The following is a 50,215-nucleotide window of genomic DNA, read 5'->3' as shown; positions in this document are numbered from 1 at the left end:
GTTAAAGCAAACTGATTTGATTACAGTAATCCTTTCGCTTTTGCTTCAGCATCCCACTTAGGCAGAATCTCTTTCTTGAATTTCTCCTTATCAGCTTTCAGTTTCTCCATATCCAGTCCGATATAAGCCTGCGCCTTCTCTTTGGTAGTGATATCAGGCATTGGAATTTCTTTGGTTATGCCATAACGTGCCAGAATCCGTGCCAGTTCAGTACGTGCTTTACCTGACTGATCAAGAGATGATCCCAGAACCCGCAGCACTTCTTCTGGAGCGTGGAAAGACGCGCCATGGGAAGCAACCGCATAATCCCAGCGCCACTGGGCATGGCGGATAAGCATCAGCACTTTTTCCATCTCTTTGTCGCTGGCTCCTGCATCCCAGGCTGCTTTCGCTTCAACATGGGCACGTACCAGCATGTCTTCGGTCTTGATTCTCAACTGTTTGACCTGATCCTGGCGAGCGTAGGTTACTTCAAGCAGGTACTTCTCGCTCTGGCTGTGGCAGGTTTTACAGGAAGCCTGGATATCTCTTAATGGACTGACCACCCTGTGGTCGGTAAAGGTAACTCCTTTGTCCCGCCGTTGGGGCATATGACAGGCAGCACAGGAGACATTATTGCGCCCGTGCACACCTTCCTTCCACATCTCGTAACCTGGGTGCTGGGCTTTCAGCATGGGAGCTTTGGACAGTTTATGAGTCCAGTCTTTGAAATTTCTGTTGTCGTAATAAACTTCAACCTCTTCAGCCAGAGTGCCGTTATCCCAGGGCAGGGTGACGATTTTATCTTTTCCAGCAAAGTAGTATTCAACATGGCATTGGGCACAAACCATGGTTCGCCAGTCATGCTGTGTCAGTTTACTCGGATCTTGCCCTGAAGCCTTCAGAGCTTCATACAGATGAGGGCGACCGGCCCGCAGCGTCATATCCTTACCGGGATCGTGGCAGTCAATACAACCGATTGGGTTAACAATCTCGCTGCCTTTACTGAACCACTTTCCTTTGAAAAAATTGTTTCCCTCTTTTGCCAGAAGACGGGTGTCGTCGGTGCTTTTACAAGTCCAGCAGGCATTGGGCATCGGGCCATCTGTTGGTTTCATCGGGGCACCGGTGCGCAGGGTGTTACGCACGTCGGTAACCGCATGCATATGCCCGCGGGGGGCGTTGTAATCCTTGGAGAATCCATAACCTGCCCAAAGCACGACTAAGCGTGGATCGGACTCAAGGGCATCTTCCATAACATTGCCAAGGTGTTTGCTTTTGAAATCCATCTCGGCCGTCTGCTTCCAGGTTTCGTACTGGCGCGGGAACTCATCTTCGAACATTCGGTTTCGGGCTTCCAGAGGACCTATCTCGGCACTGACCGTAGATGAGGTCAGAAGCGTGGCCATAACTCCTGGTATTAGCGCTCGACAGTGGTTCATACACGTTCTCCTGACCTGTTATGACCTGGGCTGAACAGATGCTGAATATTGGAGAGCAGCATCTTTATTGTGCCCACGATACGTTGAGAAAAGTGGAAGCAGGCAATAACCATAAAAAATGCCCCCAGCCAAAGCAGGCTGATGTAGGGGATGACTTTCAGACGAACTGCCCAGGAACCATCACCAAACGGTTCACCTAGGGCAATGTAGAAATCCTGTTGAAGCATGGAATGCTGGTCAGTTTCAGCCAGCACCTGCCCGAAATAGGGAAAGAAGCGTTTCTCTGGATGAATAGAGGCGATGGACTGGTTGTTTCTGGTCACATTGAAAAAACCAAGGTCGGCGACATAGTTCGGACCCATGACCGGGGTCGTTCCAGAAAACTCAAAGATGAAACTGCCAAGCTCGGTCTGATCATCAGCCCAGAGTCTTGTTTCAGAAATCAGGCTGCCTCTTTCTGTCAGGGTGCCTCCTGCTATGGCAAGAGCCAGACCAAGGTGAGCCAGTTGACTGTTTCGATACCCGGTTTTGAACATTTCCCTGAGGCCGGAAGCAAAAACCAGGAACGCTACTGACAGTGAACTGATAGCAAGATAATCAATACTGCCAATAACTGAGATAGAAACCAGAGTGGCGACAGTCGCTGCTGCCAGAACCCAGAAAGGTAACTCTTTCATGCCTCGGATGAAGTTGTTGAATATCAGAAGACAGCCGAGGGCAAGAACCATTGGAACAATAAAGGTATTGAAATAAGCCGGGCCAACAGAAATTTTTCCAATATCCAGTGCGCTAAGAATAAGTGGGTACATGGTGCCCAGCAAAACCGTAAGGCAGGCCAGAACAAGAACCAGAATTACGGAGATAATGATAAAGTCGGGCCGTTGATAGCTGGCCGTTGCATTATGTTCGACTGGCGGTCTGACGACTAAAGACAGGTATCCACCTGCGGCGACAGCCAGAACAAAAGTAATAATTGAAATTCCAAGAGACGGAGCACTGGTAAAAGAGTGCACGGAAGACAGAATACCGGAACGAACAATAAACATTCCGATAATCATCATCATCTGTGACAGCACAATCAGGCTGACTATAGCTTTTCCCGCCTGCAGGTTTCGTTTGCTGAGAATCAGTGCGTGGAGCAGGGCCGTCAGAGCCAGCCATGGCATCAGTGATGCATTCTCAACCGGATCCCAGAACCACCATCCTCCCCAGCCAAGTTCCCTGTAAGCCCACCAGCTTCCCAGAGCAATCCCGAGAGTTAACCAGCCCCAGGCAGTCAGGGTTTTGTTCCTGGTTTCTCTGTACCAGTTTTTCAAAGGAAGCTTGAGCCAGAGAGCAGCCATAATCAGTGAGAAGACAATGCTTATTCCGCCATAGCCGCAATATAGAGCTGGTGGATGAATGGCCAGCCCCACATCCTGCAGTAATGGGTTCAACCCGCGGCCATCTTCAGAAATTACCTCAGTTGTGGCAAAAGGAGGTTTGAGCGCCAGAAGAAATAGAAAGGCCAGACTGATCAATGCTGAAATTGCCAGGGTTGTGACTCTGAGCCGAAGATCAAGCCTTTTACTGGTGAACCAGAAATACAGGCTCCAGCCGGAGAAGATGGTGATCCACAGTAAAAGTGATCCTTCATGTCCTCCCCAGGTGCCCGTGACTCTGTAAAGCATGGGAAGACGAGCACTGTTGTGTTCTTCCACGTACAAGAGAGAGAGATCCAGCGTCACCATGCTGTAGAGAAGCACGGCAAGGGCAGCAACCAGGCCCAGAAAATGAATCAGGGCCAATGACGCTGTAAAGGAGCTGCTGTTCTGCCAGTGCATCCGATGGATAACAACCGGCTGCAGCACCAGTACAAGACTGGCGATAGCAGCCAGCACAAGCAGTGAATTTCCTATGATTGCAGCCATGATGATAACCAGGCAGTAAATATCTCAGCCAACTAGTCCAGATAAGGAGGGATCTTTTTCTTCATCAGCTTGGTATTGGGCAATTTGTGGGCAATACCCTTGTGACAATCAATACAGGTTCCGCCTTCGGCCAGCATTTTCCTGTGATTGATCTGAGCCCATTCATACTGATGCTCAATAGCCTGCTCGAAGTTGCTGTGGCAGTGGCGGCACGGGGCCGAGTCGTTGGCTTTCATCTTCTTCCACTCACGCTCAGCCATTTCCAGGCGGTGAGCTTCATATTTTTCCGGGGTGTTGATTTTTCCGATGATTGTTCCATAGACTTCTCGTGACGCCTCTATCTTGCGCATGATTTTGCCAAAGGTGTCATGGGGAATATGGCAGTCTGCACACTCGGCAGTCACACCGGAACTGTTCTGATAATGGGTTGTTTCCTTGAATTCAGCCCAGGCATGATCCTCCATCTCATGACAACTGACACAGAATTTCTCGGTGCTGGTGGCACTCATGGAAAATGAGAAGGCACCCCACAGGATAATCATGCCTGCAGCGCCAAACAAAAGGAGCGCGCCAGCGGAATAGCGCACGGAGGGTTGAGACAGAAAGCTCAAAAATTTGCGAACCACAGCCATTGGTTGTTCTCTCAGTACTCTCAGGTATCAGCGGCCTGATGTCACAAAAACAACACCTGTCTGATTTATGAATGCAATTCATAATCAGAATCGGCTGTCATATATTCCAGCTGTTTTAGGCTGTTGTATAAAGTTGTTATTTGGTGAATATCAGGCAAATGACTAGTGAAACATTCTATGACCAGATTGCGACTTGTCTTATAACAAATTTTCCTGACCAATAAGTTGCTTATGTGATCGCGCAAAAATCTCGCAGTATTCGAGAATGCTGGCCTATATTGTGACCGGGCTTTCACTGCAAACGAGATAACGCTTTGACCATAGTCCAAAGACAACGTTTCTATGTTCTGATGTTCATTCTCTGCGGAGTCAGTATCAGTCTGACGATGGCGCTGGTTGCCCTGCAGAGTAACATCAATCTTTTTTTTACCCCGAGCCAGATGATTGCTGGTGAGGCACCTATTGGAAAAACAATCCGGGGAGGCGGGCTTGTGGTGCCTGGTTCTGTTGAGCGAAGCAGCCAGAACCTGAAGGTTCGTTTTGGCATCACGGATGGTGGTGAGCAGATCAGTGTTCGCTATGAAGGGATTCTCCCTGATCTGTTTCAGGAAGGGCAGGGGATTGTTGCTCTGGGGCAGCTTGAACAGTCGGGAGAGTTCTGCGCCAGTGAAGTGCTGGCCAAGCATGATCCAAACTATATGCCACCGGAAGTGAAAGATGCGATAGATAAGGTTCATGCAGAGAAAGGAATTAACAGGCCATAAAAAAACCCGGGAATTTTCCCGGGTTTTTGAACGGTAGCTGACCGAATATTACTTCAGCAGACCATTTTCGCGGGCAGTTGCATCCCACTTGGGCAGAGTGTTCTTCTTGAACTCTTCCTTGGCACCATTGAGCTTGTCCATATCAAGACCGATAAAGGCTTGAGCCTTGGCCTTGGAAGACAGGTCAGGCATTGGGATCTCTTTGTTGACACCATGCTTGGCCAGAATGCGGGTCAGCTCAACACGGGCTTCGCCAGCTTTCTCCAGGGCAGTACCCAGGATACGCAGAACTTCTTCAGGTGCGTGGAAAGATGCACCGTGAGAAGCAATGGAGTAATCCCAGCGCCATTGGGCGTGACGGATAGCCATCAGAGGCTTCTTCATCTCGGCTTCAGTTGCACCGGCCTTCCAGGCTTCACCAGCTTCGATGTGGGCACGGACGATAGCGTCTTCAGCCTTGATCTTCAGTTCTTCAACCTGCTCCTGACGGGCATAGGTTACGTCCAGCAGATACTGTTCGTCCTGGCTGTGACAGGTCTTACAGGTAGCCTTCATATCACGCAGTGGGCTAACCACACGGTGATCGGTGAAGGTCACACCTTTTTCCTTACGCTTAGGCATATGGCAGTCGGCGCAGGATACATTGTTACGACCGTGTACGCCCTCTTTCCAGACTTCAATGCCTGGGTGCTGAGCTTTCAGCATGGGTGCCTTGGAGATCTTGTGAGTCCAGTCTTTAAACTCCAGCTCATCATAGTAGGCTTCCATATCTTCAACCTTGGTACCCTTGGCTGTCGGGAAGGTTACAACCTTATCCTTGCCAGCAAAGTAGTACTCACTATGACACTGGCCACAGACAGCAGACTTCATGTCCTGGTTAGAGATCTTGGCAACATCAACGCCGTTAGGCTGCATGGTAGCCTGGTGGGCAGAGCGGCCTGGGCGCAGCTTCATGTCATCCTTGGTGTCATGACAGTCATAGCAGCCAACTGAATTAACAACCTGATCACCTTTGGAAGCCCACTTACCTTTGAAGTAGTCTTCACCCTGCTCAGCCATCAGTCGGGTGACGTCCGGTCCCTTACAGGTCCAACAGGCATTAGGCATCGGACCATCAGTTGGTTTCTTGGGGGCACCGGTACGCAGGGTGTTGCGAAGATCGGTGATGGCATACATATGGCCGCGGGGGGCATTGTAATCCTTGGAAAAGCCGTAGCCAGCCCAGAGAACAACTAAACGAGGATCCTTCTCGAGCATATCTTCCATCTTGTTGCCAAGATGCTTGCTCTTGAAGTCCATCTCTTCAGTGCTCTTCCAGCTTTCAAACTGGTGAGGGTAGCCCTTCTCAAATTTGTCATTCCGGGATTCTGGAATTTCAGTAGGAGCCGCATTTGCTAAACCTGTAGTCAGCAGCGTGGCGAGTACCCCGGTTAATAACGTTCGACAGTGAATCATGCCTGTTCTCCTGACTTGTTATTGTGTGCGCAAAAGGTGTTGGGTTGATACGAAAGGAGCATTTTGGAAATACTCATGGGACGTTTAACAAAACGACAGCAGCTGAAGGTCATGATGAGAGATCCGAGCCACAGCAGACTGATAAAGGGAATGACGCGCAGACGAACAGCCCAGGAACCGTCGTTAAAAGGCTCGCCCAGTGCGACATAGAGGTCATTGTTCAGTTCCGGCAGATTACCGGCCTCGGTCATGACCTGTTGACCGAATTGCGGATACAACCGCTTCTCCGGGTTGATGACTCCGACAACCTCATCATCTTTGGTGACATCAAAGAAGCCAAAATCTGAGAAATAGTTGGGCCCTATCACCGGAGTGGTTCCGGAAAACTCGAATGAGTAACCGCCGAGATCAGCGGAATCACCGGGCCACATCCGTAATTCCATAATATCGGTGCCACGCTCAGACAGAGTGCCGCCAAGCAGCGTCAGAGCCAGACCGATATGGGCAACCGTACCGCCACGAATCCCGAAGAAGCGAAGTTCTCTGATTGCAGCCACCAGAATCACCAGGGCAATAGTCACCGAAGTGATCGCCAGCCAGTCAAGTTCACCAATAACGGTATAAACTGAGGAACCTGCCAGCAGTCCAGCGCCCAAGAATGCGGTGAGAGCCTGCTTGAGGTCGCCGCGCAGGCTTGAGTAAGCCAGTACTGCACCGGTGATCAGTGTGAGTGGTACAAAGAAGGTGTTGAAGTAGGCTGGTCCAACAGAGATCTTGCCGAGATCAAGAACTTCCAGTACGAAGGGGTACATGGTTCCCAGCAGAACTGTGGCACAGGCCAGAACCAGGAAGATAATGGCAGCCACTATCATCATATCGGCCCTGGAGTAGCGGGACGTAGCCTGATTCTCCACGGGAGGCCGCAAAACCTGTGTCATATAACCGCAGGCAGTTGTCAGTACAATAAATGTAATGATGGTCATGCCCAGGGTTGGGTCACTGGTAAAGGAGTGAACCGAAGACATAATGCCGGAACGAACAATAAACATGCCGATCAGCATCAGTGCCTGGGTTGCTGTTGCCAGACCTGCAATGGTGTGGGCGGCTTTTCGGTTACGTTTGGCCAGAATGCCAGCATGCAGAAGTGCACTCAGTGACAGCCATGGCATCAGGGAAGCGTTTTCAGCAGGATCCCAGAACCACCATCCGCCCCAGCCGAGTTCCAGATAGGCCCACCAGCTTCCGAGAGCGATACCGAGTGTCAGCCAGCCCCAGGCGGTAACAGCTGTTCGCTGCATTTCGCGCACCCATTCCCGCACTGGAAGCCTGAGAATCAGTGCCGCCATAACCATGGCAAAGACAATACTGATTCCTGCATAACCGATATAAAGCGTCGGTGGATGTATACCCAGCCCGGCATCCTGCAGCATCGGGTTGAGACCCTGACCATCTTCCGGGATATAGAACTTCATGGCGCGGAAGGGAGGTGACAGTACCAGCAACGCCTGAAAACCGAGACTGACGGCTGCGGTAATCGACAAAGTGATCCGGCGCAGCTGCTGGTTCATATGACTGCTGCCCAGCCAGAACAGGAAGCTCCAGCCTGCCAACGTCGAAGTCCACAGTAGAAGTGAACCTTCATGACCGCCCCAGGTACCGGTAATGCGGTACAGCATGGGCAGATTTATGCTGGTATTTTTCACCACATATTCCAGTGAAAAATCCAGGGTCGCCATGGAATAAATAAGAAGGGACAGAGCACCAGCCAGGCCCAGAAACTGACCTATAGCCAGTACACCGGTCAAGCGGCGGGTGGTTGCCTCACTCATCCAGCGGCTGCCGGCAGGCAGCAGGGTCAGCAAAATACTGACCCCGAACGCGGAGGTGAGAAGCAGATAGCCTGCGGTAGAAGCCATCAATAAAGCCCCTTACTGAGCCTTGTAATCGATAGATTCGGGGATCTGCTTATGCATCTGCTTGGTGTTGGGCAGCTTGTGGGCAATACCCTGGTGGCAATCGATACAGGTCTTGCCTTCAGCGATCATTTTCTTGTGATTAATCTGGGCCCACTCGTACTGGTTTTCGATATTACGTTCGAAATCGCTGTGACAGGCACGGCAGTTAGCTGAATCGTTGGCGCGCATCTTGCCCCATTCACGCTCAGCCATTTCCAGACGGTGTGCTTCATACTTTTCAGGAGTATCGATCTTGCCGATGATGTTTCCGTACACTTCACGGGAGGCTTCGATCTTGCGGAAGATCTTGCCGACAGTGTCATGGGGAATGTGACAGTCAGCGCATTCGGCTGTTACGCCAGAGCTGTTGGAATAGTGGATGGTCTCTTTGTATTCGGCGTAAGCGTTGGCTTCCATTTCATGGCAGCTGATACAGAATTCTTCTGTACTGGTTGCATTCATGGTGAAATTAAATCCACCCCATAAAATAAGGGCGCCGGCTGCTCCAGCCAAAATAAGTGCGCCGGCTGAATACCGGACAGAGGGTTTCGATAAAAAACCGAGTAGATTTCTCACAACAGTCATTGATTTCTCTCTCCGCTACCTGGCCCTGAGGGATTTTTTTAACAAGGAAGAAACATTCATTTATTTTGCATCAGGAGAAATTCTGATGAGTGTTGAATAAATCTTTATTGATAAGAATCAAGCGTGAATTAATTAGTTTTTTTTAAGTGTTAATCACGTAGATTCCGATTAAAAAATGAGCTAAGCAAATACAGTTTCTGACTTTATTTTTGAGAATGATTTTCGTTTCATTTTCTCAAGAAATAAGGGATTATGCGGCATACCACTTAAGGGGTATATGGTTTTGTCTTATAGTGTTAGCTCAAAATACCACCAAAAATACAGAAAGAGTGAGTGATGATCTTTTTGCAGTCTGAAGCAAAAATTATTCAGGCAACGTCAACCGTTATTTTACCACTTGTTAAGTAAGGCGATATTGACTCTGGTAGGTGTTATTGCCTAAAAGTGGTAGAAAGTTAATTGCTGGAAGTTTTGTTTTCTTGGGTTTATTAAACCGAAGCAGGCCATCAATTAATTATTTTATAAATAAAGATGAGCAGGCCAGGATAATAATTGTTGCAGTTTATTCGTTAAAGGAAGCTGCAAAATCTTTCCGAACTGTAATATAGTAGCCGGGTTTTCAACCGGTGCTGGATGGACGGTTTGCTGCAATTAAGTGTTTCCGACCTGACTTGTGAACGGGATGGTCGGTGTCTGTTCGAAAATCTTGCGTTCACACTCTGTTCTGGTGATGTGCTGCAGGTATCCGGCCCCAATGGTGTGGGCAAGACTACCCTGCTCAGAATTGTTGCCGGCCTTTCGCTCGATTTTCATGGTCAGGTTGACTGGTGTGGTTCGCCGGTTGATGAAGACAAGCCAGGTTTCCACAGTCACCTCCTTTATATGGGGCATCAGCCCGGTGTAAAAGCCACCATGTCCCCGGAAGAGAATCTGCGCTGGGCCATGGGGCTGCACTATTCTATTACCGTTCAGGAAATCTACCAGGCTCTGGAGAAAGTAGGTCTGCGGGGTTACGAAGATGTTCCCTGCTATCGGCTATCTGCGGGACAGAACCGCCGAGTTGCCCTGGCGCGCCTGCATTTAAAAAACAAACAGAAACTCTGGATTCTGGATGAGCCATTTACCGCCATTGATCTTCAGGGAACAGCCGAGCTGGAACAGCTGATGGTTGATCATGCTAAAGATGGCGGGCTTGTGATGATGACCACGCACCACGAGATGAATCTGGATTATTCCGGTTTCCGTAAATTAGCCCTGGAACCAAGTGTATGAGCCAGAGTGTGAGTTTGTTGCAGGGCGCAAAAACCATTTTTACACGGGATATCCGGCTGGCGGTGCGAAATCGCGGCGATATGGTCAACCCGCTGATCTTTTTTGTACTGGTTGCCAGCCTGTTTCCCTTAGGTGTTGGGCCTGATCCAAAACTACTGACCATTATGGGTGGCGGGGTAATCTGGGTATCGGCACTGCTTGCTAATCTGCTGGCAATGGACAGTCTGTTCCGCTCTGATTATGAAGATGGTTCACTGGAACTGCTGCTGCTCAGTCCTCAGCCGCTCTGGGTGATGGTTATGGCCAAGGTGGTTGTGCACTGGTTGATTACCGGCCTGCCGCTCACTCTGCTTTCACCGGTGCTGGCAGTGATGTTTGATGTGCCGGGTGAAGCTATACCGGCTGTGTTCCTGACTCTGCTTATGGGTACACCATTACTAAGCCTTATTGGAGCAATTGGTGCCGGTTTGACCGTTGGCCTAAGAAAAGGAGGAATATTGCTTTCCCTTCTTATCCTGCCTCTCTATATTCCTGTTTTGATTCTCGGGACCGGGTGTATCGGGGCGGCCATCAGTGAGTTGCCGTGGGTTCCTTTCTTAATGTGGCAGGGGGCTCTACTGATGCTGGGTATAACCTTTGCCCCTCTGGCAATCGCCGCATCATTGCGGGTCAGTATTAGTGGTTGAGTGAATAATGATCGGTATCAATAGGAAATAATCTAGCTAGAGTTCCGGTAGACGCGGGGTTCTAAAACCATAGAATAGGTTCGAAAGTTCAAGGGGTAGCTTTTCCTTATCATGAAGTGGACGTTTTTTCATCGAATGGCATCACCCAAGTGGTTCTATGAATTCAGCGGGAAATGCCTGCCCTGGGTCGGTGGCCTTGCCTTGATCGGCGTGTTGACAGGAATTATCTGGGGGCTGTTGTTTACTCCTCCTGATTATCTGCAGGGCAACAGCTACCGGATAATATTCCTGCATGTACCTTCGGCCTCACTGGCCTTGACAGTTTATGTCAGTCTGGCGATTTCGGCCGGGATTGGCTTTATCTGGAAAATCAAACTGGCCGATCTGGCCGCGAAGTGCCTGGCACCAATCGGTGCATCCTTCTGTGCTCTTGCCCTTGTGACCGGAGCTATCTGGGGTAAGCCAACCTGGGGAACCTGGTGGGTGTGGGATGCTCGTCTGACCTCAATGCTGATTCTTCTGTTCCTGTACCTTGGCTTGATTGCTCTGCGTGAAGCTATCACCAGTCAGGATACTGCTGCCCGAGCCTGTGCCGTACTGTCCATGGTCGGACTGGTGAATATTCCCATTATCAAATTTTCCGTGGACTGGTGGAACACTCTGCACCAGGGCGCGACTATCAAGGTGACCAAGGGGGCATCCATGGCACCGGAGATGCTGATACCGTTGCTGATATCCATTTTTGCTTTTTATCTGTTCTGCCTGTTTGTCTTTTTGATTCGGCTCCGAACTGAAATTGTCAGTCGTGAGCAGCGCACTTCCTGGGTGCGTGGAATGCTGGGTGTGAGGTCCTGATGTATTTTGAAGATCTGAACAGTCTGATCTCCATGGGGGGACACGGACCTTACGTATGGGGTGCCTACCTGCTGGGCTTTATCGTACTGGGCTGGAACCTGGTATCTCCCATTCTTCACCGAAAAAAAACTATTGCTGAACTTCGTCGTCAATTGCGCAGGGAGGGGCGTCTGTGAAAGCTGTCCGTAAACAACGTTTGATGTTGCTGGTCTTTATTGCTTTGGGTGTAGCTTCTGCTGTTGGCCTGGCAATGGTAGCGCTGCAGGAAAATATTAATCTCTATTTCTCTCCTGCACAGATGCAGGCCGGTGAGGCACCGGTCGAGAAAACAATTCGTGGTGGTGGTCTGGTTGTTCCCGGCAGTGTGGAGCGTGCTTCAGACAGCCTGAAAGTGAAATTCCAGATTACCGATGGTGCCGGAACGATTACTGTGCACTATGAAGGTATTCTTCCTGATCTGTTCCAGGAAGGTCAGGGAGTTGTCGGGACCGGCAAGCTGGACAAGAATAATGAGTTCCATGCTTCTGAAATTCTGGCCAAGCATGACTCCAACTACATGCCACCTGAAGTTCAGGACGCTATCGATAAAGCACATCCGACCAATAACGGAGAGGGCTGATGATTCCTGAACTTGGTCAGCTTTCGCTGATACTGTCACTCTGTCTGGCGCTGCTCCTTGGAATAGTGCCGATGATCGGCAGTTATACCGGGCATCGCAACTGGCAGGCGCTGGCAAAACCGCTGGCTGCTGGCCAGTTTGTGTTTATGTCCATGGCTTTTCTTGTGATGGCGCAGGCCTTTGCTACTGACGACTTTTCTGTTGCCTACGTGGCCAACCACTCCAACAGTCAGTTACCACTGGCCTTCAAACTCAGTGCTATCTGGGGGGGGCATGAAGGTTCCCTGCTGCTGTGGGCCTATATGCTGGTTGGCTGGACACTGGCTGTAGCAGTGTTCTCCGGTAATCTGCCGCGTATTATGCTGGCCAGAGTTCTTTCCATCATGGGGTTGGTCAGCACAGGCTTCCAGCTGTTTATGCTACTGACATCCAATCCATTCACACGACTTTTGCCGTATCCTCCGGCGGACGGCGGAGACCTGAACCCGCTGCTGCAGGATATTGGTCTGATTATTCATCCGCCGACGCTTTATATGGGTTATGTCGGGTTCTCCGTGGCTTTTGCCTTTGCTATTGCCGCATTGCTGGGTGGGCGTCTGGATGCTGCCTGGGCGCGCTGGAGCCGACCCTGGACCATTGTCGCCTGGATCTTCCTGACTATGGGGATCGTGATTGGCAGTTGGTGGGCTTACTATGAGCTGGGCTGGGGCGGCTGGTGGTTCTGGGATCCAGTTGAAAATGCTTCGTTTATGCCGTGGTTAATGGGCACGGCATTGATCCACTCCTTAGCTGTCTCTGAGAAACGCGGCATCTTCAAGAGCTGGACTGTCCTGCTGGCAATCAGTGCTTTCTCCCTGAGCTTGCTCGGCACATTCCTGGTACGTTCCGGCGTGCTGACTTCGGTTCATGCCTTTGCTTCTGACCCGGCCCGTGGTGCCTTTATCCTGGCGTTCCTGATTGTGGTCGTGGGCAGTTCTCTGCTGATTTTTGCCATGCGGGCTCCGGCAGTACGAAGTGGAAGTGGTTTCTCACTGTTCTCGCTGGAAACCTTCCTGCTGGTTAATAATGTTCTGCTGGTGACTACCTGCGCCATGGTGTTGCTGGGTACGCTCTATCCGTTGCTGATCGATGCGCTGGGTATGGGTAAGATCTCCGTCGGACCTCCTTTCTTTAATACGTCCTTTGTGCCTTTGGCGCTCCTTATGGCGTTAACATTGGGTGCAGGTGTAACGGCGCGCTGGAAAACCGGGGCAGGTCAGTATCTCCTGCAACAGTTAAAGTGGGTGGCTATTGCTTCAGTGGCGCTTGGACTGCTTACCACGTTTATTGCCCATGAAGGCTTCCAGATTCGTGTTGCGATCTCCATGACTCTGGTGTTCTGGGTTGTTCTGGCATCCGGGAAATCTATCCTGAACCGCTGCCGGCATAAGTCATCACTCTGGGTTGGTCTGAAGGCGGTTCCTTCTGCGGTCTGGGGAATGCATACCGCCCATATCGGCCTGGCTGTCGCTATTGTCGGTGTACTGATGACCTCCATGTATGGGGTTGAACGCGACCTGAGAATGGAGCCGGGTGACTCTGTTGAACTGGCTGGCTACACCTTCCGCTTTGATGGTGTTCGTCCGCAGCAGGGGCCCAACTACCTGTCTGATTACGGCACCTTGCTGGTCACAGAAGAGGGTCGCCAGGTTGCCACCCTGCATCCGGAAAAGCGTATGTATAACGTGCAGGGATCGGTAATGACTGAAGCGGGCATTGATGCCGGTCTGACCCGGGACTTGTATGTGGCCTTGGGTGAAAATGTTGGTGGCGATGCCTGGGCTGTGCGTATCCAGGTGAAATCCTTTGTACGCTGGATCTGGCTGGGAGGCATCCTGATGTCGCTCGGCGGTTGTATGGCTGTGCTGGATCGCCGTTATAGAATGCGTGTACACGCGAGAAAAACAGAGATGACTGATGCGGTTGGTGCCGCTGCTCGGGTATAGGGAAAGGTAAGGATGAGACGAGTATTACTGCTGTTACCCCTGATCTTGCTTCTGGCCATGGGGGTGTTGTTCTACCGTGGGTTGTCATTGGATGATGAAGTGCCTTCGGCCCTGGTTTCCCGGCCTTTCCCGGCGTTTGAGCTGCCGTCACTGACCGATCCTGACCGCAAACTGACCCAGGATATGCTCAAGGGGGAGATCTCACTGGTGAATGTCTGGGGAACCTGGTGTCCTACCTGCTATACCGAACATGGTTACCTGATGGAGCTGCAGAATCGTGGCGTGGTTATCTTCGGTATGAATTACAAAGATGATACTGATAAGGCTCGCCAGTGGATCGCGGAACTGGATAATCCTTACAAAGAGATCTTTGTTGATGATGGCCCTATGGGTATCGAGCTGGGTGTGCGCGGTGCGCCGGAAACTTTTCTGGTCGATGCCCAAGGCGTGATTCGCTACAAGCATGAAGGCGATATGAATGAACGGATCTGGCAAGAGAAGTTTGTTCCTCTTATTGAGAAGATTGAGATTGAGCAGATTCGCAGTGGGGGCCAGTAATGTTGAGAGTACTGTCTGCATTCCTGCTTCTGGTTGCCCTGGCTCCGGCCAGCTGGGCAACCATTGATACCTGGGATTTTGAAACCCCGGAACAACAGAAGCGTTATATTACCTTGACCGAGGAACTGCGTTGTCCGAAATGTGACGGGCAGAGTATTGGCGGCTCCAATGCTCCGATAGCCAATGATCTTCGGGAAGTTGTTTACAACAAACTGGTCAATGGTGAGAGTGATCAGGACATCGTTGACTTTATGGTTGATCGATACGGTGAGTTTGTGCTCTACCGACCTAGGGCCACTGGTAAAACCTTCTGGCTCTGGGCTGGCCCTTTCCTGTTCTTTGGGATTGGTCTGGTAGTTCTGCTGGTTATCATTCAACGTTCCCGCAAAATGCAGAAACAGCCAGCCGTTAATAAAGGTTTGACCGAAGAAGAGCGGCGTCGTGTACAACAACTTCTGGACGATGATGCTTCCGGCGAGGGTAAGGTATGACTCTGTTCTGGATACTTGCCATCGCCCTGGTTGTTCTGGCGCTTCTTTTTGTTGTTGTTCCTCTGATGCACTACCGGAAAAAGCCGGTGCCGTGCGAAGGGGATGTTGACCGTAAGAAGGTTAATCTTTCTCTGCACAAGGCCCGCATCGCGGCCCTTGATAAGCAGCTTGCTTCCGGTGAGTTGAAGAGGGAGGAGTACGATACTCAGCGTGCGGAAATGGAAAAAGAGCTGCTGGCGGATATGGATGCCGTAGAAGCTGAAGCAGAGGTGAAAGTGGGTAAGAGTGAAATCACACTTCCGCTCATCTTTGTGGCCCTGATTCCTTTGATTGCATTTGGTATGTACTACCAGTTTGGCTCAGTACGTCAGGTCGAGCAGAAAGTTGCCCTGCAGCAGCTGAGCCGTGAGCAGGATCCAACCCAGGCACTGGCCCAGATAGAGCAGATTGTTGCTGATTTTCCGGAAGATTATCAGACCCGTTATATGCTGGCGGGAATGTATATGTCCCGAGGTCAGTTTGATCGGGCGGCTGTTCAGTATCGTACTGTTATCCGGCAAGTGGGTGAGCAGGCGGAGCCTCTGGCACAGTTGGCCCAGGCTCTGTTCCTTGCCAATGAAAACCAGATCAATATCGAAATTGAAACCATTGTTAAGCGAGCTTTGATTGCTGATCCTGATAACACCACGGCACTTGGGTTGAAGGGGATTTCTGCTTATGAAAAGGGTGACTATCGCAATGCAGTTGCCACTTGGGAAAAGCTGTTGCCAATGACTCGCAAACCGCAGGCTCGTGATGCATTGAGGGCTGGTATTAAGCGAGCTCGTGAGGCTCTGGGTGAGAATGTCAATGAAGGGGGTGTTTCAACAGCAGTTGATTCGGCTGTACAGGTTCAGGTTTCACTCGATGAGTCTTTGCAGTCATTGCCACCACAGACCCGTGTTTTTGTTTATGCGCGCCCACAGGGGCAGAAAATGCCTTTGGCTATCGTATCCCTCTCGGTGAGGGATCTTCCCGGAACGGTTGTACTGGATGATTCCATGATGATGACTGAAGGAATGAAACTGTCTGATTTCAAACTGGTCGATATTGTGGTTCGTATTTCCAAAGACGGCAGTGTTATGCAGCCGGATTATGAAGCGCGATTGGAAGGTGTTGAGGTTGGCAGTGATTCTGTTTCCAAGGTGACAGTTTCAACAAATGGCAGTTGATTAATCCGGGCATTTCACAGGCATGCTCTCGTTTTTACTTGTTTTTTTTTGATTTTAGGACGTTTGGCCTGGTTGGCCGTACACCCTGATATGGTGGTTCTTCGTCAAAGTCCTTGAAGCCACAAACTTCTACGTGACGTTCGAGGCGGTTTGTGAAATGCCCGGGCCAGAATTTTTTGAAAGACTGTCAGCAATAGTCAGTGTGGCTAACAGCTTTAAGGCCCGACTTCTCGTGGGCTGAAGGCTGCTTCTAGAATCCTTAGTACTATCAAAATCACAAAGGTTGCATTTCGGAAGCCACAACTGTTTAAATGACGGATGAGTCTTTACAATTACAACGCATTTAATTTCATGCATTTCTAACCGAATCGACGGTTGAATGAGATTGCTGTTGTTTTGTTATGGATTCTGTCGGGAAGCCAGAGGACGGTACACTGACAGCCGAATAAAATGACTGTCACATCATAGGATATCCAAGACCCGATGCGTCTCAAATGTATCAAGCTGGCCGGGTTTAAGTCGTTTGTAGACCCGACTACTGTTTATTTTCCCAGCAACATGTGTGGTGTTGTTGGTCCCAACGGATGCGGCAAATCGAATATAATCGATGCCGTACGCTGGGTAATGGGCGAATCATCGGCAAAAAATCTGCGTGGTGAGTCCATCACCGATGTTATCTTCAAAGGCTCCAATTCCCGTAAGCCAGCCAGTTATGCCCAGGTCGAACTTGTTTTTGATAACCATGAAGGCCGTATTACCGGTGAGTATGCCGCCTTTAATGAAATTTCCATCAAACGCCGCCTGACCAGTGATGCCGCTAATACCTATTTCCTTAATGGCAGTAAATGCCGCCGGAAAGATATTATGGATATCTTTCTGGGGACCGGTCTCGGCCCTCGCAGTTACTCTATTATCAGCCAGGGTATTGTTTCCAACCTGATTGAAAGTAAGCCGGAAGAGCTGCGGGTCTTTATTGAAGAAGCAGCAGGTATTTCCCGTTACAAAGAGCGTCGCCGGGAAACGGAAAACCGCATCCGTCGCACCAACGAAAACCTCGAGCGTCTGACTGACCTGCGGGAGGAACTCGAACGACAGCTGTCACACCTGAAACGACAGGCTGAAGCAGCCGAGCGTTATAAGAACTACAAGCAGGAAGAACGCCTGAAAAAGGCCCAGCTTCATGCTTTGCGCTGGCAGGGTGTCAATACCGGTGCCCAGGCCCAGGAATCAGCGATTCGAGAGTTTGAGATTCAACTCGAATCGGCCATTGCCAAACAGCGCTCCAGCGATAATGATATTGAAAAACTGCGCCAGCAACAGATTGAATTGGGCGATGCCTTCCAGATAGTGCAGGGCAAGTTTTATTCCACCGGCAATGAAATTACCCGCCTTGAACAGACCATTACTCACCGCCGTGAGCGTGCAGGGCAACTGGCCCGTGACCTTCAGGAAGTGGAACAGGCGGCCCAGGAAAACCGCCAGCTGCTGGAATCTGATCGTCAGATACTGTCGGATCTGGAAAGAGAGCTGGAAGACATTGAACCTGAGCTGGAGCTGGCTCAGGCTGGCGAGGATGAACAGGGCGAAGCCCTGGCCTCTGCCGAAGATGCCATGCAGAAATGGCAGCATGAATGGGATGCCTTTAACCAGCAGGCCAGCGAACCGCGACGGGTTGCTGAAGTGGAACAGTCCAAAATCCAGCATCTTGAGCTGGCTCTGGATCGTATGGCTGAACGGCTGTCCCGTCAGAAAGAAGAGATGGCCGGCCTTGGTGGTGCAGACTTTGATGATGAGATCGAACCACTGAGAGAAGAATTGACGGAACTGGATTTCCAGTTTGAAGATATCCAGATGCGCCAGGAAACGATTCAGGAATCTATCCGCACTATGCGGGAGACACTGAAAAAACAGGAGCAGGAACGATCAGCCTGCAGCCGGTTACTAAACGAATCACGTGGCCGCCGGGCTTCCCTGGAAGCCTTGCAACAGGCGGCACTGGATCAGGGTGAGGGTGGTCTGCGCTGGTTGCAGCAAAAAGGGCTGGCCGATCAGCCGCGACTGGCTGAGCAGCTCCAGGTGACTACTGGCTGGGAAACTGCCGTTGAAACAGTGCTCGGCGATACCCTGCAGGCGGTCTGTGTCGATCAGCTGGATGATATTGCTACCGGACTGGCCGAACTGGAACAGGCCAGTCTGACATTTCTGAGTGGCAACCATGCCACTGCCAGCCAGCCGGCCGGACAGTTACCATGGCTGGGTGAATATGCTCAGGGTACTGGTGATCTGCTGGTGGGAATTTATGCCGCTGATGGCCTGGATCAGGCCATGGCCCTTCGTGGGCAGCTTAAGGCTGGCGAATCCATTATTACCCGTGACGGTATCTGGCTGGGCCGAGACTGGCTGCGTGTTGCCCGCGAGACTGATGCCAGCGCCGGTGTTCTGGCCCGGAAGCAAGAGTTGGAAAACCTTGTTACCGATCTGGAAGCTCTGTCTGAGAAAGAAGACACTCTGGCAGACGCTATTGCCCAGGGCCGTGAGCAGTTAGAAATGTTTGAAGGTCAACGGGAAGAGTGCCAGCACCAGGTGAGTTCTCTGTCATCACGGCAGAGTGAACTGAAAGCTGATCTGGGGGCTCGCCAGGCCAAACAGGAACAGCAAAACCTGCGACGTAACAGGTTGCAGGAAGAGATTCGCGAAGCCGATGAGCAGAGCCTGATTGAACAGGAGAGTCTGTCGGAATCACGCCTGCGTTTGCAGGAAGCTCTGGACCGTATGGAAGAAGATGCCGAACGTCGTGAAGAGCTTCTGCTGCAGCGGGATGATGTCCGTGCAACTCTTGACCGGATTCGCCAGCTGGCCCGGCACAGTAAGGACACTGCACACCAGCTGGCTCTGCGTCAGCAGTCTCTGGTCAGTCGTCGTGAGTCTCTGCGTCAGAGTGTTGAGCGTCTGGAAAAGCACAGTGAGCGACACCAGGAGCGGCTGGAACAGTTGAATATGGCTCTTAACGAAAGTGATGAGCCAACTGATGATCTGCAGATGGAGCTGGAAGAGCTGCTGGATCAGCGTCTCGAAATTGAAGAAGAGATGAAAGAGTCCAGGCGCCAGCTTGAGAATGTTGAACATGCTCTGCGTGAGCATGAGAAAGGCCGGTCCAGTGCCGAGCAGGAAGCACAATCTGTTCGGGAGCGGCTGGAAAAACTGCGTATAGACTGGCAGACCCTGCAGGTGCGTCGTACGACACTGCAGGAACAGCTGCAGGAAGATGGTTATGATCTTGAGACAGTTCTGGCAAATCTGCCTGACAATGCCACGGAATCTACCTGGGAAGAAGACCTTGGACGTATAGAAGCGCGCATTCAGCGTTTGGGTGCTATTAACCTTGCGGCTATTGATGAGTATGACCAGCAGTCTGAACGCAAGAAATATCTTGATGCCCAGAATGATGACCTGGAAGAGGCGCTGGGCACTTTGGAAGGTGCCATCCGCAGGATCGACCGGGAGACCCGCAGCCGTTTCAAGGCGACCTTTGACCGGGTTGATACCGGTCTGCGGGAGCTGTTCCCGAAAGTATTTGGTGGCGGTCAGGCTTATCTGGAGCTGACCGGCGATGATCTGCTGAATACCGGCGTGTCAATTATGGCGCAGCCCCCTGGCAAGAAGAACAGTACCATTCATCTTCTGTCAGGTGGTGAAAAGGCGCTGACCGCGATTGCCCTTGTCTTTGCCATTTTCCAATTGAATCCGTCGCCTTTCTGTATGCTGGATGAGGTGGATGCGCCGCTGGATGATGCCAACGTAGGGCGTTATGCCCGGATGGTTGAGGAAATGTCGGAAAAAGTGCAGTTTATCTACATTTCCCACAACAAGATTGCCATGGAAGCTGCAAATCAGTTGATTGGTGTTACCATGCATGAGCCGGGTGTATCGCGACCGGTGTCTGTAGATATTGCACAGGCGGCAGCTATGGCTGCGCTTTGATTGAATTGTCAGTATTGCTTAGATTCGATCGATAAGTACCGTTTTCATCACTACCTGCTGTGTTAACGATACTTTCCGCAAAAAATATTTATTTGAATTGTGCAGAGTGGATTTTCCTGACCCTCTGCATCTGTTAATTTACTGATCAGGGCCGGGTAGGCAGACCCTGGCTATGGAATATCAGGTTGACGAGTACCCATGGAGATGAATTTTCGCGATTTACTGGTCATTGCAGGCGTACTGGTGGTTCTGGGTGTACTGGCAGACGGCTTACGACGCATGTGGCTGGCAAAACGTCGGGCAAACGACTTGAACTTCGGCCTGGAAGATGTCCACGGCTGTGAAGATGACTATGGCAGTGAGCTGCCGAATGGTGGTGCACGTGTTATGCATTGGGAAGAGGAGACTGTTCCCGTCAAACCTGCGCGCAAGGAACCGCTAATTGTTCCTGATGATTCTGATATTGCATCGGGAGAGGTTATATCTGTCCCAAGAGTAGTGTCACAAGGCACTGTGGCTTCTGCAGCTTCAGACAATACTGAACCGGAGTCTCAACCTCAACATGAAGTATTTGCGCCCATCCAGGAGCCAGTTCCGGAACCTGTTGTTCCTGTTCAAGAGGTTCAGCCGGAACCGTTAAAGTCTGAAGTTGAGCTTTCCCAACCTGAGCCTCAGGTTGAGCAGGTTATTGAGTCTGAACCAGAGCCAGTTCCGCAGCCAGCTGAACCTAAGTTTGACTTCAAACCGGAACCAGCTCCCAGGCAGGAACTTGTTATTGAGCAAGAGGTTGTCGCTGCAGAGTCACTTAAAGCCAAACCTGTGGAATCTGAGCCCGATCTGTTTGGTGATGATTTCAACCTCGATATTAAGCCGGAAGCAGAAGAGAGGCGTGCTCGCAGCGAAGCGGTAAAAGAGCCTGCTCCAAGACGTAAGAAGTTTTTTGAGCGTCCTCATTTTCATCATCATAAAGAGAGTGAAGTTGAGGCTGCCCCGGCTCCGGAGCCCGAAGAACCACATCACGCTCCTGTTGACGAGGTGCTGATTATGAATCTGGTTGCGCCGAAGGGACTGCCATTTTCTGGCGATCAGGTGCTGGCAAGCTTCCATCGATCTGGCATTCGCTTTGGTGATATGAATATCTTCCATCGTCATATCCAGGAGGATGGATCAGGAGAGATTCTGTTCAGTGTTGCCAATGGTGTTGAGCCAGGGACCTTTAACCTGAAAACCATGAAGAACAGTCATACTCCGGCAATAAGCTTCTTTATGGGGCTGCCCGGGCCTCACGAGCCACAGCAGGCTTTCCGGATTATGGCAGAATCTGTTCACAATATTGCCCGAGATCTGGAAGGCATCATTCGAGATGATCAGCACAGCGTGCTGACCCAGCAGACCCTGGAGCATTATCGTCAGCGTATTTGTGATTTTGAACGACGCCAACTGACCAAGCGGAACAAGTCTACTGCCAGAGTCTGATTGCTGGCGGTTGTCTTCTATTTCGAGGCTTCGTTAGTAAATAACGGAGCCTTTTTGCATTTTTATACCGAATACTGTTAATCATCATGTCCACAAAAGATATTGAGCATAGAATTTCTCACCTCCGGGATGAGATTCGATTGCATAATTACCGGTACTACGTTTTAGATAAACCTTCTGTTCCGGATAGCGAATATGATCGACTGTTAAATGAGTTGCGTGCACTTGAGATCAAGTATCCTGATCTGGAGACTTTTGATTCTCCTACCCAGCGAGTTGGAGCAAAGCCACTAGATGCATTCAGCCAGGTACGTCATGAGATCCCAATGCTGTCTCTGGATAACGCTTTCAGTGATGAGGACCTTTCCGAGTTTAACCGTCGTATCGGCGATCGCCTGAAATTAGCTGGTGAGTTTGAATTTGCCTGTGAACCTAAACTGGATGGTATTGCCGTCAGTCTGTTATACGAGAATGGCATTCTGGTGCGTGGTGCAACCCGTGGCGATGGCACAACCGGTGAAAATATCACTCTGAATGTACGCACCATTCCTTCTATCCCTTTAAAGCTGATGGGGCAGGGCTGGCCAGCCCGTCTGGAAGTACGTGGCGAAATTTATATGCCCCGCAAAGGTTTTGATCAGCTGAACGAAGAGGCCCGAAAAAAGGGCGATAAGCTGTTCGTGAATCCGCGTAATGCCGCTGCAGGCAGTCTTCGTCAGCTTGATCCTCGTATTACTGCAACCCGTCCTCTGGAAATGTGCTGCTACAGTGCCGGGCTGGTTGAAGGGGGAGAGCTTCCGGGCAAGCATGGCGAAACGTTGCAGCTCTTTAAAGAGTGGGGGCTGAAGATTAACCCTGAGATGGAAGTCGTCACAGGTATTCAGGCTTGTGTCGCCTATTATGGAAAGCTGGCTGAAAAGCGCGATACGCTACCCTACGAGATAGACGGCATTGTTTACAAAGTGAATGATTTTGCTCTTCAGGAGCAGTTGGGCTTCGTACAAAGAGCCCCACGCTGGGCAATTGCCAGAAAATTTCCTGCGCAGGAAGAGCTGACAGTTCTCAAGGCAGTTGATTTTCAAGTTGGCCGTACCGGGGCTGTAACACCTGTAGCCCGCCTTGATCCAGTGTTTGTTGGTGGTGTTACAGTCAGTAATGCCACACTTCACAATATGGATGAAGTCGAGCGTCTGGAAGTCAAAGTCGGCGATACGGTTATTGTGCGGCGTGCGGGTGATGTTATTCCGCAGGTGGTAAGCGTGGTTATCGAACGACGCCCAGATGATGCTTCCGATATTGAACTGCCCACACAGTGTCCGGTCTGTGGTTCTGAAGTAGAGCGCAGCGAAGATGAAGCGGCTGCCCGCTGCACCGGTGGTTTGTTCTGCCAGGCGCAGCGCAAGGAAGCTATCAAACACTTCGCGTCCCGCAAGGCGCTGGATGTTGATGGTCTGGGGGATAAACTGGTCGAACAGCTAGTTGATAAAGAATTGGTTAAAACCATTGCTGACCTGTTTCGTCTGACCAAAGAACAGCTTGTCCGTCTGGAGCGTATGGGGGAAAAGTCGGCCTTGAACCTGCTGAAGGCCCTTGAAGACAGTAAGACCACCACGCTGGCCCGTTTTGTATATGCCCTTGGAATTCGTGAAGTAGGCGAGGCCACGGCTGCTTCGCTTGCTCGTCATTACGGCGACCTTCCAGCGCTGCAGAAAGCTGATGAGGAATCCCTGCAGGAAGTTGATGATGTGGGTCCGATTGTTGCCAAACACATTGCCCTGTTTTTCCGCCAGGAACACAACCTGGAAGTGATTGAACAACTGAAGAGCGTGGGAGTTAACTGGCCGGTTGTAGAAAAGTTGGGGCCGGAGGAGGCCGCTGCGCAGCCACTGGCTGATCAGACCTGGGTTCTGACAGGCTCGCTGTCTGCCATGACCCGTGATCAGGGCAAGGCTTATTTGCAACAGCTTGGAGCCAAGGTGGCCGGTTCTGTTTCCAAGAAAACCCAGGGGCTTGTGGCCGGAGAAAAGGCCGGTTCCAAGCTGACCAAGGCTCAGGGGCTGGGTGTGCCGGTTCTGGATGAAGAGGCCTTCCTGAACCTGCTTAAGGAGAATGGAATCGAGCTATGAGACTGGTTGCCATCATTCTGACCGTGCTCTTTCTGGCGGGGTGTGCCTCTACGGCACCTCCTGCCAAGCCCCATAACCTGTGTTCCATATTTCGGGAAAAGCCGTCCTGGTACAGGGAAGCCAGGAAGGCGAATAAGCGCTGGGGAACGCCGATTCAGATAATGATGGCGATTATGTATCACGAATCTAGCTACCGGCATGATGCCCAGCCTCCACGCCCCTGGTTCCTGTTTATTCCATTACCCAGAGGCAGTTCGGCCTACGGTTATGCCCAGGCCCAGGATGGTACCTGGGATATGTATCTGAAAGAGGCCGGTGGATGGTTTGCTGACCGTGATGATTTTGGTGATGCCATCGATTTTATTGGCTGGTATACCAATAAAACCCGCAGGATAAATGGTGTCTCACTCTGGCGGGCTGATCACCTTTACCTCAATTATCACGAGGGCTGGGGCGGCTATGCCCGCAGAACCTATAACAAAAAGCCCTGGCTGCTCAAGGTCGCCAAGCGAGTTCATGCCCGGGCCGGTAATTATGGCGAGCAGCTGAGAAATTGTAATCTTTAATGGTTTGGTGCTTCTTTTTTTAAAGCATTTTTCCTGCTTTCTGATCAATGAACCAGATTGTTTTATTGTGTTGTTGAAGAAAGCTGGCCGGGCAGTCTGAAGAGATCGGGCCTGTGATAGCTCTTTTAACAGCTTCTGCCTTACCCTCTCCCCAAGCCATAATAATATTGATCTTTGACTCGAGAATATCAGCAATTCCCATAGTGATGGCATGTTCGGGGACTTGTTCAGGGCTTTCAAAATAGCGGCTGTTGGCTATGCGGGTTGATTCATCGAGTTTTACCAATCGGGTTCTCGAAGTGGCTGGTGAACCGGGCTCATTAAAAGCGATATGACCATTTTTCCCCAGCCCAAGCAGCTGAATATCTCTTTGGGTTTGGCCAAGTAGCTGCTGATATTCTGCAATACTTTCATCCGTTTTTTTTGGGGGGGCTGATGGAATATGTATGCGTTCGTCAGAAATATCGAGATACTGGAACAGGTTCTGGTACATAAAAAATGCGTAACTGGCGGGATGATTCGCTGCCAGCCCCAGGTATTCATCAAGGTTGAATGTGGTCAGGTTCTGGGTCGAAAGAGCTCCATTCTGAAAGGCTGTAACCAGATTCTTATAAACAATAAGAGGAGTGCTGCCTGTAGCCAGACCCAGTACCGATGATTGTCCTTTCTGGTAGTTATCCTGAAGTGTCTTGACTATAAATTCACTAACCAGCAGGCTTCCTGCTTCTTTAGTGTCTGCGAAAAACACGGTCTGCCCATTGATGATGTCTGACTGAATATTTCCCTGCAAAGCCGGATATTCCATCATTATCTTTTCAATCAGTGTATCAAAGGGGGATTGGACAGCCTGACTGGTTGGAGCAATAACAATCATTGCCAGAGAGAGTATGAAATAGAAACGTCGGATAGTGCGAAAAGCAGGTTGCATCTGGCATCTCCTTCAATAGAGACACCAGAAAGTAGCAGGATATTCAGGCTCTTGAACTTTCAGGCAATACCAATATTGTCGGCAGGAACGATATTGGCTGTTTCAGTCATCTCGTCCCAGACAACCACCGCGCTGCCATTGCGCAGCTGTTCAAGAACCTGGTTGATTCTGGTGGTTACCGGTGTGTTATCACCGTTATCAGTGCCATCGCGGCTGACAAACTCGGTAATCAGGTTATGGAGTGTGGCCTCTTCCAGCTGTTGCCATGGTACGATCATTGTGTGTCCAGAATAACTTGAATAAAAATTGCAGTTTATCTATCTTCCCGTTCAATCGAAAAGACTTCAAAGCCTTTTTCTGTCACCCGCCAGCGAATATTGCAGCCCCACAGTCTGACACCATAATCACTGCGTGACCGTTTCTTCAAATAAGCCGGGCGAGGATCCTGGCTCAGCAGTTCCATAATCAGCTGTTGGAATGGGTGACCAGTTTGTTGCTGATACTGACGGCATTGCTCGAGAGCCTCATCAGTAAACAGAACCGGGTGATTTTCAGGAGGCTCCGGAGCAAATCCGCTGGTTGCCTCGGTCACGCTGTCGGCCCAGGGCAGGTAGGGTTTGATATCTACTACCGGCGTTCCATCCAGCAGATCAATACCGGAAAGCTCCAGCCAGACCTGGCCATTGTCCTGATGAATACCCTCCAGTTTCACCACAGAAAGCCCCAGTGGATTGGGCCTGTGGGTGGAACGGGTGGCAAAAACACCGACTCGCTTGTCTCCCCCCAGTCTGGGGGGGCGAACAGTCGGGCGCCAGCCTTCTGCCTGGGTACCGTGGAACAGGAACTGAACCCAGATATGGCTGAAGTCCCCCAGTCCGTTCACAGCTTCAAGGCAGTTGCAGGCACCACTGAGTTCAAGCCGGGCTCTGGCGCTGGTGGCCAGCCCTGGCTGGCGGGGAATACCGAATTTTTCCCGGTAACAGGAGCGAATAAAGCCAACGGGTTGAACGGTCAAAGCAGCAGTGGAGGCGTCTACAGGCACAGTATTCCCCAAGGATGTGAATGCGCAGCAGACTAACCAAGAGCAGGCCCTGAACGCAACCGGTTTCACGATGTTTTCTCTGCTGTACCTGTGGTTAGTAATACTGCACAGTCCCCCATGAACCTATCTCTCCTGATAGCAGTCAATTGGTGTGAAGAATCCTGTAATCAGAGGTGAGCAGTGCCAGGTGGCATGTTGATCCAAACGGGTTTTCTGCCATGAAAACGGAGCTGGCAGTTGCCACTCGGGAAACTATCAAGGAGAAATGAAAATGCCTGCATCGAGTTTTACTCTAGCCCCAACAGATGCTGTTGGTGCCTATAAAGCAACTAAAACGGACCAGGGTCCTTTAGAGGCGCGCGACAGTGTTAAAGGAAAAGTAAGGGAGCTGAGTGCCACTGAGCAAAAGAAGCATATCCTACAGTTCGAAAATGAATCTAGGGTGAGTTGGTTAACAACTGCCCGTATTAAGCCCATAAGAACCAGGACACTCTCAAACTTGAGAACCAACGCTGAAGTCGCTGCCAAAAAGTTAACTGACGAGTCTGCTAAGACGGCCGCCAAGGAAGCCGCCAAGGTATTCCTTGACAAGGTGGAGCTTCAGACTGATGAAACGAAGCAAGAATTTAAAGACATGATGAAAGCTGTTGATGATGTAATCAAAACAGCATCTGTCCAGCCTGAAGGCGGTGAGCAGTTGACAGCAAAAACCGACCTGTTTGCTTCTCCATACCTTGAGCTGCTGGTAAAAGGCTTCGGTATTACAGCTAAAGATCTTGAACCTCTGAAAGATCCTGATGGCAAGTATACCTACGACAATATCGACAAAATCAACGAAAAGAATGATGTGACCAAGAACAAGATTCGCAAAGCTGTCCTGATGCTTTCTCTTGAGCTTGGTGTGATGAGACAGGAAATGGTCAGCCGTTTGAAAGACAGCTGTCCTTTCGTAGGCGAGGTGGCTGCTGATCCTGAAAAGCTGCTGCAGTTCGGAACCTGTCTGCTGGGCGACTACAACTATCGCTTTAACCTGATGCGTGAAGTGAAAATGTCACTGGCAAGGGGCATGGATCAAATGTTCACTGCCCATAAGGACGTTTACCCAAGCAGAACGGATAAGAGGGTTTCTTATGCATATAGCATGTATAAAGAGACTCTGGATATTATGCTGTCTCAGGCTGAAGGTGCTGCCAAGGCAGCAGCGATTGCTTCTGCCAGATCTTATGAAGAGGCAAACCTGAAACCCATCAAGACCATCATGGAAAAGGTTGAAGCGGAAGATAAGAAACCTGCTAAGGAAAGGAACTATGAGGTTTACCTCAAGGCTCTGACCGATCTTGGTTACACTCCTTACTCTCAGGCCGTTATGATGAGAACAGTGGCATCAAGTCGCTGTCTTGCAGATGATCAAGGCGTTAACGAGTGGGCCCACTACGTCATTCAGGAAATGAAGAAGTATGTGCCTCTGCTTGAAGATCTTGTTCATGTCCGTGAGGAACAGGTACCGGCTGTTGAGCCAATGGAAACTCACCCATTCGGTCAGCCACAGTCGACACCGGCCGCTCCAACAGCTCCAGGTCAAACGGCAGATGTCAGGCAGGTAAAGGTAGCGGTTGATCTTGCCCCTACAAGGTCTAGTTATCTGAGTTGTACCCATGATGCAGGCTCTGACTCCCATAAGGATGTTGGCCGTGCCCGTACTCTGATCGCCAGTCAGTTCAGAAGCATGAAAGTAGATACGAGTGACACTCACCCTGATGGAAAAGCACTCGCTATTGAATTCGATATTCCGGCTGTTGTGACAGGTATCCTGCGTTATATTCATAGCTTGGGAGCAGGTAATCGTACTGCCGCCGAAGACAATCTAAGAAAGATGTTCACAGATAAGAAAACAAACCTGGCCGTGAAATCTATTGATGGCCCTGATGGCGGATATACTGCTGTGATCAGGGATCCAATGAAGCCAGAGAAAAGAGAAAGTCTGGAAGATTTGGCCCAGTGTATTCGCAACAAGCAACAGCTTGCTACTCTCTGTCGTGGTATTCTGCAGGCTCAGTTTGAGCACAGTATGGCTGTTGTCAACGATTTGCTTATCAAGCTGGACAACAGCCCCAAGGAAGACAAGATCGCCGATGAAATTGTGCGACGGTCTGACATGGCTATCAAACTTGATGCAGTGCGTACCCTGATGATGAGAGTTGTCAGTGATGACCTGAGGCAGGAGATTCTTGAGAAGAGCGATGCTATCACGAAACTGCCAATATGGGTTTCGGTGGATAAGGTGGAAAAGGCATACGATGATGCGAAGGCGCGACTTGATGCCGAAGAATATGAAATTATGGAAACGGATGATAATGAACCGCCTGTGACCGTAAACACTTCGACCAGTGAAACTGTTACTGTGACCTCATCAGAGCCTGCTGCAACAGATGCTGGTAGTTCGACAGTGACCACGGCAGCTGGTAGCTCTGCACCTGTCACTACTATGGCTGATTCTACCGGAACAGTGGCTTCAAGTGTGAACACTTCAACAGTGGTCACACCAGCCTCAATCACTCCGGTCATCTTGACATCGACGTTAAGTACTGACGCTCTGACTCGCACTCCTCTGGGAACAACCAGCAGTAGTTCAGCGACGCTGCCAACGAGTACTGCAGCACCAATAACGACTGCACCGACTCTGCCGTTGATTCCGGCTTTCCCAGTTAGCTCTGCTAGTTTTGAGCTGCCTGCAACACAGTTCAATGTTGCAGGCCTGCAGTCTTCCAGCAGCACTGTTGCCAGTTCTGTGGCGTCTACTCAGGTTGCTGCATTCATACCGCTTGTTCAGTGTTATGGATTTAGCTCTCAGCAGAACGATATTCGCAGAATGCGCGAAAATTTTTTGAGGACGGTTGAGGCTTTGTCTAAAGCTTCTACATCTTCTGTTTCTGAACAGTTACAGCAGGTAGCGGGTGATTTGAATAATGTTCCTGTTCCAATGGATATATCGGTCAACGTAAGTAACTCACCAGGTTCTGCTGCTCTGGCAGATGCGACGCCTATTACACTTCCTGTGATTCTAGGGCCGACGGCTAGTCAGAAGCGTAGTTCAACTGAATCCGCTCAGGAGCCAGTGGATGGTTCTCCGAGAGATAGGCCGGTGAAGCGCCGTCGCTCTTCTAGTGATAAGTCGAATGAAGCAGGAACTGCACCTAAGCAGCAGAAGCTGGCTGAGCCATCTGTTCGTGTTCAGGCAGATGTTGACATGAGTGAAAATGATAAATCTGATGCTCGTGCGCTGATGGCGCTGACTTTCACTCAAGAAGAGTCCAGCGCTGAAAGTTATAGACTTGAGCAGGAAGAAACTCTAAGGTTGCATCTGGAACAAGAAGCTGAGCAGGAGCGTTTGGCTGATCTTGCGAAGAACAAATCTCGTAAGAGCCAAAGCCCTCTCAATGGAGCTGAACTCCGTAGAAGTTCTCGTAAAAGAACTAGCCCTAAAAGGTTTCATTTTATAAAGTGAAACACTTCAATTGAAAGGGAGGCACAAGCCTCCTTTTTTTTGTACTTTTTTTTAGAGTTCCTTCAGGGCCTGTTCCATCCTATCCAGCCCCTGCTCCAAAGTCGCTTTAGGGCAGCCAAAGTTCAACCGAACATAACGGGCATCGCCAAATACTGCGCCGGGCGAGAGGCCAACACCTGCCTGTTCAAAGAATTCCTGGGGCCGTTTTACATCGGGAATATCACACTGAATCCATGCCAGATATGTGGCCTGATGGGGAATCATATCCAGGTAAGGCATGCCCTTGATGCGCTGCAGCAGGTAGTCATGGTTTTCACGCAGATGCTCAAGAAGAGCCTGGCGCCAGGGTTCGCCGTGGGTGTAGGCCGCTTCTGCAGCGGTGTAGCCGACCAGCATATTGTCAGGGTCAGGGACAATGCCCTTGCGGGTGCGGCGGAAGCGCTCACGCAGCTCAGGGTTGGGAATAACCGCAAAGGCACAGCCAAGTCCCGCCACATTAAATGTTTTGGACGGGGACATCAGGGTGATGGAATTATCGCGGGCATAGTCGCTGATGGATGCATAGGGGATATGCTGGCTGCTGCGATCCAGAATCAGATCACAGTGTACTTCATCGGAGCAGGCAACAAGGTTATGCCGGCGGCAAAACTCTTCCAGCTTTTCCAGCTCGTCACGGGTCAGTACCCGGCCATTAGGATTCTGGGGGTTACACAGCATAAACAGACGGGTGTCGTCAGTAATATGGCTTTCCAGCCAGTCCCAGTCCAGTTCCCAGTTCCCGTCTTTTCGCCGCCAGAAAATCTGCAGCATCTGTCGGTTGCCCAAAGGAGGTGCCAGCAGGAAGGGATAGTAAACCGGCATGGGGACAATGACATGTTCCCCTTCTTCAGCACAACATCTGACAGCCACATTGAGGGCACTGACCAGGCCGGGTGTCCAGTCCAGCCACTGTTGTTCTATGGGCCAGTCGTAGAGGTTGTTCAGTCGTTCAACTACGATCTGCTCCAGACTTTCTGGTGCTTTAGTGTAACCGAAAACCCCATGATCAATACGTTTGTGGAGAGCATCGATAATCTCGGGGGGGGAGCGAAAATCCATATCCGCCACCCACATGGGAATAATGTCCTGATCTTTGTACTTGTCCCACTTCAGACTTGAGGTGTTCCGGCGGTCAATAGGGGTGTTGAATAATGTACTGGTCATTACGATATTCTGTACTTGTTGTCACCATGTGCGCATTATTTTCGGGTGAGTAAAACAGGGTGTGTTCATGGTATCATGGTGGGAACCCCTATTCCGAGAACAGTTTGTTCAGGTTGGCGTTACTGTATTTTTGTTGCAATTGCCGACAGTTGCCGCAGTCAGTGATACGGCCGGATTTTTGTTCCAGCTGGAACTCATACATTGGGTCGTAGTAATCTCTGAGAAGGGTTCGTATCCAGTCCCTGTGCTTTTGGCTTCGATTGTGATCCCTTTGCTCCAGCAGGGCCTCCTCCATAATAGTTCTCAGCTCCTGATGCCTTGCACCACCAAGCCTTTTACGGATCCTGTCGAGACTGGCCAGCAGGTCATCGGCAAAGGTTGCAAAACCGGTATCTTTTCCATGGGCGCAGATATTATCGAACAGGTTCTGCTCGATATACTCTTCAAAGGTGATCTGTACCCGGGTTTCCAGATCTTCTTCCAACAGAATAATTGGCGCTTTCTGCATTTTTTCTTTCAGTGATAAAGGCAGGCAGCAACGGCCAATCAGTTTGCTTTCATCTTCCAGAACGATAGTTGTCCGACCTGCATTTCTGCTTTTGATAAACTCAATGGCCAGCCTGTTTTCGAAGTCAATCTGGCTGGGTTGCCCTCCGATTCTGCGGCCGAAGCTGGAGCCGCGGTGATTAGCCAGACCTTCCAGGTCGATGTAACTGGGCAGGTGTTCCAGAAGACGTGTTTTTCCCGTGCCGGTTTTGCCGCCGAGTATGACGAAATTGCATTCCTCGATCGATTCTTCGAGCTGCTCAATAAGAAAACTACGCACGGCCTTATAGCCGCCGGTCACCAGAGGGTAATGAATGCCGGCCTCTTTCAGCCATGATTGAACCAGGTGGGAACGCTCTCCACCACGAAAACAGTAAAGGTAGCCGTCAGGGTTTTCCTTTGTGAACTGAATCCATGCTGCCATCCGATCTGCCTTGATTTTTCCATTCACCAGAGAGTGGCCCAGAGCCATAGCGGCATCGTGCCCTGAGCGTTTATAACAGGTACCGATCTTCTGCCGTTCTTCATTGTTCATTAGAGGCTGATTCTGGCTCTGAGGAAAAGATCCTTTTTCAAATTCTACAGGAGCACGCACATCCAGAAGGGGGGTGTCATTGAGGAACAATTGTTCATAGTCGCTGGTGTTTGGACGCGAGTCTGTCATTCCGTTTACTTGTATCGGGCAAGATGAAAGCAGGCATTCTATCAGAGCTGTACCAGCTTGGGAGCACTGGTAAGTAAAAGCCCGGTTTTTTAGCCCGGACTTTTGCATTTTTAACTATTTCGAGACATTTTCCTTCTAAAAAGACGAAAAGGTCTCAGTATTTAGCTGCTCCATTCATCAGCCCTTAGCAAGAGGAGCCTTGCTGGTGACCTGGGCTCTCAGGCGCAGGGCTGGTTGGGCAGACGCAGGCTTGCTCGCGCCCATCTTGTCGAGCAGGGGCGCTACAAGATATGGCTTGATCAACTCATCCTTGGCCAGGGATAGCAGATCCAGAGTGTTCATGATGACGGTACCCGTGGCGGCGTTGCCCAGAACCGGCTTCAGGTAATCTTTCATCAGTGTGCCGGAGTCATCCTTAACTGGCAGATATTTTTGCAGTGTATGCATGACCAGGGCAATTGCCAGACCTGAGGATGCATTGACCAGTCTTGTCTGAGTCGAAGATGGATCTCCGCCAATGGCTTTGTTCAAAGTCATGCCGATGGCCATGCTTAGACTGAAACCACTGGCTTCAGCTGTTTCACCGAGAACCAGATCCTTATAGCTACCCAGCTTATCTCCCAGCAGGTAGGGTATTGCAGTACTGGCTAATAGTGCACCGGTAGCTGCAAATTCACCTAGAGTTCTGTCTCCAGCCGCTTCGGTTGCAAGATCAGCTGTCAGGTCGCGGAAGTTGTAAATGGCAGTGATCGCGACGGATACAGGGAGAAAGTTTTGTAGGTAAGAGTTCGAGTCGTCCACATCAGGACCTGCATAGCCTGAGTAGTTCAGGGCTGCCAGGGCCAGTGCTCCCTCCAGAATGGGAGCAACCTGAGCGATTTTTGTTACCACTCCGTCATCAAGCTCCGTGACATCATTCAATAATGCCTCATGGAATTTGCGAATAGAACGGCTCATGGTGTTGGTTGTACTGCTCATGTTGTACATGGAGACATGGTCCAGAACGGTTCTTCCCTTTCCAAGGGCTCTATGGTCAATACCGTCATACTTGGGGTAGTCCTGCAGGTAGCGCAGGCCTCCACCAGAAAAACCCATGGCCAGGGTGCTGGAGAGATCTGGAAGAATATCAGTCCAGCTGGTTCTGCCGGTTTCATTCGGGCCTACCTGGTGCGCAACCATATCCTTGACCGCATCGCCATGCAGGAATGATGAAACCAGAACTGCCTGGTTGGCATAGTTACGCGCCAGCCCCTGAGCGAAGTTGTCACCTTCCACCCAGTCGATATGTGGCGAGGTTACATTGATATCCGGAATTACATTGTTACTGGCATCAAGGTATTGGTCATCTGCATTCTGTCGGTAATAACCGTGTTTTTCACCAGCTTTCTTGTAGTTCAGGTTGAGGTACTTGTCTTCACTGAGATTTCTCCAGCGGCTTATTCCATCAACGACAGAGAGCGTCAGTATTGTCGAAAGGCCGGTTACGGCGTTGGCAATGGCGTCCTCGAGTTTGGCTTCCGATGGAAGTGGTTTGAGGTGGATATGACTACCCGCCTGATTGGTTCCGAAGCTAACGAGATAATGAATTTTACCATCGTCGTCTATACTGACTGGCTGAGCGCTATGGTTTCTGTCATTAAGGATGACATCCAGAAGTGCTTCACGGAGATTTTCCGGCGAGCCGGTAAGCAGTTCCCGGCTGACGCGAAGGTGTATGTCACCACTGCTATCTGCTCGGACACTGGCACCGGCAGGGGTGACTTCAACGGGTCCTGTACTGTCGGCAGAGGCGGGCAGTACCGTACTGCCCAGCAACATGATGGACAGTGGTGCCAGCCAGTGCCTTGATTTCTGTAACATACTCATGAGCTGCCCTGTTTACCTCTCTCTGGTCAGACTGCATCGTTGTGTTTAAAGCCGTTCAGCATCAGATGATCCGGTTTCAGGGAGCTGATGCTGGTCAGTAAGCATAGAAAAATTCACGGCACTTGCAGGTTTGCTTAATAAACTTATGTGAATTTGTTACGTGAACGTGGTGCTAACGTTCTAAAAAAACCACAGAAATCATAGGGTTCTACGTGTTTTTGGGGGCTACACTAGCGGCGTTTTGCGTGCCAGGGAGTCGTTGGTGTGACCGTGTTTTCTCCAGATCGCAGCTGTTTTCGTTGTTTTTTATGCCTGACAGGCCTGCTGGTCTGGTATGGACTGACGAGTCCCGCACGTTCTGAAACAAAGGTTCTCGAAACAATTGATGTTCCGGTTACCCCTATCAAGATACCGGTTATTGGCATGGTTCTATGTGGACTGGAGCAGCCCGCTTACCAGAAGCTTGAAGAATATGCCCGGCAATATTGTCGCAGTAGTGGGCAGTGCAGAATTCTGTCAGGGGGAGCACTGGGAAATACTGATGATTCCTCTCAGCGTATCTGGCTCAAACAGCTGGTGGCTGAAAAGGTTGATGGTCTGATTATTGCCCCTTCAGGTGGAAGCGGACTGATTGGCCAGTTAGTGCAGGCAAAAAGGAAAGGGATTCCTATTGTGAATATTGGCAGCCGTTTTGATCAGGAACGTTTGGGGCGGCAACGTCTGATTATGCCTGGGTTGGCCCGGATAATGGTTCAGCTTCACGCGCTCTGGCTCAGCTTCTTGTCCAACGTCTGCCCGCAGGCGCCAAGGTTGCAATTATTGCCGGACCGCCCGGGCACCAGGCTTCTTATGAACGTTTGCGGGTTGCACGCGGGTGGCTGAAAAGCAATAAGCTCAAAGTCATAGCTGTGGAAGCGGCCCATTGGAATAGAGAGCGGGCTGAGTCTGTGGCCATGAAGCTACTGGAAAAATACCTCGATCTGGATGCCATCATGACCATGAATGATGATATGGCTCTGGGTGCTTTACGGGCCGCTGACCTGGTTAAGCCAGGCAAGGTTTTAATTACCGGCTTTGACGGGGAGGAGTGTGTTCTTGCTGCCATCCGCTCCGGGAAAATTCTTGCGACGGTTGACTGGTATCCGGATCGGCAGGGTATATATGCCATAAAAAAATGCTGGCAGGAACTTCCGGTAATCTGAGAACACCATGGCGCCTCCTTACCAAGGAAAATCTGGTGTCAGGCAATTCAGCGGAAAGTGGCAGTGAAGAGGAATGAGGAGTATGATAAATCAAAGAGTTACGGCCTCTGGTATGGGTCGTCAACTTTATACGCTCTGTTCGCTTCCACGTTTTTTCCGATTCCTTATCGAATAATTCCTGGCAGGCTCTCAGGTCTGTGAATACGAGCGTCAGCATGCAGCTCCTGGTAAGGGCTGCCACTGCAAACTGAACATGCAGTCCCTGGTCTGGATTGCCACTGAGATAACATCAAGAAGGTGAATTGTTTTATGCCCGTTATTACCCTTCCCGACGGTAGCAAACGCGAGTTTGGTCAGCCTGTCTCTGTAATGGAAGTTGCGCAGGATATTGGCCCCGGTCTGGCCAAGGCAACACTTGCCGGACGCGTCAATGGTGGTATGGTTGATGCCTCCCATGTCATTGAAAATGATGCTGAGCTGAGTATTATTACCAGTCGTGATGAAGATGGTCTGGAAGTGATCCGTCACTCCACTGCCCACCTGCTGGCCATGGCAACCCAGGAAATTTTCCCTGGTGCCCAGGTGACAATCGGGCCCGTTATTGAAGACGGTTTCTACTACGACTTCGCTTACGAGCGTGCTTTCAATCTGGAGGATCTGGCCAGGATTGAAAAGCGTATGGAGGAGCTGGCGAAAGAAGATATCGCTATCCAGCGTGTCGTAAAATCTCGCGAAGATGCCATTAAAGAATTTGACGGCATGGGTGAAAGCTACAAGGTTGAGATTATCAAAGACCTGCCGGAAGGCGAGGAAATTTCCCTGTACCAGCAAGGTAGCTGGAAAGACCTGTGTCGTGGTCCCCACGTGCCATCGACTGGCAAGCTGAAAGCATTCAAGCTGATGCGTGTTGCCGGTGCATACTGGCGTGGTGACTCCAGCAATGAAATGCTGACCCGTGTTTACGGGACAGCCTGGGCTGATAAAAAAGCACTGAAAGCTTACCTGCACCGTCTGGAAGAAGCGGAAAAGCGTGACCACCGCAAGATCGGCAAAAAGCTTGATCTGTTCCACCTGCAGGAAGAAGCCCCTGGTATGGTGTTCTGGCATCCAAACGGCTGGAATATTTACCAGTCCCTGGAACAGTACATGCGCCAGAAGCAGATGGAGCGCGGTTACCAGGAAATCAAGACACCGTCACTGGTTGATATTTCCCTGTGGGAGAAGTCCGGTCACGCTTCCAAGTTCGGTAACGACATGTTCACTCTCAAGAGTGATGAGCGTGTGGTTGCGGTGAAGCCGATGAACTGCCCATGCCACGTACAGGTATTCAACCAGGGTCTGCGGAGTTACCGTGATCTGCCTCTGCGTCTGGCAGAATTTGGTTCCTGCCACCGTAACGAAGCCTCAGGTGCGCTGCACGGTATTATGCGTGTCCGTGGTTTTGTGCAGGATGATGCCCATATCTTCGCGACTGAAGATCAGATTCAGTCTGAAGTCTCTGAGTTTATCGACTTCCTGCATGAAGTTTACTCTGATTTCGGTTTTGAAAAAGAAAACCTGATCTACAAGCTGTCCACCCGTCCTGAGCAGCGTGTAGGCTCTGACGAAATCTGGGATAAAGCCGAGAAAGCTCTGGCTGAAGCTCTGGATGCTGCAGGTCTGCCCTGGGAAGAACTGCCAGGTGAAGGCGCGTTCTACGGCCCGAAGGTGGAATTCTCCCTGAAGGACTGCATTGGCCGTGTATGGCAGTGCGGTACCATCCAGGTTGACTTCTCCATGCCTGGCCGTCTGGGGGCAGAATACGTAGATGAACATGGCGAGCGCAAAACTCCGGTTATGCTGCACCGTGCTATCCTCGGTTCCTTCGAACGTTTCATCGGTATTCTGATTGAACACTTCGAAGGTCGCTTCCCTGCATGGCTGGCTCCGACCCAGGCAGCCATCATGAATATCACTGACAGTCAGGCATCTTACGTACAAAATGTAGAAGCACGCTTGAAAAACAGTGGTTTCCGAGTGAAAGCGGACTTGAGAAACGAGAAGATCGGCTTTAAAATCCGCCAGCACACTCTTGAAAGAGTGCCTTACCTGCTCGTTGTGGGCGATAAGGAAGTTGAATCTGGTTCTGTTGCAGTGCGCACGCGTTCCGGTGAAGACCTGGGCAGCATGACTGTTGAGGCCTTCGAAGAAATGCTGGCAGCAGAATTGAAAGAGCGCAGCCGTAACAATAAATCTGTTGGCTAAACAGGAGAATTAGCAATCAAACGTTCGAATCCGCGGGACCGTCGGCAGCAAGCACCTCGTGCCCCGATCAATCAGAATATTCGTGCAAAAGAAGTACGACTGATAGGTGCCGATGGTGAAATGGTCGGTATTGTTCCGCTGAGGGATGCCCTTGCACATGCAGAAGAAGCGGCCCTTGACCTTGTAGAAATCAATGCGACGGCCGTGCCGCCGGTCTGCAAGGTCATGGACTATGGTAAGCATCTGTATGAGGACAAGAAACAGAAGGCGGCTGCCAAGAAGAAGCAGGTTCAGACTCAGGTCAAGGAAGTTAAATTCCGACCTGGGACTGAAGACGGAGATTATCAGGTAAAACTACGCAACCTGATACGTTTCCTTGAAGAAGGCAATAAAGCCAAGGTATCCCTGCGATACCGCGGTCGGGAGATGGCCCACCAGGAACTGGGAATGCAGCTGCTCAATCGGGTTGAAAAAGACCTGGAAGAACTGGGTACTGTTGAACAGCGTCCAAAGATGGAAGGTCGTCAGCTGATCATGGTAATTGCGCCTAAAAAGCGGAAGTAATGTTTTGCTGCGGAAGCCGGTTCAGGCTTCCGCTTCACTCGTCTACTTTCATATTTATGCTGCCTAACCTGAGTCGGCAATGAACTCAGGCCGGGCCTTTGAATGCGGAGTCAAATCATGCCAAAGATGAAGACCAATTCTGGTGCTGCAAAGCGCTTCAAGAAAACCGCTAGCGGTTTCAAGCGTAAGAGCGCTTTCAAGAGCCACATCCTGACCAAGATGACTACCAAGCGTAAGCGTCAGCTGCGCGGCACTTCTCTGGTAAGTGCAGCGGACAAGCCGCTGGTAGAACGCATGCTGCGCGTACGTTAATTCAGACTGGTTAATTAAAGGAAAGTAAAATGGCTCGAGTTAAGCGCGGTGTTGTTGCCCGTCGTCGTCACAAAAAAGTTCTGAAGCTGGCCAAAGGCTACTACGGTGCGCGTTCCCGCGTATTCCGTGTTGCCAAGCAGGCTGTCACTAAAGCGGGTCAGTACGCTTACCGTGACCGTCGTCAGCGCAAGCGTCAGTTCCGTGCCCTGTGGATCGCCCGTATCAATGCTGGTGCCCGCATAAACGGCATGACCTACTCTCGTCTGATCGCTGGTCTGAAGAAGGCTAACGTTGAGATCGACCGTAAGGTTATGGCTGATCTGGCTGTTCACGAAAAAGCGGCTTTCGCTGCTATCGTTGCACAGGCCAAGGCTGCTCTGGCTTAATTTAGCCGGACAACCAGTCTGATCAGAAAAGGAGCTCTCAAGAGCTCCTTTTTTATGTTTGAAAACCTAACAGGCAAACTCATCAGAGTCATATTTTATTCGGTATTCAGGGAGTCGGGATCTGTAGCTTCTCTTTCAAATAAAACCGGTTGCTTGGTATCGTTCAAATACATGTGATATTGCAACTTGCCTGTTGAATAGTCAATTTGATGGCCGACAAGCCAGATCAACGGCTCCTGATCAAAGGGCGGTTTCGCGACTCCATTCTCATCAATGATGTTGATGATAAACTTATCAATCTCATGAATATCAGAAAGTTTCATGTAGTGCGTTGTAAGGGCAGTAATCATGTTGACATTGATTACGGGAAAGAACCCGGGTTGCTTCTCATTAGCCCGAATTTTTGAAGGTTGTCTGTCAAAATATCTGAAAGCGAGGAACGGTTTGCCACTAAATAAAAACGCATCATATTGTATGTTGTGCTTAATAATCGCGTCCGCATGTGCGGTTGCCAATGGAACTTTGTAAGTGGTATATCGCTTTGATTGGCCAGTTCTCCCTGCTGTCAGGCTTGCATTGTGCTTGATGTAATAGATGTTTTGCGGTCTTACCTTCAACATATAGGTAGGCGTATTGGAAGTGGTATGATTGGCTCTTGTAAAGTTAAAGTCGAAAGCAATTTGGCAATTCCCCTGATTTAAATATGGGTTTAACCCTTCAGAGGTTGGCGTCGCATAAACCGTAAGTCGAAGTGTTTTGAGCATAGAACTTGAATAGTGTATGGATTTAGGCTGGTTAAATTCAAGATGTTCTGTTGCATACTCAGTAGCGAGAAAGAGGAAGAAGGGATTGCTATGAACGGTGATGGGGATGCCTTCACTAATGTATCGATTTAATTTCCCCTCTTTTCGTTTGTTGTCAGGGTCAGCAAGGTATGTAGCACGAGTTAGGATCATCCCATTGTCCTTTCTCAAGGTTATGAGGTGTTTGGAAGAGCAGAGGTATTTTTTTAGGTCAATCTGCCAATCAGTCTCCCGTGGACTTACCCAGTCTGGAATAGCCTTTAAAATCAGTTTGCCCACTTGCCTGACCATTCCGTAGCATGCCAGAAGAAGGTTTGCTGGAAATGTTAAAGGCTTTTTTAGGTTGTTGGTCTTTGATTCTACCGACGGTGCTTGAGGAGGGGGAGCACTTTGCTGACCTTTGCTGGTAGTTGAAACAGCCACTTCTGGCTTGACAGAATCGGGGGCAGTGATTGTTTTTTCATATATGACTTCTTCTGAACGATTATAATATAAGAAATTGCTATCATACAGTTCTAAAAAGTCCCTCCTTCCATAAAGAGAGGAGCCTTTGCGGATAATCCAAACCAGCGGTTCTCTGTCATCATTCAGGAGCGATAACCCGCTCATATCAACAATTTTGAAAATAGTGTAAAACTGGTCAGTCTCGTCCTCTGAAAGCTTCATGTAATGCAATGTGAAGGCAGTAATTAAGCTGGTATTGATTACGGGAAAAAAACCAGGGAACGTTTCATCTTCCCGGAATACCGAGCGAACGCCATCAAGCTCCCCTGCAATGTCGAGTTTTGTGTCTGCTTTTTGGAGTCTTTCATCCAGCTCTTGATTGCAGTAAGCAATGGTACTCCTGTGGTCCGGGGTTAGTGGAATATTATAAATAGCATAATTGTTTGGTGACCTTTTTAAATAAGCTTTCCGGTCTGACCGTTCTCTGTTTTTTTCTGTAAAGAGGATACTTTCAGGTGTCACTATCAGCCTGATGGTAGGTTTTTTGGTATCTGATTGATTGGCTCTAGTAAAGATAAATTTTAAAGTAAGTTGGCGATTCCGTTCGTTTAAAAATGTTTTCAAACCATCAGAAACCGGTGTCGCATAAACGGTAAGCCGCAGTGTATGGAGTATGGGTGAAACGCTTCTCTGGTTATTATATTCCAGGAGTTCAGTGACATATTCAACACAAAGAAAAAGATTGTAATCTGGGGTGGTGTTATGGACACTGATGGGAAAAGCTTCACTTATATATCGATTACATTTCCCCCCTCTTGTTTTGTTCTCTGGATCAGCAAAGTACGTTGCACTTGTCAGGAGTGTCCTATTCTGCCTCCTCAGGGTGATTAAGTGTTTTGAGGAGGAATGGTATTTCCCAAGGTCAAGTTGCCAATCACCATCTTGTTTTATTCTCGGCTGAGATACGGCCTTTAAAGTGTTAAGGCCTATTTTCCTGATGTCCCTGGAGTCATCAAAAAGTAGTTTCTTTGAAGATGATGGGGCTACCTGCTCATGGTCGTTTGTGGTGGAGACTGATTCGGAGGGGCGGGTGGGCGCTCTTCCTTTCCCTTTTGGGCTTGAAAAGGTCACACCTGATTTGAGAGTGATGCAGAGAAATACTGCCAGAGTCAGTAATCTAAGAAATACTGGTGTTTTCATGTTTTGGAGCCTAGAGCTTAAAATTCTCCACTCTCTGAGGAGGTATATGATAGTACGTTCCAACATTCCAAATATGCTTGTGACGTGTTTGTGCTTTAGCCTTGCCGAGCCGTTCATTCAACCCTGGTGTGCCATCTCAGCGTTCTAAACCAAACTGGGTGCTCTTCGACGCATAGCTGCAGGAGTTTTGAGGACAGTTTGGAGAGTGAGTATGAAAAAGAATGCGGAAGCAAGATACCAGTCCCGGGCTTGGAGCTGGCGTCAGGCGGCTAGCCCGCTTGACGCCGGTCCAGGCATCCCTGGCAAGACCGATTCCACCGCCGATAACCGCACCCACTGCAATACTTCAACCAGACCAATAACCAGACCAATCATGCCTCCCGTGATTGCGCCACCTGCGGCACCGGCTGTGGTGTATCTGGCTGTAGTCGTAAGGAATGTTTTTATCTGGTCCATTGAAGTTATCTTGAATTCATCCCTGATGTCTCGGGGAGAAATTGAATTCAACTCCCTGTCTTGCAGGGGAATTATGAAATTCTTGCTTAGCCGGGCAGGGGGTACATTTTTTTCCGACGGTTGCTGTTTGCTAGGCTCTTTTTTCTGGTAGCTTTTGATTGCTTTTATTCGGCATTTGCAGCCTGCGATAAGATTATGAACAGGCTCTTAGGTGTTTTGATCTTGTTGCCTTATCAGTTTTGTAAGGGGCGGGTGAGGCTGTCATTAGCCTTTGGGGTAGTGTTAAACCAAGGTCAAAGGAGGATTTGAGTGGGAATCGATACAAAAAAGGCAGAGGTCTTACCTTCTGCCTTTTTGCTCTGTAAGAGGAGAGTTACTTACTCTTGCTGCCTTTCAGCCACTCCATCAGATTGTGAAGTGAATCCTTAAAATCCGAGAGGGCTGACGTACTGAGGGTCTTGAGGTCTTCGAGGTGAGGCTGGGCCTTCTCCATGTACTCCTCAAGGTGTTCCACCTGTTCGTGCTGCATCTCTTCACGCTCTTCCTCAAGCTCCTGCTCGAGCTGAGTCAGCAGAGCCTTGGTTTCCTTGATTTGAGCCTTCAGGGCTTTTCTGTGTGCTTTGTATTCCTGCATAGACGTCATGATCTACTCCATTAAGCGGTCAGTGTAATCAAAACAGTTGGTAGAACAAAGAACAGACCGATGACATAGGCAAACACTACCCACTTGTGTCGGCTGGCCAGCTGGGCAAATCGACGTGCCGTTCGCAGCGGAATATTGCGCAGGAATGGAATGCCGTAAATCAAAATTGTAGCCGAGATGTTAAAGGTAAGGTGTACCAGGGCAATCTGCAGGGCATGGTCAGCCATGCTGCCTTCAACCGCTGTTGCAGCAAGCAGTGCTGTGATACAGGTGCCAATGTTGGCGCCCAGTGTGAAGGGGTAGATTTCCTTCAGTTTAAACAGACCGTTACCTGCCAGGGGAACGATCAGACTGGTACTGGTAGAAGAAGACTGGACGGCAATGGTCATCAGTGTGCCGGAAGTAATACCGGTCATTGGGCCATGACCGATTGCGCGATGCAGAATTTGCTTGGCGCGGCCAACCATCAGTACCTTAAGCAGTTTGCCCAGCATAATGATGGAGATAAAGATAAGGGCCAGACCTGTTAGCGCCAGTGCAACGCCACCCCAGATATCGGGCAGGGTGGTGTAGAGATCCTTAAAAACGCCAACAACAGGCTTGGTCAGCGGCTTGATAAAGTTCAAACCCTTGATGCTCAGGGAGGTATCGCTGACAAAGAACCCGGTAAGGTTCGCGGAAATGTTGCTTAGGAATCCGGTAAACACTTCCAGTGGCAGGAATATTGTCACTGCCAACAGGTTGAAGAAGTCATGAACGGTCGCTGCTGAGAATGCACGACGAAACTCTTTCTTCTTACCGATATGGCCCATGCTGACGAGGGTGTTGGTCACAGTCGTACCGATATTGGCACCCATAATCATGGGAATCGCAGTGGGAACCGGAAGTCCACCGGCAACCAGGCCTACGATAACGGAGGTAACGGTACTGGATGACTGAACCAGTGCAGTAGCAAAGGCACCAATAACAAGACCCATAACCGGGTTTGTTGCAAATGCAAATAGCTGTCGCGCACCTTCAGCGCCACCTGACGCCCATTTGAAGCCGCTGCCGATCATGCCGACAGCAACGAGTAGCAGGTAAACCATAAAGATTACCGCTATCCATCGGAATTTATTACCGGCAGTGTTTTGTTGCAGGCCTGTGTTGGTCATAGCAATTTACGGTTGGTAGAAAATTAAGGGCGCTGTATCCCATGAATTTTACCAGTGTGCAAGGAATTTGATGCGGCAGGTCAAAGAAAATCTTTTTCCAGTTGTGCTTTCTTTTGGTTTTGTAAGGGAAAGTGGTAGGTGTTGTAAGCGTATATTTCTGGGGTGAAGTGCGCCCAAATAGCAAGGGCGCTTAGTATTAGTGATTCCTTCGTGCGTGTTGTTCTCGGTTTTCATTGCGGGCGTCAGCATTTTTACGAATCATGGTGTATACAGCTGCGGTTCCCCCGTGTTGTTTCTGGGCTGTGTGGAATGCTAGTACATGGTCGTGTTCCAGCAGCCACTGGTTGGTATAACTTTTGATTGTGGCTTTTTCAGCCCCCTGTTCTCCACGTCCATGGCGAATCAGAACAGTGCGAATGCCATTTTCCAGACAGCTCTTTAAAAAGCTGTGCAGCTCCTGGCGGGCTTCTTTAACAGTAAAGAGATGCAGGTCGAGACTGGCTTCCATATTGTATTTACCCAGACACAGCTTTTTCCAAACGCCCTCCTGAACACCGGATTCCTTCCAGAACAGAAAATCGTGGGGTTGCAGACGTTTGCGCAGTTCCATGGAAAGAGGGTTGGGGTCAATCAGTTCTTCAGCGGCCGCCCGGCGGCGCTCCTCCTGGCCGGGGGTATCTTTTCGTTCGGCTTTAATGGTCGCCCGTTTTGCTGGTGCCAGTGGCTGGACCCCGGACATTTCATCAAAAAAGAGGTCAATATCTTCCGTGTGCATGGCTATCAGATGCTGAGATTTGTAGTTTGGCAAGAATACCATAATGACTTGCTAACACGAGTCCACTGCATGAGCAGATTGATGGTGACTCTGTCTCTTTTGTTAGTGGCTTCACAATGAACAGGTGTTTTCATGGGCTGATTTTTTTCTGCTGTTGGTCAGGGTTTTCGTACTGAGGGTTACAGGCAGATACTTCTGAAGAACTGCCTTACAGGGTTTACTGGGTAAAGACTGATGTTAAAGGCTGTCTTGGGCTTGGGGATCTGTCCGGGACGATTCGATGCCAGCTCTAAGCGTCTTTACTACTTCAATCGTGATCTGTGCAAGGATGTTGCTGATATTGCCAGAATGGGGGTTGATATTATTGTCAGTGTTGTGCCTCAGGATGAGCTGAAGGAAAAGCTTTATGTCAGCCACTACCGGGAGGTTGTTGAGGCCAGCGGGCTTGAGTTACGTGAATACCCAATTGAAGGTGAATATCGAAGCTTCCCCCGGGACGAAGACCGGCAAAAATTCAGTGACTTTGTCACGGATCTTTCCCATCAGGTGAAGCAGGGAAAGAATGTTCTGGTTCATTGCCGCAATGGTCTGGGACGTTCAGCTATTGTCCTGAGTTGTACTCTGGTCGCACTGGGTGCTGAGTCTGAAACCGCAGTAAAACGATTAACTGAGATCTGCGGGCAGGATTGCCCGAAGAAAGAGTGTCAGCGAAAATATGTGCATGAATTCGCTGATCGAATCAAAAGTCAGCTGCAGTAAGTCTGAAAAAGCCCAAAAGGGCAGCAGGTACATAGTCTTGCTGCCCGATCTTATGTACACTTGACCGCTTTATTGTTTAAAAACTGCTAATTCTGTTTTCCGGCGCTGAAACCCGGGTTCTGGAAATGAGAGTCCACTCATTTGAGAATTTCATTTTTTGAGTTTTTGAAGGAGTGTGGTGGTTACGGGTAACTGGGCAGTTAACGAGTAAGTTAAGTAATTCCATGGAAAACCTCCAAGCATTGACCGACGCAGCACTGGCTGCTGTCGCGGCTGCCGGTGATGCCGCCAGCCTGGATCAGGTACGTATTCAGTACCTGGGTAAAAAAGGTGAAATCAGCCTGCTGATGCAGGGCCTGCGTCACCTGTCTCCGGAAGAAAAGCCAAAAGCCGGAGCAAAGATCAACGAAGCCAAGCAGACCGTTCAGGCCGCTATGAACGAGCGTCGCTCGTTTATCGAGCAGGCCGCCCTGGATGCCCAGCTGGCGGCAGAATCTATCGATGTTACTCTGCCTGGTCGCGGTGAAGATGTCGGCAGTATTCATCCTGTGACCCGTACCATGGAGCGGATCAGTGAATACTTCCGCGCTATCGGTTTTACCGTGGAGTCCGGTCCTGAGATCGAAGACGACTTCCATAACTTTGAAGCACTGAATATTCCGGATCACCATCCGGCCCGTGCCATGCACGATACCTTCTATATGAAGGATGGCTCCGTGATGCGTACCCACACCTCCCCGGTACAGATCCGTACCATGGAGCGTTATGTGGCTGAAAACCGTGAGCCGCCGATTGCTATCGTTTGCCCCGGCAAGGTGTACCGCTGCGATTCCGACCAGACCCACAGCCCCATGTTCCACCAGGTGGAAGGTCTGTATGTGGCTGAGAAGGTGAGCTTTGCTGATCTGAAGAGCCTGCTGTCTGACTTTATGAAGGTCTTCCTGGAGCGTGATCTGGAAATCCGTTTCCGTCCCTCCTACTTCCCGTTCACTGAGCCTTCCGCTGAGATGGATATCGAGTGGGGCCGTAAAGAAGACGGTTCCATCAAGTGGCTGGAAGTACTGGGCTGCGGCATGGTGCATCCTGATGTCCTGCGCAAGTCTGGTCTGGATCCTGAGAAGTACACCGGTTTTGCTTTCGGTCTGGGTGTCGAGCGTTTTGCCATGCTGCGCTATGGTGTCCACGATCTGCGCCAGTTCTTCGAGAACGATCTGCGCTTCCTGGAACAGTTCAAGTAAGCCAAACCACCTTCTGAACTGACGAGATAGATTGACCCGGTCTCCTGTCTTAAGAGGAGATTAAGGATGAGAAAAGCATGAAATTCAGCGAACAGTGGCTGCGCAGCTGGGTAAACCCGGAAGCGAGCACCGAAGAGCTGGTCAGCAAGATCACCATGGCTGGCCTGGAAGTGGACGAATATGAAGCCGTAGCACCTGAGTTTACCGGTGTTGTGGTTGGTGAAATTGTTGCCTGTGAGCAACACCCCAATGCAGACAAGCTGCGTGTCACCAAGGTGACCAATGGATCTGAAGAGTTCCAGGTGGTTTGTGGTGCTCCTAACGCACGCGTTGGTATCAAGATTCCTTTTGCCATGGTTGGCGCGGTTCTGCCCGGCAATTTCAAGATCAAGAAAGCCAAGCTGCGCGGCGTAGAATCCTTCGGCATGTTGTGTGGCGATGATGAGATCGGTCTGGCCAGTGAGCGTGCTGACGGCATTATGGAGCTGCCTCTGGATGCGCCTGTTGGCGCGGATATCCGTGAATACCTGCAGCTGGACGACACCATTATTGATGTCGACCTGACTCCGAACCGTGGTGACTGCCTCGGTATTGCCGGTCTGGCTCGTGAGGTTTCCGCTAACTTCCTGACCGAAGTAAAAGCTCCTGAATTCCAGGATGTTGTGGCTGAAATCGATGATGAGTTCCCTGTAGAGCTGGATGCTCCGGAAGCCTGCCCACGTTTTGTTGGTCGCGTCATCCGTGATGTCAACGTTCAGGCCGCGACTCCAATGTGGATGGTTGAGCGTCTGCGCCGTTCCGGTGTTCGCTCCATCGATCCCGTTGTTGACGTCACCAACTACGTGATGCTGGAACTGGGTCAGCCAATGCACGGCTATGATCTGGACCGTTTGTCCGGCGCTATCCATGTGCGTATGGCCGAGCAGGGTGAAAAACTGCTGATGCTGGACGGCACCGAGCAGGAACTGAATAGCAAGACTCTGGTGATTGCAGACGAAGAGAAGGCCCTGGGTATCGCCGGCGTTATGGGTGGTGAATACTCCGGCGTTAACGCTGACGCCAAGAATATCTTCCTGGAAGCGGCTTTCTTCGACAAGATTGCCATTGCCGGTAAGGCCCGTGTTTACGGTCTGCATACCGATGCTTCCCACCGTTTTGAGCGTGGTGTGGACTACCAGCTGCAGAGTAAGGCTATCGAGCGTGCTACCCAGCTGATTATTGAAATCTGCGGTGGTAAGCCTGGCCCTGTTTCTGAAGTGGCCTGTGAAGAAACTCTGCCCAAAGCAACGACTGTTAAGCTGCGTCAGCAGAAGGTTACTGATCTGCTGGGTCTGGAAATTCCCTGCGAGCGTATTGAAGCGCTGCTGTCCTGCCTGGGTCTGGAACTGACCGCTACGGACGGCTCTGATGGAGAGGCTGAATGGGATGTTGCTGTGCCAAGCTGGCGTTTCGACATCAGCATTCAGGAAGATCTGGTAGAAGAAGTTGGCCGTATCTTCGGTTACAACAATCTGCCCAACACCATTCCTGTTGCAGAGCTGCGCCTGAAGCCGATTCCTGAGGCTAATGTGGATCTGATGGAGCTGCGTCGTGTGCTGGTGGCCCGTGGCTACCGTGAGGCGATTAACTTCAGTTTTATCGATCCCAAGCTGCACAAACTGTTTGATCCTGAGTGTGAGCCTGAGCATCTGGCCAACCCGATCTCACAGGATATGTCTGTGATGCGTACCAGCCTGATGCCGGGTCTGGTTTCTACTATTCGCCATAACCTGAACCGTCAACAGAGTCGTGTGCGTCTGTTTGAATCCGGCCAAATCTTCCTGCGCAAGGGTGACAAGCTGACCCAGGATCTGTGGTTCGGTGGTGCTGTCTGTGGAACCCGTCATCCAGAAAGCTGGCATGGCAATAACGCTGACGTTGACTTCTTCGATCTGAAAGATGATCTGGAAGCCCTGTTCAAGCGCGTTGGTAATGCTGATCAATACAGTTTCCGTGCCGCCAAGCGTCCATGCCTGCATCCCGGCCAGTGTGCCGAGATCGTGCGTGATGGCAATGTTGTCGGTGTGATCGGTGCCCTGCATCCGAAAGTGGCCAAGGAAGTGGATATTGATTCCAGTGTCTTCCTGTTTGAGATCTCCGCTGATGTCCTGACAGCCGGTGAAGTAACCAGCTTCCAGGCTCTGTCCAAGTTCCCGGAAGTTCGCCGTGATATGGCTCTGGTACTGGATCAGGCAACCGCAGCTGCTGATGTTGAAGCGATCATTCGCAGCAAGGCCGGTGAGTGGCTGCGTGATATCCGCCTGTTCGATGTTTACAGCGGTAAAGGCGTGGAAGAGGGTAAGAAGAGTCTGGCTCTGGGTGTAACCTGGCGTCATGCCGAGCGCACTCTGCAGGATGAAGAAGTGAATGAGCTGTTTGCTTCAATTATTGATGCGTTGTCTGCTGAGCTTGGTGCAACTCTGCGGCAATAAATAGCCATCCGGGCTCTTGATTGTGATTCAAGCCCCTTGACATTATTTTAGATTCAAGGGGCTTGTAAACAAATTATTCAGAGAGTCTTCAGAAGCAAAAAGCTTGTGATAATTTTCGCAGAATTTCTCTTCATTTGGTTCTAACAGAGTTTCAACGGACGGAGCTACACCATCTTTCCATCTTGGTAAATCAACCCCATTCAATCGACACAATGTATTTGTCAGCATTTCTGCTATTCCTCCAGAGCCTCTGCAGACTGGGGTAAGATGAACGTACCACCAGTGTATTCTTGGAATAACGGTTAAATCTCCGGCTACGGCTTTATCAATTAATTCTTGTATATGTTTTAATACAACAGGTATTTGATCAGCACCAGTGTGCAGCCATATCGCTGATTCCTTGTTATCTCCAATATAATCCACTTCTAATTCCGAAAACCATTTTTCACTTTCATAAAGTCTGTGTTTTTCTGTTCTGGAACAATAAACATATTGCGTTAACGGAATTGGGTCACCATTTATAAAGCCTTGCACCAGACCGTATCTCAAGGGGCCTTGCTTTTCACGTTTATAAAAAGAATTATCTGCCCAATATTTTCCATTATTACTTTGTGATTCTATAAAGTGTTTTCCGTCGTAGGGTATTGTTATTGCGCGTTCCAGAGCGTAGCCATATGTCAGCTCGCTGGGAATTATTTGTGTATAGCTATGTATTTCAAGCGGAGAGGAGCATGGTATAGTGTCCCTTCGTAAACCAAATTCATAAGTGTCTGCGTTTTTTCTTTTATGGGCTATTGTGTATCTTACTTTTTCAAAATGCTCAATCATATCAGACGGCTTCATTTGTCCGATTTTTAGATTGTCGACAGTATTTAATACTGCACTCTCAAATTCAACATCCCAATCGTCTGGGTTACCGTAATTAAGCCATTCCGACGCATGTCTTTGGGCTATGTGTTTCCCTCTTGTGCTATTAACTCCTGGATTGGGTATTTTTTTCTCTGTTTCATTTATAAATCGAGACTCATCCTTGGGAGTAGGTTGTGTTCTAACTCTGATTATTTTAAGTTCGATCATGTGCTTTGGCTCCTGGCTCCTGGCTCCTGGCTCCTGGCTCCTGGCTCTTGGAACTGTAGATTTCTATTAAGTTCAGGTTGGTTGCAAACAATAGTGCAAGACTGTCTAACAGCAGTGATTGACATCAAAAGTTACTGGCTGTTTTTGGAATGATCCGGGTTTACAATAGAAACATAGGAAATGTT

41 protein-coding genes are annotated in these 50,215 nt (G+C 50.0%); 24 read left to right on the top strand and 17 right to left on the bottom strand.

From position 1 onward, the window contains the following. Window positions 1-20: 20 nt before the first annotated feature. The 3 genes from nrfA (M3P05_RS17245) to M3P05_RS17235 are packed head-to-tail and all read right to left on the bottom strand — an operon-like array spanning window position 21 to window position 3,963. Complete coding sequence (nrfA, locus tag M3P05_RS17245; RefSeq protein ID WP_249701301.1) at window positions 21-1,421, bottom strand: ammonia-forming cytochrome c nitrite reductase; 1,401 nt, start codon at window positions 1,419-1,421, stop codon at window positions 21-23. Continuing rightward, entirely contained in the window at window positions 1,418-3,331 is a 1,914-nt protein-coding gene (locus M3P05_RS17240) for a heme lyase CcmF/NrfE family subunit (RefSeq protein WP_249701300.1), read from the bottom strand. The genes nrfA (M3P05_RS17245) and M3P05_RS17240 overlap by 4 nt, the downstream gene beginning before the upstream one ends. Before the next feature lie 32 nt (window positions 3,332-3,363). After that, window positions 3,364-3,963, bottom strand: coding sequence for a NapC/NirT family cytochrome c (locus M3P05_RS17235; RefSeq protein WP_249701299.1), 600 nt, complete (start codon window positions 3,961-3,963; stop codon window positions 3,364-3,366). Between the two features lie 314 nt (window positions 3,964-4,277). Here M3P05_RS17235 and ccmE (M3P05_RS17230) point away from each other — a divergent pair, with 314 nt between their 5' ends. Further along, window positions 4,278-4,727 carry a cytochrome c maturation protein CcmE gene (ccmE, locus tag M3P05_RS17230; RefSeq protein WP_249701298.1) on the top strand — a complete coding sequence of 150 codons (450 nt, stop codon included), beginning with the start codon at window positions 4,278-4,280 and terminating at the stop codon, window positions 4,725-4,727. A 48-nt stretch (window positions 4,728-4,775) separates the two neighbouring features. Here the strand turns inward: ccmE (M3P05_RS17230) and nrfA (M3P05_RS17225) are convergent, their stop codons facing one another. Genes nrfA (M3P05_RS17225) through M3P05_RS17215 form a run of 3 tightly spaced genes read right to left on the bottom strand, consistent with a single transcriptional unit; the run spans window position 4,776 to window position 8,722 of the window. Continuing rightward, window positions 4,776-6,182, bottom strand: a complete 1,407-nt coding sequence (gene nrfA, locus M3P05_RS17225) for an ammonia-forming cytochrome c nitrite reductase (protein WP_249701297.1) — start codon at window positions 6,180-6,182, stop codon at window positions 4,776-4,778. Then, entirely contained in the window at window positions 6,179-8,098 is a 1,920-nt protein-coding gene (locus M3P05_RS17220; protein WP_249701296.1) for a heme lyase CcmF/NrfE family subunit, read from the bottom strand. Before M3P05_RS17220 ends, nrfA (M3P05_RS17225) begins: the two co-directional genes overlap by 4 nt. A 12-nt stretch (window positions 8,099-8,110) precedes the next feature. Continuing rightward, window positions 8,111-8,722 carry a NapC/NirT family cytochrome c gene (locus tag M3P05_RS17215; RefSeq protein ID WP_249701294.1) on the bottom strand — a complete coding sequence of 204 codons (612 nt, stop codon included), beginning with the start codon at window positions 8,720-8,722 and terminating at the stop codon, window positions 8,111-8,113. Window positions 8,723-9,364: 642 nt separating this feature from the next. On the opposite strand from M3P05_RS17215, the gene ccmA reads away from it, so the two are divergent. The 13 genes from ccmA (at window position 9,365) to M3P05_RS17150 (ending at window position 24,548) form a co-directional block, all read left to right on the top strand. Continuing rightward, entirely contained in the window at window positions 9,365-9,994 is a 630-nt protein-coding gene (gene ccmA, locus M3P05_RS17210; RefSeq protein WP_408635948.1) for a cytochrome c biogenesis heme-transporting ATPase CcmA, read from the top strand. Next, entirely contained in the window at window positions 9,991-10,680 is a 690-nt protein-coding gene (gene ccmB, locus M3P05_RS17205; RefSeq protein WP_249701292.1) for a heme exporter protein CcmB, read from the top strand. The genes ccmA and ccmB overlap by 4 nt, the downstream gene beginning before the upstream one ends. A gap of 135 nt (window positions 10,681-10,815) precedes the next feature. Continuing rightward, complete coding sequence (locus tag M3P05_RS17200; RefSeq protein ID WP_249701291.1) at window positions 10,816-11,535, top strand: heme ABC transporter permease; 720 nt, start codon at window positions 10,816-10,818, stop codon at window positions 11,533-11,535. Continuing rightward, window positions 11,535-11,711, top strand: coding sequence for a heme exporter protein CcmD (gene ccmD / locus M3P05_RS17195; RefSeq protein ID WP_249701290.1), 177 nt, complete (start codon window positions 11,535-11,537; stop codon window positions 11,709-11,711). Before M3P05_RS17200 ends, ccmD begins: the two co-directional genes overlap by 1 nt. Then, complete coding sequence (gene ccmE / locus M3P05_RS17190; protein ID WP_249701289.1) at window positions 11,708-12,154, top strand: cytochrome c maturation protein CcmE; 447 nt, start codon at window positions 11,708-11,710, stop codon at window positions 12,152-12,154. The genes ccmD and ccmE (M3P05_RS17190) overlap by 4 nt, the downstream gene beginning before the upstream one ends. Then, a complete protein-coding gene (locus tag M3P05_RS17185; protein ID WP_249701288.1) occupies window positions 12,154-14,139 on the top strand; it encodes a heme lyase CcmF/NrfE family subunit in 1,986 nt (661 codons plus the stop codon). The genes ccmE (M3P05_RS17190) and M3P05_RS17185 overlap by 1 nt, the downstream gene beginning before the upstream one ends. Window positions 14,140-14,151: 12 nt before the next feature. Further along, window positions 14,152-14,697, top strand: a complete 546-nt coding sequence (locus M3P05_RS17180; RefSeq protein ID WP_249701287.1) for a DsbE family thiol:disulfide interchange protein — start codon at window positions 14,152-14,154, stop codon at window positions 14,695-14,697. After that, complete coding sequence (locus M3P05_RS17175) at window positions 14,697-15,188, top strand: cytochrome c-type biogenesis protein (RefSeq protein WP_249701286.1); 492 nt, start codon at window positions 14,697-14,699, stop codon at window positions 15,186-15,188. The genes M3P05_RS17180 and M3P05_RS17175 overlap by 1 nt, the downstream gene beginning before the upstream one ends. Continuing rightward, a complete protein-coding gene (gene ccmI, locus M3P05_RS17170) occupies window positions 15,185-16,399 on the top strand; it encodes a c-type cytochrome biogenesis protein CcmI (RefSeq protein WP_249701285.1) in 1,215 nt (404 codons plus the stop codon). Before M3P05_RS17175 ends, ccmI begins: the two co-directional genes overlap by 4 nt. A gap of 483 nt (window positions 16,400-16,882) precedes the next feature. Beyond that, a complete protein-coding gene (gene smc / locus M3P05_RS17165; protein WP_249701284.1) occupies window positions 16,883-20,380 on the top strand; it encodes a chromosome segregation protein SMC in 3,498 nt (1,165 codons plus the stop codon). 198 nt (window positions 20,381-20,578) lie between these two features. After that, window positions 20,579-21,856 (top strand): cell division protein ZipA, encoded by a 1,278-nt coding sequence (gene zipA, locus M3P05_RS17160; protein ID WP_249701283.1) that lies wholly within the window; start codon window positions 20,579-20,581, stop codon window positions 21,854-21,856. 86 nt (window positions 21,857-21,942) lie between these two features. Then, window positions 21,943-23,982: an NAD-dependent DNA ligase LigA gene (gene ligA, locus M3P05_RS17155; protein ID WP_249701282.1), complete on the top strand. Its 2,040-nt coding sequence runs from the start codon at window positions 21,943-21,945 to the stop codon at window positions 23,980-23,982. Continuing rightward, on the top strand, window positions 23,979-24,548 hold the full coding sequence (locus M3P05_RS17150) for a transglycosylase SLT domain-containing protein (protein WP_249701281.1): 570 nt from the start codon (window positions 23,979-23,981) through the stop codon (window positions 24,546-24,548). The genes ligA and M3P05_RS17150 overlap by 4 nt, the downstream gene beginning before the upstream one ends. Window positions 24,549-24,567: 19 nt before the next feature. Here the strand turns inward: M3P05_RS17150 and nagB are convergent, their stop codons facing one another. Genes nagB through tsaA form a run of 3 tightly spaced genes read right to left on the bottom strand, consistent with a single transcriptional unit; the run spans window position 24,568 to window position 26,518 of the window. After that, window positions 24,568-25,476, bottom strand: a complete 909-nt coding sequence (nagB, locus tag M3P05_RS17145; protein ID WP_249701279.1) for a glucosamine-6-phosphate deaminase — start codon at window positions 25,474-25,476, stop codon at window positions 24,568-24,570. Between the two features lie 59 nt (window positions 25,477-25,535). Further along, window positions 25,536-25,754 carry a YheU family protein gene (locus M3P05_RS17140; protein WP_249701278.1) on the bottom strand — a complete coding sequence of 73 codons (219 nt, stop codon included), beginning with the start codon at window positions 25,752-25,754 and terminating at the stop codon, window positions 25,536-25,538. Window positions 25,755-25,789: 35 nt separating this feature from the next. Further along, on the bottom strand, window positions 25,790-26,518 hold the full coding sequence (gene tsaA, locus M3P05_RS17135; RefSeq protein ID WP_249701277.1) for a tRNA (N6-threonylcarbamoyladenosine(37)-N6)-methyltransferase TrmO: 729 nt from the start codon (window positions 26,516-26,518) through the stop codon (window positions 25,790-25,792). 499 nt (window positions 26,519-27,017) lie between these two features. Between tsaA and M3P05_RS17130 the strand changes: the two genes are divergently transcribed. Then, on the top strand, window positions 27,018-30,023 hold the full coding sequence (locus M3P05_RS17130) for a hypothetical protein (protein WP_249701276.1): 3,006 nt from the start codon (window positions 27,018-27,020) through the stop codon (window positions 30,021-30,023). A gap of 51 nt (window positions 30,024-30,074) precedes the next feature. Here the strand turns inward: M3P05_RS17130 and M3P05_RS17125 are convergent, their stop codons facing one another. The 3 genes from M3P05_RS17125 to M3P05_RS17115 form a co-directional block, all read right to left on the bottom strand. Beyond that, on the bottom strand, window positions 30,075-31,226 hold the full coding sequence (locus M3P05_RS17125) for a MalY/PatB family protein (protein ID WP_249701275.1): 1,152 nt from the start codon (window positions 31,224-31,226) through the stop codon (window positions 30,075-30,077). 88 nt (window positions 31,227-31,314) lie between these two features. Next, window positions 31,315-32,436, bottom strand: coding sequence for a tRNA 2-selenouridine(34) synthase MnmH (gene mnmH, locus M3P05_RS17120; protein WP_249701274.1), 1,122 nt, complete (start codon window positions 32,434-32,436; stop codon window positions 31,315-31,317). 177 nt (window positions 32,437-32,613) lie between these two features. Then, a complete protein-coding gene (locus M3P05_RS17115) occupies window positions 32,614-34,302 on the bottom strand; it encodes a hypothetical protein (protein WP_249701273.1) in 1,689 nt (562 codons plus the stop codon). 264 nt (window positions 34,303-34,566) lie between these two features. On the opposite strand from M3P05_RS17115, the gene M3P05_RS17110 reads away from it, so the two are divergent. The 6 genes from M3P05_RS17110 (at window position 34,567) to rplT (ending at window position 39,010) form a co-directional block, all read left to right on the top strand. After that, on the top strand, window positions 34,567-35,184 hold the full coding sequence (locus M3P05_RS17110; RefSeq protein WP_249701272.1) for a type 1 periplasmic-binding domain-containing protein: 618 nt from the start codon (window positions 34,567-34,569) through the stop codon (window positions 35,182-35,184). Next, window positions 35,070-35,504 (top strand): substrate-binding domain-containing protein, encoded by a 435-nt coding sequence (locus M3P05_RS17105; RefSeq protein ID WP_249701303.1) that lies wholly within the window; start codon window positions 35,070-35,072, stop codon window positions 35,502-35,504. The genes M3P05_RS17110 and M3P05_RS17105 overlap by 115 nt, the downstream gene beginning before the upstream one ends. 309 nt (window positions 35,505-35,813) lie before the next feature. After that, on the top strand, window positions 35,814-37,748 hold the full coding sequence (gene thrS, locus M3P05_RS17100; protein ID WP_249701271.1) for a threonine--tRNA ligase: 1,935 nt from the start codon (window positions 35,814-35,816) through the stop codon (window positions 37,746-37,748). A gap of 15 nt (window positions 37,749-37,763) precedes the next feature. Then, on the top strand, window positions 37,764-38,312 hold the full coding sequence (infC, locus tag M3P05_RS17095) for a translation initiation factor IF-3 (RefSeq protein WP_249701302.1): 549 nt from the start codon (window positions 37,764-37,766) through the stop codon (window positions 38,310-38,312). Between the two features lie 117 nt (window positions 38,313-38,429). Continuing rightward, window positions 38,430-38,624, top strand: a complete 195-nt coding sequence (gene rpmI / locus M3P05_RS17090; protein WP_249701270.1) for a 50S ribosomal protein L35 — start codon at window positions 38,430-38,432, stop codon at window positions 38,622-38,624. Between the two features lie 29 nt (window positions 38,625-38,653). Then, window positions 38,654-39,010, top strand: a complete 357-nt coding sequence (gene rplT / locus M3P05_RS17085; protein WP_249701269.1) for a 50S ribosomal protein L20 — start codon at window positions 38,654-38,656, stop codon at window positions 39,008-39,010. A 95-nt stretch (window positions 39,011-39,105) separates the two neighbouring features. On the opposite strand, the gene M3P05_RS17080 is transcribed toward rplT, so the two are convergent. The 4 genes from M3P05_RS17080 to smrA all read right to left on the bottom strand — a co-directional run bounded on the left by M3P05_RS17080 (window position 39,106) and on the right by smrA (window position 44,527). Next, window positions 39,106-41,457, bottom strand: a complete 2,352-nt coding sequence (locus M3P05_RS17080) for a hypothetical protein (RefSeq protein ID WP_249701268.1) — start codon at window positions 41,455-41,457, stop codon at window positions 39,106-39,108. Between the two features lie 829 nt (window positions 41,458-42,286). Further along, complete coding sequence (locus tag M3P05_RS17075; RefSeq protein WP_249701267.1) at window positions 42,287-42,556, bottom strand: hypothetical protein; 270 nt, start codon at window positions 42,554-42,556, stop codon at window positions 42,287-42,289. Window positions 42,557-42,567: 11 nt separating this feature from the next. Then, window positions 42,568-43,710, bottom strand: coding sequence for a Na/Pi symporter (locus M3P05_RS17070; protein WP_249701265.1), 1,143 nt, complete (start codon window positions 43,708-43,710; stop codon window positions 42,568-42,570). A gap of 196 nt (window positions 43,711-43,906) precedes the next feature. Then, on the bottom strand, window positions 43,907-44,527 hold the full coding sequence (gene smrA, locus M3P05_RS17065; protein WP_249701264.1) for a DNA endonuclease SmrA: 621 nt from the start codon (window positions 44,525-44,527) through the stop codon (window positions 43,907-43,909). Window positions 44,528-44,719: 192 nt separating this feature from the next. Between smrA and M3P05_RS17060 the strand changes: the two genes are divergently transcribed. The 3 genes from M3P05_RS17060 (at window position 44,720) to pheT (ending at window position 48,953) form a co-directional block, all read left to right on the top strand. Continuing rightward, a complete protein-coding gene (locus tag M3P05_RS17060) occupies window positions 44,720-45,244 on the top strand; it encodes a phosphatase domain-containing protein (protein ID WP_249701263.1) in 525 nt (174 codons plus the stop codon). A 224-nt stretch (window positions 45,245-45,468) separates the two neighbouring features. After that, a complete protein-coding gene (gene pheS / locus M3P05_RS17055) occupies window positions 45,469-46,482 on the top strand; it encodes a phenylalanine--tRNA ligase subunit alpha (RefSeq protein WP_249701262.1) in 1,014 nt (337 codons plus the stop codon). Between the two features lie 77 nt (window positions 46,483-46,559). Beyond that, window positions 46,560-48,953 carry a phenylalanine--tRNA ligase subunit beta gene (gene pheT, locus M3P05_RS17050; RefSeq protein ID WP_249701261.1) on the top strand — a complete coding sequence of 798 codons (2,394 nt, stop codon included), beginning with the start codon at window positions 46,560-46,562 and terminating at the stop codon, window positions 48,951-48,953. Between the two features lie 42 nt (window positions 48,954-48,995). Here pheT and M3P05_RS17045 read toward each other — a convergent pair whose 3' ends face one another. Continuing rightward, window positions 48,996-50,030 carry a hypothetical protein gene (locus M3P05_RS17045; protein ID WP_249701260.1) on the bottom strand — a complete coding sequence of 345 codons (1,035 nt, stop codon included), beginning with the start codon at window positions 50,028-50,030 and terminating at the stop codon, window positions 48,996-48,998. Window positions 50,031-50,215: the final 185 nt, after the last annotated feature.

Source organism: Parendozoicomonas callyspongiae (assembly GCF_023502345.1).
In the GTDB taxonomy this organism is placed as follows: domain Bacteria; phylum Pseudomonadota; class Gammaproteobacteria; order Pseudomonadales; family Endozoicomonadaceae; genus Sansalvadorimonas; species Sansalvadorimonas callyspongiae.
This window is presented reverse-complemented; position numbering and strand designations above follow the sequence as displayed.

What these genes read in the sequence shown, in the direction of transcription:
- nrfA (WP_249701301.1), bottom strand. Translation starts at nt 1,421, where the DNA reads ATGAACCACTGTCGAGCGCTAATACCAGGAGTTATGGCCACGCTTCTG.
- M3P05_RS17240 (WP_249701300.1), bottom strand. Translation starts at nt 3,331, where the DNA reads ATGGCTGCAATCATAGGAAATTCACTGCTTGTGCTGGCTGCTATCGCC.
- M3P05_RS17235 (WP_249701299.1), bottom strand. Translation starts at nt 3,963, where the DNA reads ATGGCTGTGGTTCGCAAATTTTTGAGCTTTCTGTCTCAACCCTCCGTG.
- nrfA (WP_249701297.1), bottom strand. Translation starts at nt 6,182, where the DNA reads ATGATTCACTGTCGAACGTTATTAACCGGGGTACTCGCCACGCTGCTG.
- M3P05_RS17220 (WP_249701296.1), bottom strand. Translation starts at nt 8,098, where the DNA reads ATGGCTTCTACCGCAGGCTATCTGCTTCTCACCTCCGCGTTCGGGGTC.
- M3P05_RS17215 (WP_249701294.1), bottom strand. Translation starts at nt 8,722, where the DNA reads ATGACTGTTGTGAGAAATCTACTCGGTTTTTTATCGAAACCCTCTGTC.
- ccmB (WP_249701292.1), top strand. Translation starts at nt 9,991, where the DNA reads ATGAGCCAGAGTGTGAGTTTGTTGCAGGGCGCAAAAACCATTTTTACA.
- M3P05_RS17200 (WP_249701291.1), top strand. Translation starts at nt 10,816, where the DNA reads ATGGCATCACCCAAGTGGTTCTATGAATTCAGCGGGAAATGCCTGCCC.
- ccmD (WP_249701290.1), top strand. Translation starts at nt 11,535, where the DNA reads ATGTATTTTGAAGATCTGAACAGTCTGATCTCCATGGGGGGACACGGA.
- M3P05_RS17185 (WP_249701288.1), top strand. Translation starts at nt 12,154, where the DNA reads ATGATTCCTGAACTTGGTCAGCTTTCGCTGATACTGTCACTCTGTCTG.
- M3P05_RS17180 (WP_249701287.1), top strand. Translation starts at nt 14,152, where the DNA reads ATGAGACGAGTATTACTGCTGTTACCCCTGATCTTGCTTCTGGCCATG.
- M3P05_RS17175 (WP_249701286.1), top strand. Translation starts at nt 14,697, where the DNA reads ATGTTGAGAGTACTGTCTGCATTCCTGCTTCTGGTTGCCCTGGCTCCG.
- ccmI (WP_249701285.1), top strand. Translation starts at nt 15,185, where the DNA reads ATGACTCTGTTCTGGATACTTGCCATCGCCCTGGTTGTTCTGGCGCTT.
- smc (WP_249701284.1), top strand. Translation starts at nt 16,883, where the DNA reads ATGCGTCTCAAATGTATCAAGCTGGCCGGGTTTAAGTCGTTTGTAGAC.
- zipA (WP_249701283.1), top strand. Translation starts at nt 20,579, where the DNA reads ATGGAGATGAATTTTCGCGATTTACTGGTCATTGCAGGCGTACTGGTG.
- ligA (WP_249701282.1), top strand. Translation starts at nt 21,943, where the DNA reads ATGTCCACAAAAGATATTGAGCATAGAATTTCTCACCTCCGGGATGAG.
- M3P05_RS17150 (WP_249701281.1), top strand. Translation starts at nt 23,979, where the DNA reads ATGAGACTGGTTGCCATCATTCTGACCGTGCTCTTTCTGGCGGGGTGT.
- nagB (WP_249701279.1), bottom strand. Translation starts at nt 25,476, where the DNA reads ATGCAACCTGCTTTTCGCACTATCCGACGTTTCTATTTCATACTCTCT.
- M3P05_RS17140 (WP_249701278.1), bottom strand. Translation starts at nt 25,754, where the DNA reads ATGATCGTACCATGGCAACAGCTGGAAGAGGCCACACTCCATAACCTG.
- M3P05_RS17125 (WP_249701275.1), bottom strand. Translation starts at nt 31,226, where the DNA reads ATGACCAGTACATTATTCAACACCCCTATTGACCGCCGGAACACCTCA.
- mnmH (WP_249701274.1), bottom strand. Translation starts at nt 32,436, where the DNA reads ATGACAGACTCGCGTCCAAACACCAGCGACTATGAACAATTGTTCCTC.
- M3P05_RS17115 (WP_249701273.1), bottom strand. Translation starts at nt 34,302, where the DNA reads ATGAGTATGTTACAGAAATCAAGGCACTGGCTGGCACCACTGTCCATC.
- thrS (WP_249701271.1), top strand. Translation starts at nt 35,814, where the DNA reads ATGCCCGTTATTACCCTTCCCGACGGTAGCAAACGCGAGTTTGGTCAG.
- rpmI (WP_249701270.1), top strand. Translation starts at nt 38,430, where the DNA reads ATGCCAAAGATGAAGACCAATTCTGGTGCTGCAAAGCGCTTCAAGAAA.
- rplT (WP_249701269.1), top strand. Translation starts at nt 38,654, where the DNA reads ATGGCTCGAGTTAAGCGCGGTGTTGTTGCCCGTCGTCGTCACAAAAAA.
- M3P05_RS17080 (WP_249701268.1), bottom strand. Translation starts at nt 41,457, where the DNA reads ATGAAAACACCAGTATTTCTTAGATTACTGACTCTGGCAGTATTTCTC.
- M3P05_RS17075 (WP_249701267.1), bottom strand. Translation starts at nt 42,556, where the DNA reads ATGACGTCTATGCAGGAATACAAAGCACACAGAAAAGCCCTGAAGGCT.
- M3P05_RS17070 (WP_249701265.1), bottom strand. Translation starts at nt 43,710, where the DNA reads ATGACCAACACAGGCCTGCAACAAAACACTGCCGGTAATAAATTCCGA.
- smrA (WP_249701264.1), bottom strand. Translation starts at nt 44,527, where the DNA reads ATGGTATTCTTGCCAAACTACAAATCTCAGCATCTGATAGCCATGCAC.
- M3P05_RS17060 (WP_249701263.1), top strand. Translation starts at nt 44,720, where the DNA reads ATGTTAAAGGCTGTCTTGGGCTTGGGGATCTGTCCGGGACGATTCGAT.
- pheS (WP_249701262.1), top strand. Translation starts at nt 45,469, where the DNA reads ATGGAAAACCTCCAAGCATTGACCGACGCAGCACTGGCTGCTGTCGCG.
- pheT (WP_249701261.1), top strand. Translation starts at nt 46,560, where the DNA reads ATGAAATTCAGCGAACAGTGGCTGCGCAGCTGGGTAAACCCGGAAGCG.
- M3P05_RS17045 (WP_249701260.1), bottom strand. Translation starts at nt 50,030, where the DNA reads ATGATCGAACTTAAAATAATCAGAGTTAGAACACAACCTACTCCCAAG.